The sequence below is a fragment of the Paraplanobispora siamensis genome (assembly GCF_016863175.1).
GTDB classification, from domain to species: Bacteria; Actinomycetota; Actinomycetes; order Streptosporangiales; family Streptosporangiaceae; genus Planobispora; species Planobispora siamensis.
In genome coordinates this window covers 1-54,458 of sequence record NZ_BOOJ01000041.1, presented here as the reverse complement: position 1 = coordinate 54,458, position 54,458 = coordinate 1, and the positions used below count along the sequence as shown (strand labels likewise).

Here is a 54,458-nt window from a genome sequence, read left to right as displayed (position 1 = left end):
ACCACGCCCGCCTCGCCGATGGCGTCGGCCAGGCGCCTGGCGCCGTCCAGGTCGGCCGCGAGCGGCTTCTCCAGCAGCAGGGCCTTGCCCGCCTTGGCGGCCTGGACGCCGAGCTCGGCCTGTACGGCGGGCGGCACCGAGAAGAGCACGGCCTCACAGGCGTCGAAGAGCTCCTCGATCTTCTCGAAGACCGGCGCGCCCAGTCTGGCCGCGGCCTCGGGCCGCCGGGCCCACACTCCAGCCAGCCGTGCGTACGGCCCGGCCGCCAGCATCGGCGCGTGCACCATCTCCGCCCACGGCCCGGCACCGACCAGGCCCACAGATACCGTCACATCTCCAGCTTCTCACGGGCCCAGGACCTGATCGCGTGTTCCGGGCGGTGCGCGGTGGTGCCGCCGTCGACGACGATCGTCTGACCGGTGACGCAGCGCGCCTCGTCCGAGGCCAGGAAGGCCACCAGCGCCGCCACGTCGCCCGGGTCGGCCGCCCACGGCAGGACGCGTTCCGCGGCCTTCTCCGCCAGCCGTTCCGGCGTCATCACGGCCCGCGCCACGTCCGTCATCACCAGGCCGGGGGCCACCGCGTTGCACCGGACGCCGCGGGAGCCGTACATCGTGGCGACGTAGCGGACGAAGCCCACCAGCGCCGCCTTGGAGGCGCCGTAGGCCGCGTGGTCGGCATCGCCCACCAGGGCGGACACCGAGGAGGTGATCACGATCGCGCCGCCGCCGGTCATGGCCGGGACGGTGTGCTTGACCATGAGCATCGCACCGCGCAGGTTGACCGCCATCGTCCGGTCCCAGACCGCCACGTCCATGTCGAGCAGGTCCCCGTCCCTGCCGTAGACGTCGCGGTCCAGGCAGGCCGCGTTGGAGTGCACCACGTCCAGCCGCCCGAACGAGGCCACCAGCTCGGCGACGGCGTCCTCGACGGCCTTCTCCTCGGAGACGTCGCAGTGGAGCGCGCACGCCGTACCGCCCGCTGACCTGATCGCCGAGGCGACCGCCCGCGCGCCGGCGAGCCGCAGGTCGGCGACCCCGACGCAGGCCCCCTCGGCGGCCAGCCGGCGCGCGGTGGCCGCGCCGATCCCCGAGCCTCCGCCGGTGACCAGGGCGACCTTCCCGTCGAAGCGCATCACCACTCCACGGGCAGCGCGGTCAGGCCGCGGCCGACGATCGAGGCGCGGTAGGAGACCTCCTGCCCGGGGACGAGCCGGAGCCGGGGCAGGCGCTCGCCCAGGATGTCGAGGGCGGTGCGGAGCTGGAGGCGGCCCAGGGCGGCGCCCACGCAGAAGTGGATGCCGTAGCCGAAGGTCATGTGGGCGTCGGCGTTGGGGCGGTCGATCCGGAAGCGCTCGGGGTCGTCGAAGACGGTCTCGTCGTGGGCGGCGGAGTCGGTGGACAGCAGGCACAGCGACCCGGCCGGGATCGTCGTCCCGCGCAGCTCGATGCCGGTGGTGGCGTAGCGGAAGGAGCCGAGGCTGGCGCCGTCGATGCGCATGCACTCCTCGACCGCGTTGCGGGTCAGCTCCGGCGGCACCGGCCAGATCCCCTCGCGCAGCAGCCGCAGCACGCTGTTGCCGAGCTGGTTGGGCACGGTGTCGTTGCCGCCGAGCAGGATCGTGGAGATCAGCTCGACGACCTCGCGGTGCGACAGCTCGTTGCCGATCAGGGAGGTCATCAGCGAGGTGAAGTCGTCGCGCGGCTCCCGGGCGCGGGAGGCGACGAGCCGGTCCACGTAGTCGAGGTAGGCCAGGAAGCTCTCGGCCAGCGCGAGCTGCCGGTCGGGCGGCTGCGGTGACAGGAACAGCTGGAACCAGTCCTTCACGTGCTGCTTGACGAACTCCTCGTCCTCCTGCGGCACGCCGATGAAGCGGGCGGTGAGCTTGGCCGAGGGCTCGTGCGCGATCTCGGCGACGAAGTCCGCCGCCCCGCGCGGGGCCATCCGGTCGAGCAGGTCCTCGTTCAGCTCCCGGAACCGCTGCTCCATCGCCGAGACCGCGCGCGGGGTGAAGGCCCGCGACACCGAGCGGCGCAGCCGGGTGTGCACGGGCGGGTCCACGTTGGCCACGAAGCTCGACAGGAACGAGCCGTGCTCGCCCAGCTTGAGCCGGGTCTCCTCGGACAGGCTCCGGGAGATCGTCAGCGACCCCTCGGAGGAGAAGCGCCCGGGGTCGCCGTAGGCGGCGCGCACGTCCGCGTACCGGGTCAGGACGTAGGCGCCGAGGTGCTCGCTGCGGAAGACCGGCCGCTCGTGGCGGAGCCGGCGCAGGAAGTCGTACGGCGCGGCGACGTGCCAGGCCGCGCCGACGTCGAAGTCATCAGCGTCGATCATGGGGGACCTCTCGGACTCGGTACGGCTCTCGGCAGGGCTCTCAGTACGGCTCGCGCCGGGTGAGGATGTCGCGTGGGTTGACGACGAGCATCCGGTGGATCTGCTCCTCGGTGACGCCCCGTCTGCGCAGCTCGGGGAGCACGTCCCGGGAGATGTGCAGCAGGTGGTAGTCGGGGTGGCGGCGCCGTACCACCTCCTGGTCGAAGCGGTCGTTGAAGCAGTAGGAGTCGTGGGACAGGACCATGCGGCCGGCGTGCCCCCGCTCGCACATGGCCGCCACCGTCGCCACCCGGTCCTCGAAGGGGCTGATCGTGTTGATGCCGAAGCGGTCCATGCCCAGGTAGGAGCCGTTCGCGATCAGTTCTTCCAGATAGGCCAGGTCGGTGGAGTCGCCGGCGTGGCCGATCACCACCCGGCCCAGGTCCACGCCCTCGGAGGCCAGGAGCTTCTGCTGCTCCAGGCCGCCGCGCGAGGCGCTGTGGGAGTGGGTGGTGATCGGGGCGCCGGTGGCCCGGTGCGCCTGGGCGACGGCGCGGAAGACCCGTTCGCAGCCGGCGGTCATGCCCAGGTGGTCGGAGGCGCACTTGAGGATGCCCGCCTTCACGCCGGTGTCGCCGATGCCCTCGGCGATGTCCCGGACGAAGAACTCGGCCAGCCGGTCGGGGCCGCCGAACAGCGAGCCGGGGCCGCGGTTGCCGAAGTACGGCGGGAGCGCGTCGTAGGTGTAGAGCCCGGTGGCGACGACGATGTTGACCTCGGTCAGCTCGGCCACCCGCTGGACCGCGGGCACGTAGCGGCCGAGCCCGATCACGGTCAGGTCCACGATGGTGTCGATGCCGTGGCCCTTCAGCTCGGTCAGCTTGTCGGCGGCCTCGCGGGCCCGGAGTTCGAGGTCCCAGCCCTCGGGGATGTCCGGCCAGTTCCACAGGATCTCCGGGCTGAGCCCGAAGACGTGCTCGTGCATGAGGGTGGCGCCCGGGTCCTCCACCGGGCCCGCGACGGTCTCGACGTTCACGATGGGCTCAGGCATGGGGGACGACCGGGAACTTCGCGTGCTCGAACGGCCGGTTGACGGTCAGGCCCAGGTCGTCGGTCTGCCGGTACGGCGTGCCGGTGTAGAGGGCGTCGGCGTCGAAGTAGGTGACGGTGAACGACACGCGGGGGGTGTCGCGGCGGTTGGCGGGGGCGCCGTGCACGGTCAGCGCGTGGTGCACGGTCGCGTCCCCGGCGGCCAGGTCGAGCGGCGGGGACAACTCCAGCTCCTTCAGCCAGGGGTGCTGGGTGAGCTGGTCGTCGCCGTCGCGGGTGAAGGAGCGGCCGAGCACGCCGTACCGGTGCGAGCCGCTGTAGAAACGCAGGGAGCCCATGTCGGCGGGCACGTCCACCAGGGCGAGCCAGAGCGTGAGCATCGCCGAGCGGTCCATCGGCATCCACGGGAAGTCCTGGTGGAACTCGGTGGCTCCATGGCCTCCTCCGCCCTCCTTGACCAGCAGGTTCGTCACCTGCACACGCACCCCGGCCACCCCGCGCAGCAGCCGGGTGGCCGCCCGGCCGAGCTGGGGGGCCAGGGCCACCTCCCGGAAGTGCCCGTCGGTCTCGGCGACGTCCCTGGACTGGCCGAAGGCCTGGTCCACCTTGGTGGTCACGGCGCGGGAGCGCCCGGCCAGGTGGTTCAGCGCCCGCTCCCGCAGGACGGCCACGCGATCGGGGCCGACCAGGCGCGGCAGCCGTACCCAGCCGTTGCGTTCGAAGAAGGCGACCTCGTCGTCGGTCACGTCGCGGACCGGGGTGTCGTCAGCCATGGGCTCAGTGTCGGACCGGAACCCCTTATAAAGCAAGCGCTTGGTATACACCACCGGGGGAGGCTCCGCCCGCAACCCCGGCGGGAGCCGCACCGGTCTCCGGGACAGGGCATGCCGGACCCCGGGAAAACCCTCCGCAACCCCGGGGAAGGCCCCGTCGCCCGCACCACCGCAGCGAGCGGACCCTGACGCCATGACGAACCTCGACACCCCCGGGTCGGGCGCCGACACCTTCGCCCGCCACGCCATGGTCGCATCGGCGTTCCCCTCGCCGCCGCTCCTCGCCGTCTCGCCCCCGCCGGCCCCCTTCGGCACCACCGGCGGGGGCGAGACCTACGTCCGCGACCTCATCGCGAACCTGGACGGCTACGGCCCGTTCCCCTGGCCGAGCCTTCTCAGCTCCGTCCTGCTCACCCCCGCGCTCTTCGCGGTGAGCACGGTCGTCCGCCGGCGGTCGCCCCTGGGCGGGCGGAGCCGTTCACCCTATACTTACCAAGCGCTTGATAGGTTAGGGGGACGGGATGGACCGGCCGTTCAGGTTCGCCGCCGTGGTGCGGGAGGCCGCCTCGGGCCGGGAGTGGGCCCGCAAGGCCCGCCGCCTGGAGGAGTCCGGCTTCGACGTGCTCCTGGTCCCCGACCATCTGGTGGGCTCGCGTTTCGCGCCCGTCGCGGCGATGACCGCGGCGGCGTGCGCGACCAGCCGGCTGCGGGTCGGCACCCTGGTGTTCGCCAACGACTTCCGCCACCCGGCCGTGCTGGCCAAGGAGACCGCCACCGTCGACCTGCTGTCGGAGGGCCGCCTGGAGCTGGGCCTGGGCACCGGCTGGATGGCCGCCGACTACGGCGCCGCCGGGCTGGCGCTCGACCCGCCGGGGACCCGGGTGGACCGGCTCGCCGAGGCGATCACGGTCCTCAAGGGGCTGTGGGGCGAGGGCCCGTTCACCTTCCACGGCGAGCACTACCGGATCGACGGGCTGGACCAGCGGCCCAAGCCGGTCCAGCGGCCGGGCCCGCGGCTGATGCTCGGCGGCGGCGGGCCGCGCGTGCTGCGCCTCGCCGCCCGCGAGGCCGATGTGATCAACCTCACCATGCGGGTCAGGGCGGACGGCTCCGGCCCCGACGGCGCGGACGGCGGCCTGGACGCCTTCCTCGCCAAGATCGACGTGGTACGGCGGGCCGCCGGTGACCGCTACGGCGCGATCGAGCTCGGCACCAGCGTCCTGCGGCTGGGCGAGCGCGGGCGGGGCGCCTCGTGGAGCGCCGCCGACCCGTCACGCCAGGACGAGACCCCCCAGGTGCTGCCCGGCACCCGCGCCGACGCCGTGGACAAGCTCCGCCACTGGCGCGACACCCATGACCTGTCCTATTTCGTCCTGCACCACGAGGACGACCTGGACGCCTTCACCCCGATCGTGGAGGAACTCGCGGGACGTTGAGCCGCGGTGGGGCGATGCCGAATCGGCGGGAGCCGTACGGGCATCATGAGTTCATCATGAACGAGATGATTCTGCTTCGGCACGGCGAGACCGAGTGGAGCCGGGACAGGCGGCACACCGGACGCACCGACCTGCCCCTCACCCCCAGGGGCGAGGACGAGGCGCGGGCGCTGGCCCCCCTCGTCAAGGACAGGGCGCTGGACCTCGTCCTGGTCAGCCCCGCCCTGCGGGCCCGCCGGACGGCCGAGCTGGCCGGGCTGACCGGCTACGAGGTCGATCCCGACATGTGGGAGTGGGACTACGGCGGCTACGAGGGGATCACCACCGCCACGATCCGCCAGACCCGGGCCGGCTGGTACCTGTGGCGTGACGGCGTCATCCCCGGCGACGCCGGCCACCCCGGCGAGAGCGCCGCGCAGGTCGCCGAGCGCGCCGACCGGGTCATCGCCCGCGCGAGCGCCGCGCGGGGCGACGTCGCGCTGGTCGCCCACGGCCACTTCCTGCGGGTCCTGGCGGCCCGCTGGCTCGGTCAGCCACCCGAGGAGGGCCGCTTCTTCCGGCTCGACACCGGCACCTACTCCCGTCTCGGCTTCGAGCACGGCCAGCAGGTGATCCTCACCTGGAACGCCCCGATCTGACTTCCCTGCCCGGAGGCTCAGCTCTGATGCGACGGTGTCGATAGTCCGACTGGTGCTGCGGGATCGGCCCGTGGCGGCATCTGAGAAAGAGTTTGACCGGACATGAAGAAGTTGGACGACCTGAAGGTCGGTGTACGCCTGGGTGGCGCGTTCGCATCGGTGGGCGCGTTGTTGTGCGTGGCGGTCGGCGTGGGCGTGGCGGGCCTGTCCTCCGCGCATGACGCGGCCAACCGGACGGACGCCACCGCCGCGATCCGCGGCGCGGCGCTGACCGCCAAGTTCCACGCCGCCGACTTCGCCGGCTGGCAGACCGGCTACGCCTTCGACGCCCAGCGCGGCGTGCCGGGCGCCGCCGACGACAACGCCGGCCAGCGGCAGAGCTTCCTGGCCTCCACCGCGGCCTTCCGCGAGGACCTGAAGAAGCTTGCGGGCATGGAGCTGACCGCCACCCAGCGGGAGGACCTGGAGACGGCCGGGGAGGCGTTCGAGGAGTTCATGCGCGTCGACGAGCAGATCGTCGCCGCCTACCGCAGCGGCATGCCCGCGGACATCGAGAAGGCGGGCGGCCTGGTCTCGGGCGAGGCGCTGGAGCACTTCGCCAAGGCGGCCGAGGCCGTCGACGAGCTGGCCGCCGAGGCCGGTGAGAACCTCACCGCGACGGCCACCGACGCCCGGTCCTCCAGCGAGACCTCCCTGTACGTGATGCTGGTCGCCGGTGCGCTGTGCCTGCTGGTGGCCGCCGCTCTGGCCGCCCTGGTCACCCGGACCATCACCCGGCCGTTGAGTGCGACCGTGCAGGTCCTGCGCAAGGTCGCCGGCAAGGACCTGACCGTGCGCGTCGACACCTCCCGCCGCGACGAGCTGGGCGACATGGCCCGCGCTCTGGACGAGACCCTGCGGGTGCTGCGCGACTCCTTCTCCACGATCAGCCGGCAGAGCACGACTCTGAGCGATGCCTCCCGCGAGCTGACCGTCGTCTCCGGGCAGATGGACACCGCCGCCGCCCACACCTCCGCGCGTTCCGGCCATGTCGCCGCCACCGCCGAGCAGGTCTCCTCCAACGTGCAGACGATCGCCGCGGCGAGCGAGGAGATGAGCGCCTCCATCTCGGAGATCTCCAACAGCGTCAGCCAGGCCGCCCGGGTGGCCGACGCCGGGGTCGATGCGGTGCGCGGCGCCGGCGAGACCGTGGCCAAGCTGGGCGCCTCCTCGGCGGAGATCGGCTCGGTCATCAAGACCATCACGAGCATCGCCGAGCAGACCAACCTGCTGGCCCTGAACGCCACCATCGAGGCCGCCCGCGCGGGCGAGCAGGGCAAGGGCTTCGCGGTCGTCGCGGGCGAGGTCAAGGACCTGGCCCAGGAGACGGCCAGGGCCACCGAGGACATCGCCCGGCGGGTGGAGGCCATCCAGGCCGACACCGACGCGGCCATCGCGGCCATCGCCGGCATCAGCGAGGTCATCACGAGCGTCAGCGAGCACTCCACCACCATCGCCGCCGCCGTCGAGGAGCAGAGCGCCACCTCCGGGGAGATGAGCCGCAACATCTCCCAGGCCGCCGTCGGCGCCGGTGAGATCGCGACCGGCATCACCGAGGTCGCCTCCGAGGCTCAGACCACCACGTCGGGGGCCGCCGAGTCCCGCCGTACCGCCGACGAACTCGGCCGGGTCGCCACCGAGCTGCACGGCGTCGTCGCCCAGTTCACCGTCTGATCCCGGCAGCCGGACGGCCCGGCAGCTGGGAGCGCTCGGCGTCCGGGCCTGACAGTCGCGTCCGCCACGGCGGGTGCGGCCGTCAGGCCGGGGACAGGCGGGAGCCCGGGAAGGGCGCCAGCAGGGTCTCCCGCCACGGCCCGTCCAGGAAGTCGCGGGCCCGTCTGCTCCAGGCGAGCAGGCGCTCGTCGGGCTCGACCTCGTCGTCGAGGCCGAGGGCCGCGTCCCGGGCCCGCTGCGTCGCCAGGTGCGCGTCCAGGGACATGCCCCAGATCGTGACGACCTCGGTGTCGCAGAACAGGACCTCGTACAGGCCGACCGGCCGGTGGCCGTGGTCGGCGAGGACGGGCGCGCGCTCCTCGCGGACCGCGTCGAGATAGTCCAGGGCGGCGCCGGGGCGCACCCTGGCGCTCTCGAAGAGATAGAACGGCGCGGCGTAGCCCTCGGCGGTGATGTCGGCCAGGGCCGGGCTGCCGCGGACCGCGCCGAGCGGGCGGGAGAAGGCGGAGAAGCGCAGGTCGTCGATGTCGGACAGGAACAGCCTGTCGTCGACGCCGTCGTAGATGTTCATCATCTGCCGCCAGCCGCCGTCCCAGCCGCCGTGGCAGTCCCAGAGCGTGACCGCCCTGAACTGCGGGTGGCCCGTGATGCCGACGGCGTAGAAGGCCCCGACGAGGTCGATCTCCCGTGACCTGATCGACAACCCCTTCGTCAGCTCCGGGCTGCCGAGGGTCTCGTCCTCCTTCTTGTAACGGGTGAGCCAGGTCAGGTACTCCAGCGGCCTGCGCGAGTTCATCGGCCGGAAGTCGACTTCCTCGACCAGGTAGATCCCGCGCCGCATGGAGCCCTCCCTTACCAAGCGAATGCTTGGTTGGCACACTAGCCCAGGAGTCGCGGGCCGTACAGGCCGCCGATCACGCGGCCTGCGCCGGCCCGGGCCGCGGGCCGCGCCCGGTCAGCCACTCGACCACCATGCGGTGACCCCGGCGGGCGTCCTCGAAGTGCCCCCAGCTCCAGTAGCGCGGCTGGTCACGGACCCCGGTGACCCAGGTGCGATAGGACACCCCGAGCGTCGCACCGCTGTCGGCGGCCGCCGATCCGACCCCGTAGGTGCGGATCATGACGCGGCCGCCCGGCGCGAGAAGCTCGTCGTCGGCCACGGGATACAAGGTCATCTGGTCGAGCATGGTTCGATCCCCCTCTTTCGGTATGGGTCGAACTCTGCCCGTCTGTCCCCCGTTCCCCGTTACATGACCGGCGCGTGCAGGTTAACCACACGCGCCGGAGGTAAAAACGGCGTTACGCCGTCAGGCTGTCGAACTCCCCGTCCTTGACCCCTAGCACCAGCGCGCGGATCTCGTCGCGGGTGTAGATCAGGGCCGGACCGTCAGGGAATCGGGAGTTGCGGACCGCCACGCTGCCGTCCGGCAGTTCGGCGAGCTCGACGCAGTTGCCCGTCGAGTTGCTGTAGCGGCTCTTTCGCCAGTCGGCCCCGGCCAGGTCCGTGGCGGGCATGCCGTTATAGGTCTGCTCCATTTAGATCTCTCTGAGAAGGGCGCCGAGTAACTCGGTGGTCCCTCCGGGTGTCGTGCTCTCCACGCACAACTGCTCCATGGCCGTGAGGTATGGATCGATGTCCTCACGTTTGTCCAGGTAGAGGGCCCCCCAGAGCTGCTCGACGTAGACGACGTCCGACAGGTCGGACTCCGGAAATCTGAGGATGCTGAACGCGCCACCCTCGGCCGCATGCATGCCGAACTTGAACGGCATCACCTGGAGAGTGATGTTGGGCAGAGCGGAGGCCTCCAGCAGGTGCTGGAGCTGCTCCCTCATGATGTCCCTGCCCCCGATCGGCCGTCTCAGTGCCGCCTCGTCGATGACCGCCCACAGCCGCGGGCCGTCCTTCTTCGACAGGCGGTCCTGCCGTTGCATGCGCATATGCACACGGCGCTCGATCTCCGCGTCGGGCACGTCCGGGTAGCCGAGCCGGATCACGGTGCGCGCGTAGGAGGACGTCTGGAGCAGGCCGGGGACGAACTGCACCTCATAGGTGCGGATCAAGTTCGCCGCCTCCTCCAGCCCCACGTAGGTGGCGAACCAGTTCGGCAGGATGTCGCCGTACTTGTGCCACCAGCCAGGGGTGTTCGCCTCGCGGACCATCTCCAGCAGGCTGCGCCGTTCCGCGTTGTCGAGCACGCCGTACAGGGTGAGCAGGTCCTCCACGTCCCGAGTCTTGAATCCCACACGGCCCAGTTCCATCCGGCTGATCTTGGACTCGGAGGCCCGGATGTGGAATCCGGCGACCTCTCTGGTGAGCCCCTTCTCCTCACGCAGGCGGCGAAGACTCGCGCCGAGCATGATGCGCCGGACGGTGGAACCGGTACCCGGAGGGTCCATGGACACGTGGTGCTCCTTGCTCGCTTCCTGATCGACAGTCTGTCACTTCACAACCGGAAATTTCCCGGCTAAGGACAAGATCCCCTTTCGTCCGAGTAAGCGAATTCAGGGGTACCGTAGCGCCTGCACGGACCTGATGCACGTGCATTCGCTCTTGCACCTGCACATGAGTTTGTCTCATGATGATCCCGTGCAGTCCGCCCAAACCGCGCCGCCACGCCCCGCGTGGACGGCGCTCGACTGGTGGCCCCCCGTCGGCTGGTGGCCTGACGCCGCCCGGGACCTGCTGCCGGGAACCGTGTCGTCCCCAGCGAGCGCCACGTTCGTGCTCCCCCCGCACACCGAGTCCGTGCACTCCGCGCGCAGCTTCGCGCTCGGGACGCTGACCGGCTGGCGGCTCGACGAGCTGAGCGAGAACATGGAGCTGATCGTCTCCGAGCTGGCCACCAACGCCATCAGGCACGGCCTGCGGCTGGCCCGCTCGCACGTCGGGGAACCGGTCCGGCTCTCCCTGATCCGCCGCGGCACCCTCGTGACGTGCGCGCTCAACGACCCCGGCGCCGGATCCCCCACCCTCCGCGACCCCTCCCCCATGGAGGTCGGCGGGCTGGGACTGCACATCGTCGAATCGCTCAGCGCCCGCTGGGGCTGGGCGCCGCTGGCCCCGTACGGCAAAATCGTCTGGGCCGTCCTGCGGCCCTGAACCCGTACGAGCCACCCCGCGGGCCCGCGCCCGCACCGAGATCCGAGCCATCCCGAGAAGGCGCCGCCTCTTCCCCTCACCTGGCGCCGGCCGGCCCCGGCCCCGACGCTCCCCCCGCCGTCGGGCCGGGGCCGGTCACACCACGTGACGGGTTCCGGTCGTCCCACGGAATCCGGCGCATTCCGCGCGGTGCCTGACCGGGACATCCCCTCTGCATTACCTTTGAGGTCTGCGACCCCTCCGCTCCCTGAAGAGAGCGGCTTCCCGCCCGTCCTCGGCCGAGGCGGGGGGTGGCCACATCCCGACCGTCCCGAACAGAAGACCACACAGGGAGACGACTTCCCCGCGCACCATTCCTAAGAGAGCTGCGAGATGGACGATCACCTGCTCGGCTGGTTGAAAACCCTCGACGAAGAACGGCTCGCCCGAGTTCTGGCCAACAGACTGGACGCCATCGCCCCACCGTGGCCGCGCCGCCTGGACACCCTGGCGCAGCGACTGGGCAACGGCTTCGCCGTGATGGAGGTCCTGCGCGGCCTGCCGCTGCCGGCCCTGGAGATCGCCGAGGCCGCGCTGGCCCTGGGAGACCGGGTCGACGCGCAGACCCTGGCGACCTTCTTCGGCGTGCCGGAGGCCGAGGTGACCCCCTGGCTGGAGGTGCTTTTCGACCACGCGCTGGCCTGGCCGGACAACGAGGGGAACGTCCATGTCGTCGCCGCGCTCGCCCGCTGGTGGACGGCCCCCTTCGGGCTGGGCGAGCCGCTCGCCCACTACCTGAACTCCTGGACGACCAGCGCCGACGCCCTGCGCGCGCTGGCGGGCTCGCTCGGCCTGCCCCCGGCGCCCAAGCGGCACCTGATCGCCGGGATCTGCGAGACCCTGTCCGACCCCGCCCGGGTGGTCACCCTGCTCAAGCGGGCCCCGGCCGGCGCCGAGCGGCTGCTGGAGGAGTTCACCTGGGACGGCCCGGTCCGCGACGTCGACGGCGGCCGGTTCGTCGTGCCGGGCACGCCGGAGAAGTGGGCCGCCGACCACGGACTGATCTTCCGGCCCAGCTGGAACGTGGCCGAGATGCCCCGCGAGGTCGCGCTCGCGCTGCGCGGCCCCGGCTACCGCCCGCCCTTCAGCCCCGTCCCGCCCGACCTGGCCACGCTCCCGGTGGACCCCGAGAGCGTGGACCACCTGATGACGCTGGCCGCCCCGCACGTGGTCGAGCGCTGCGCCGCGATGCTCGACAACACCTCCAAGGCCCCGCTCCCGCTGCTGAAGGCCGGCGGGGTGGGCGTGCGCGAGGTACGGCGGGTGGCCAGGGAGACCGGCTGCGACGAGGACGAGACCCGGCTGCTGCTGGAGGTCTGCGCGGTGGCCCGGCTGCTGGCCTGGGACGAGCAGGCCGGCGGCCTGGTGCCCACCGAGCGGTTCGACCGCTGGCGGCTGGACGACGCCGCGGCCCGGCTCCGGGTCCTGCTGGCGGCCTGGTGGCGGATGGAGCGCTCGTCGCTGCGCAGGACCGGCGGCAAGTACGGCACGGTGCTGGGCGACGACCCCGCCGGCAGCGCGGTGGCCCGGGTGCGCCGCGCGGTGCTCGGCGTGCTGGCCCGGCTCCCGGCCAGCACGGCCTGCGCCGACCGCGCCGGACTGGTCCGCCTGGCCCACTGGCACGCCCCGCTGCTGGACCGGGCGCTGCTGGCCGAGTGCGCGCCGGCGGTGCTGGAGGAGGCCCGGCTGCTGGGCCTGGTGGCCCATGAGGCGATCACCGATCTGGGCCGCGCGCTGGCCGCCCTGGAGGCCGAGGCCGGCGACGAGAGCGACGACTCCTCCCCGCTCGTCGAGCACGACCCCGCCCTGATCGAGTGCTCGACCCGGGCCCTGGCGAGCGTACGGCGCAGCGCCCTGTTCGGCGCCGACCTGACCGCGGTGGTGACCGGCCCGCCCTCGGCGGAGCTGGCCGAGCTGCTCGACCGGGCCGCCGACCGCGAGTCGCGGGGCTCGGCCTCGGTCTGGCGCTTCAGCCCGGCGAGCGTGCGCGCCGCCCTGGACTCCGGCTACACCGCCGACGCCCTGCTGGCCGACCTGGCCGAAGTCGGCACGATCCCGCAGCCCCTGGACTATCTGGTGCACGATGTGGCCAGGCGGCACGGCGAGGTCACGGTCAGCACGGTCGCCTGCATCGTGCAGGCCTCCGACCCGGCGCTGCTGGCCGAGATCGCCACGCACCGGCGGCTGGGCCGGCTGGGCCTGCGGCTGCTCGCGCCGACCGTGCTGGCCAGCGCGATGCCCGCCGACAAGACCCTCGCCGCGCTGCGCGAGCACGGCTACGCCCCGGTGCAGGTCCAGGACACCGGCGAGGTCACCATCCGCCGCGCCCGCGTCGACGAGCCGCAGGGCGGCCGGCTGATCCTGCTGCCCGGCGGGCAGGTGGCCGAGCTGGACCCGCCCGCCCACGCGCTGGTGGAGCCGCCGCCCGACCCCCGCGAGCACGCCCGGCGGCTGTTCACCGCCGGGGGCACGGGCCCGCAGTCCACCGGGCGCACCTGGGCCGTGATCGGCCGGATGGCCCCCCGGCTGCCCACCGCCCAGCAGTCCCTGCTCGGTTTCGTGGTCGACCGCGGCGTCCGGGCGGGCATCACCCTGGCCGACGGCCTGACCGCCACCGTCAGCCACGGCGAGCTGCGCAGCGGCGTGCTCGACGCCTGGTGCGAGGAGGCGGGCGACTATCTGGAGTTCCCGCTGGCCGACATCGTGGAGGTCCGCGGCGCCTACGCCTGACCCGGCCCGGCGATCGGACCGCCCGCTCCGGGCCCCACGATCCCGCACGGCCACCCGCTTCACGGGCCCCACCGTCCCGCGCGGCCACCCGCTCGCGGGTCTTCTACGGCGCCGGTACGGCGAGAGGCCTCGCGTGCCCTCCCGGCGCCGCCGTACGGCGAGGGGCGGCCGACGCCGTTACAGCTTCGCCGTTACAGCTTCTTCGCCTTGGCGAGGTTGGCCGAGAGCTCCTCCAGCATCTCGACGTAGCCCTGGTAGCTGTAGCGCTGCTCGGCCCGCCAGGGGTAGACCTGGCCGGCCTTGACCGCGGGGAGCTTGGCGAAGGTCGGCTTCTTCTTCATCTCCTCGACCTTCATCGACTGCGCGCGGGCGTCGGCGAGGATCACGTCGGCCTCGTACTTGTCGGCGTTCTCCCAGCTCAGGGTCTCCCAGTAGCCGGCCTCGTCGACCTTTTCCGGCACGACGACGTCCAGGCCCAGCTCCTTCATGTAGCCCACGTCGATGTGGTCCTTGAAGTGGGCGACCCACAGCGACTCCGGACCGCCGGCCATGACCAGGATCTTCAGCTGCTTGGCCTCGGGGGTGACCAGCGCCTTGGAGGCCGCCTCGAACTTGGCCTTCGCCTCGGTCACCGCGGGGGCGTTCAGGTCGGCGCCCAGCGACGCGGCCACCTCGCCGTACTTGGCGATCAGCTCGGGGATCGTCCGGCCGTACAGCTTGACGCCGAGGGTGGGGGCGACCTGCTCGATGGTGGCGGTGGACTTCTCCGGGACGTACCAGAGGGTGTTGCCGTTGTACATGCCGCTGACCAGCAGCTCGGGCTGGAGCGAGATGTACTTCTCGACGTTGAACTCGTCCCAGACGTTGCCGAGCGTCTGGACCTGGCTGAGGTCGACGGCGCCGATCTGGGGGTCCTTGGAACCGTCCTGCAGCTTGTGCGGGCCGAAGACCGCGATCGGCCGGACGCCGAAGTCCCACAGCACGGCGGCGGCGCCGATCTGCGCCACGATCCGCTCGGGACGCTTGGGCAGCTCGAGCTTCTTGCCGCGGTCGTCGGTGAAGCTCCACGGACCGGCAGCCGGCGCGGAGGAGGACGCGGTGCCCGCGGGGGCGGCCGTCTGCTCACCCTGTCCGCACGCGGTGAGAGTGAGCAGGGTGGCACCGAGACCGGCGGCCAGGAACCCTCGCCGGGACAGGGCGGGTAGCGACATTTCCTTCTCCAAGGATAGGCTTACCTAATCGTTTGAGCTTTAGATTAGCCTTACCTAACCAGAGAGAGGAAAGGGGGTCGGGTGAAACCCGCCGGTGTGGTCGAGACGGCGCCTGAGCAGGGGCCGGAACCGGGGCCCGAGAAAGCGCCGCCGCGACGCACGGGACGCACGGTCGCCCTGACCGCGGGACTGCTGGCCGGGGTGGGCGTGCTGGTGCTGCTGGTGCTCGTCAGCATCGCGGTGGGCTCCCGCTCGGTTCCCCTCTCCACCGTGCTGGACGCGCTGACCGCGCCCGACGGATCCACCGACCACACCGTGATCCGCGAGCTGCGCGTGCCGCGCACCCTGCTCGGCCTCGGGGTGGGCGCGGCGCTCGGCCTGGCCGGTGCGCTCATGCAGAGCCTGACCCGCAACCCGCTGGCCGACCCGGGCCTGCTCGGCGTCAACTACGGCGCCGCGCTCGGCGTGACCGTCGCCCTCGGCCTGCTGGACGTCTCCGACCCGGCGATCTACGTCTGGTTCGCCTTCGCCGGGGCGGCGCTGTCGGCCGTGCTGGTCTACGCGCTGGGCTCAGCGGGACGGTCGGGTGCGAGTCCCGTACGGCTGGCGCTGGCCGGCGTCGCCCTGGGCATGGTCTTCCACGCCGCCTCCTCGGCGATCCTGCGCCTGGACACCGCCACCTTCGACCGCATGCGGTTCTGGCTGACCGGCTCGCTGGCCGGTCCGACTCCGGAGATCGCCGTACGGCTCGCGCCGTTCCTGGTCGCGGGGCTGGTGCTCGGCCTGATGATGGCCGGGCCGCTCAACGCGCTGGCCCTCGGCGACGACGCGGGACGCGCCCTGGGTGCGAGCGTGGGCCGCACCCGGGGACTGACCGCGGTCGCCGTCACCCTGCTGTGCGGGTCCGCCACCGCCGCCGCCGGGCCGCTCTGGTTCGTGGGCCTGGCCGTGCCGCACGCGGTGCGCAGCTTCACCGGCCCGGACCAGCGCTGGCTGCTGCCGTACACCGTCGTGCTCTCCCCCGTCGTGCTGCTCGCCTCCGACATCGCCGGACGGGTGATCGCCGCCCCCGGGGAGGTGCAGGTCGGCATCATGTGCTCCGTCATCGGCGCCCCGCTGTTCATCCTGCTGGCCCGCCGCAGAAGGCTCGCCGCGCTGTGATCACCCGCACTGTGATCACCCGCACTGCGACCGCCCGCCGCGCCGCCCGCCGTACCGCGACCGCCCGCGGCACTGCGACCGCCCGTCCTCCGCTGCCGCACCGCCCCCGACAAGGAGCCTGACCCCATGACCGTCCTCCGTCTGGGCATGTGGTCCCTGCGGCTGTCCCCGCGCGGGGTCGCCACCGCGGCCGGGATGATCGTCGTGGGCGTCGCGGTCAGCCTGGTCGCCCTGTCCACCGGGGAGTTCACCGTCCCCATCCCCGACATCGTGGCCTCGGTGTTCGGCCGGGGCACCCCGGCCGCCGAGCTCATCGTCGGCAAGCTGCGCGCCCCCCGGGTCGTGACGGGCCTGCTGGTGGGGGCCGCGTTCGGGCTGAGCGGAGCGATCCTGCAGAGCCTGACCCGCAACCCGCTCGGCAGCCCCGACTTCCTCGGCTTCACCGCGGGCGCCTCGACCGGCGGCATCATCGCGGTCGTCATGGGCGGCTCCGCCTGGCAGATCGCGGGAGGCTCGCTGCTGGGCTGCGTGGCGAGCGCGGTGCTGGTCTACGCGCTCGCCTTCCGCAACGGCGTGCAGAGCTACCGGCTGATCCTCGTCGGCATCGGCGTCGGCGCGGTGCTGGTCTCCGTCGACTGGTACCTGCTGACCCGGGCCAACATCCACGACGCCGCCTCCGCGGGGACCTGGATCACCGGCAGCCTGAGCGGGCGCGGCTGGGAGCACGCGATCCCGGTGGCCTGCGCGCTGGTGGCGCTCCTTCCGGTCTGCGCGCTGGTCTCCCGGCCGCTGCGGATGATGGAGATGGGCGACGACGCGGCCAAGGCCGCCGGCATCGGGGTCGAGAAGGTGCGCGCGGTGGCCATCATCGTGGGCGTGCTGCTGTGCGGCGTCGCCACGGCGGCCGCCGGTCCGGTCATCTTCGTCGCGCTGGCCGCCCCCCAGCTCGCCCGGAGGCTCTCCCGCTCTCCCGGCGTCACCATGGCCGCCTCCGCCCTGATGGGCGCGGTCCTGCTGGTGACGGCAGACCTGGCCGCGCAGCGCGTGTTCGCGCCGGTCCAGCTTCCCGTGGGAATCATGACCGCCGCGCTGGGCGGCACGTACCTGGTGTTCATGCTCCGGAAGGAACGACGTTGAGACTGTACGGCAGCGGCCTGACGCTCTCCTACGACCAGCGGGTGGTCGCGACCGAGCTGGACGTGACGATCCCGGACGGCTCGTTCACCGTGATCATCGGGCCGAACGCGTGCGGCAAGTCCACCACGCTGCGCGCGCTGGCCCGCATGCTCAAGCCGCGCGCCGGAGCGGTCCACCTCGACGGCTCCGTGATCACCTCGCTGCCGTCCAAGGAGGTCGCACGCCGCCTCGGCCTGCTCCCGCAGACCTCGATCGTGCCCGACGGCATCACCGTCGCCGACCTGGTCGGCCGGGGCCGCTATCCGCACCAGCGGCTGATGCGCCAGTGGTCGAAGCAGGACGAGGCCGCGGTGGCCTTCGCGATGGAGGCGACCGGCGTCACCGACCTGGCCGAGCGCTGCGTCGACGAGCTGTCCGGCGGCCAGCGCCAGCGCGTCTGGCTGGCCATGGCGCTGGCCCAGGAGACCTCGATCCTGCTGCTGGACGAGCCGACGACCTTCCTCGACATCGCCCACCAGATCGAGGTCCTCGACCTGTGCGCCGACCTGCACGAGCAGGGCCGGACGCTGGTGGCTGTGCTGCACGACCTCAACCAGGCCTGCCGCTACGCCACCCACCTGATCGTGATGCGCGAGGGCCGGATCGTGGCCGAGGGCGACCCGGTGGAGATCGTCACCGCCGAGCTGGTGCAGGAGGTCTTCGACCTGCGCTGCGAGATCATCCAGGACCCGCAGAGCGGCACCCCCATGATCATCCCCGAGTCCCGCCGCCGCACCCGCACCCCGGCCTGACCCGCGCACCATATCCGCAGGTCAGGCCGGGGCCACGTCCCGTGCCCGCGGGCCAGGCGGGGGGGCACGCCCCGTGATCCACAGGCCCGGCCGACGCCGTGCCCTGCGCTCCGCGCGTGGCCGGCACCGCCGAACCCCGGCCCCGGGATCACCCGGACCCGCGGTCCGCACGCGTACGGCACCGCCGAACCGTGACCCCGCCCCCAGGACCGCCCGTGGCCGGCACCGCCGCTCTCCGGCTCAGCCCCGATCGGCCTCCCGGGCCGCCTTCTCCAGGCGGTCGCGGTAGTCCGCCCACCACGCCCGGTCGTCGGAGGGCAGGTTGTCGTTTTCCCGGCGCAGCCCGGCGGCTCCGTCGATGAGCTCCCTGACGATGTCGGCGTGCCCGGCGTGCCGGTTGGTCTCGGCGATCATGTGCACCAGGATGCGGTGCAGCGTCGTCTCGCTCCGGTCGGCCGGCCACCACGGCACCCGGCCGACCGTCTCCAGCGGCAGCTCCTCGATCGTCGTGTCGGAGTGCGCCCACACCCGGCGGTACAGCCCGACGATCTGCTCGCGTGACTCCTCGGCGGTCGCCCACATGTCCGCGTTCTTCTCGGCGTCCTCGGCGAACCAGGGCATCGGCTCGGGGAACGGCCGCCCGAAGGTGTCGCCGAAGTATCCCGCCTCGACGCCCGACAGATGCTTGACCAGCCCCAGCAGGTTGGTCCCGGTGGCGGTCAGCGGGCGCCGGACGTCGTATTCCGAGAGGCCGTCGAGCTTCCACAGCAGGGCTTCTCGGACGGCCTTCAGATAGCGGTGGAGATCGGCTTTCGGCTCCCATGCGGTCATGCCGATCATCCTTCCACCCGGCACCGACAATCGGCGGCCGGGAGACTGCGGGGTGAGGGGCTACGGGGTGAGGGTGAGGGTGTTCTCGGTGGCCTGCCGTACGGCCTGCTCGGTGGAGAGCATCGGGGTGAAGCGCCCGTCCGCCCACGGCCCGGCCTGGTCGTCGTAGTTGGCGTGGAAGGCGTGGCCGGAGGCGCCGGTCAGGTTGATCCACTCCGAACGGTCCGGGCCGGCCAGGTCCACGACCATGCGCATCGACGGCACCCAGTTGACCTGGTAGCCCTGGGTGGCGTCCCAGCCGGTGGCGTTGACGGTGTCCTTGCCGCCGCCGGTGCGCAGCGGCCCCCGGTTGAACAGCCACTCGATCGGGGCGATGCCGCTGGTGCCGAAGGTCTCGTGGGTGAGGTCCAGGGTGTGCAGGTCGCCCCAGGCCCACTGCGCCGGGTCGTCGCCCAGCCGTTCGCGCAGTTCCGCGTCGGCGTCGGTCATGGCGGCCTTGAGCATGTCGTCGCGGCGCTCGGTCGTGCCCGCCGTACGGACGTCGTCCCAGAAGGGGTCCTCCGGCTTGTCCAGCAGCAGGCGGACCACCTCGTACCAGCGGTCGTTGCCGCCGGGGGCGACGGCGCCGGACAGCTCGTCCTCGAAGACCCGCTCCAGCAGGTTCAGCCAGACGGCGTTGAAGTAGGCGGCCCCGGCCGACTCCCGGCCCTGGCCGAAGTCCCAGCCCTTGAGCGTGTCGTTGGGGGCGCCGACCCGCAGCAGGTGCGGCACCAGGACCGGGGCCAGGCCGTTGTGGTCGTCCATCTGCATCTCGCCCATGGACCGCACGCTCAGCTTGCCCCTGGCGATCGCCTGCTTGATCCGCTCCACGATCCGCTGGGAACGGTAGCCGTGCGACCAGTCGGAGGTCAGGAACAGCTCCTCGCTGGGGCGCATGACCGCGTTGTTGGCGGTGACGATGTAACCCTCGGGCGGGTTGTAGACGTGCGGCAGCTTCTCGAACGGGACGAAGCCGGTCCACTCGTGCTTGCCGTCCCAGCCGGGCACGGGCATGGTGCCGTCGCCCTCGGACCGGACCGGGATCTTGCCGGGGGCCTGGTAGCCGATGTTGCCCTCGACGTCGGCGTAGATGAGGTTCTGCGACGGGGCCTCGAAGGAGGCCGCGCCCTCGCGGAACTGCTCGAAGTTCTCGGCGCGGTTCATCAGCAGGATGGCGTCGGCGGTGCGGCCGGGGTCGAGTGCGGTCCAGCGCAGGGCCACCTCCAGCCCCTCGCTCTTCTCGCCCAGGCGGGCGGCGGCCCCGGCCACGGAGTCGCGTGCGTCGCCGAACACGCCGGAGATGATCGGCCCGTGCCCGGTGCTGCGGACCTTCAGCTCGACCGGCTCGCCCCCGGCCACCTTGATCTGCTCGGTGCGCACCTGCATCGGCTGCCACCGGCCCGCGACCTCGACGGTGTCGCCCTTGACGCGCTCCAGGTACAGGTCGCTGACGTCGGGGCCGAGGTTGGTGAAGCCCCAGGCGATCTTGTCGTTGTGGCCGATCACCACGCCGGGCAGGCCCGCGAAGGTGTAGCCGGTCACGTCGTAGGGGCAGGCCGCGCCCTTGGTACGGCAGTGCAGCCCGGCCTGGTACCAGATCGACGGGATCCGGGGCCCCAGGTGCGGGTCGTTGGCCAGCAGCGGCTTGCCGGTGTCGGTGTGCGCGCCGCCGACCACCCAGGAGTTGGAGCCGATCCCGGCGAGGTCGCCGCCCGCGGTCCCCAGGAGGGCGGGCGCGGCGTCCACCAGCGCGGCGGCCTGGCTCAGCGCGTCCGCGGCGCCGACCGGGGCACCGCCCCTGGGCTCCTCGGCGGGGCCGTCCCCGGTCCCGGTCACGATGGGCTGGTGCCGGTCGAAGGGGTAGCCCGGGTAGAGCTGCCCGGCCCGCTCGGCGGGGAGCTTCGCGGCCACCAGCGAGCGGTCGATCTCGGACTCCATGTTGGAGCGCAGGTCCCAGGCCATGGCCTTGAGCCAGGCCAGGGAGTCGGCCGGAGTCCACGGCTCGGGCTCGTAGGCGGAGTTGGTCAGCTTGAGCACGCCGTACTCCAGGCTCTTCTCGGCGAACCCGTCGTGCTGGGCCATCCAGGCGTTGACCCCGGCCGCGTAGTCCTCCAGGGCCTGCCGGGTCTCCTGCTTGAGCAGCGGGATCTCGGCCTCGGCGGTGCGCCGCCAGCCGAGGGTGCGCACGACCTTGTCGACGTCGAGGGTCGAGGCGCCGAAGACCTCCGACAGGCGGCCCGCGGTGGTCTTGCGGCGGAAGTCCATCTCCCAGAAGCGGTCCTGGGCGTGCACGTAGCCCTGGGCCTTGAGCAGGTCGGCCGCGGTGTCGGCGTAGATGTGCGGGATGCCCTGCGCGTCGCGGTGGACGGTGACGGCGGCGGCCAGGCCGGGGAGTCTCACCTCGCCCGCCAGCTGGGGGAAGGAGCGCCGGACCGTCCAGGTCACGGTCCCGGCGAGGACGATCGCCAGGATGAGCAGGACGGACAGGATCCGGGCGAGCCACCGGACCGGCCGCGAGAGGCGGGCAAATGGAGCAATCCGCACAGGGAGGACCTTTCATCGCAAAGTTACGCAAGAGTAAGTATGGGATGAAGACCCTGTGACTTGGGTTACCTACTGGTAGCTTTTCGGACTCGACCGCGCACCCGTCTCCCGCCGGCCCGCCCAGCCTCCCCCTCCCGCCGGCCCGCTCAGCCCCCGGCTCCTCACAGGATCCGCTCAGCCCGGCACCAGGGAGTGGACCGCCTTCCTCGCCCGCTCCTCGCCGTACTCGGCGACCAGCGCCGTCACCTGCTCGGCCGCCAGCGAGGCGAGTACGGCGTGCGCGAGCGGATCGGCGTCGCATCCCGGGCGCAGCTCGGCCAGCAGGATCGCCACGTGCCGACGCCAGAACCGGTAGGCGCCGATCCGGTAGCGGGCCCCCGGGCTGGCGGTCTCCGACATCCTGACCAGGTCGAGATGGCCCAGCACATAGTCGAGATAGGCGTCCGTGAACGCCGCCAGCCGCTCGGCGGCCGGGGCCCCCGGGCCGAGCGGGGGCGGCCCGGACAGGATCCCCGCCTGCAGCTCGCGCTCGCGCTCGTCGAGCAGGGCGACGGCCAGGCCCGACTTGTCGCCGAAGCGGCGGAACAGCGTGCCCTTGCCCACCCCCGCCTCCGCGGCGACGGCGTCCATCGAGACGCCGTCCACACCCTTCTCGCGGAACAGCTTCGCCGCGGCGGCCAGCACCTTCAACCGGTTGCGCGCGGCGTCGGCCCGCTCCCTGGGCGGCTCGCCCATCAGTATCCGCAGCGGCTCACTTGACGGACCGGACCGCGGTCCGCTAACTTCCGAATCACTCACATAAACGGACTATAGTCCATTTATCTTCAGGAGGCCAGCATGACCGCACTGATCGGCCGCGACGAGCTGAAGGCCGCGATCGAGGCGGGCACCGTCGTCGTCGTGGACACCCTCGGCGGCGGCTACTACGCCCAGCAGCACCTGCCCGGCGCGATCCCCCTGGTCGAAAGCGAGGTCGGGACCCGCGCGGCCGGGCTGCTCCCGGACAAGGACGCCGCGATCGTGACCTACTGCTCCAACGCCGCCTGCGGCAACAGCGAAGCGGTGGCCCGGCGTCTGGCCGCCCTCGGCTACACCCGCGTGCGCAAGTACCGCGAGGGCATCCAGGACTGGGTCGAGGCGGGCCTGCCCGTCGAGACCGGCGAGCAGGCCCTCGCCTCCGGCCGCTGAGCCCGGTCCCCGAGCAGTCCCGGCCCTCCCGCGCCGCCCCCCGCGGGCCGGACCCGAAGCGGGCCGGCCCACGGGGCCGGAGGTCAGGAAGCGACCGGCGCGCGGTCGACCCCGCGGGTCACCGTCCCCCACTCGTCGAGGTCGCGCAGCCGCGCGACGAGGGAGGCCCGCACATCGCCCTCCGCCTGACCGCCCAGCGTCAGGCGGAGGGGAGGACGCTCGGCGTCCACGACCTCCAGCACGGCCCGCGCCACCGCGGCCGGATCGATGAACGCCTCCGACGGCAGATCACCCAGAGAGCCCTGCACGGCCCGCACCGTCACGTCGTAGTCGGCCACCGGTTCGGCGAAGGCGAGGTTCGACAGGAACGAGGTGGCCGTGTAACCCGGCTCGACCAGCGTCACCTTGACGCCGAGCGGTGCCAGCTCGGCGACCAGGGCGTCCGACAGACCCTCCAGCGCGTACTTGGTCGCGGACAGCAGCCCCACCCCCGGATGGGCCGTCTGCCCGTAGACCGAGGAACCCTGAAGGACGTGACCCGAACGCTGTGCCCGCAGGGCCGGCAGGACGGCGCGCAAAACATTCAGGGCGCCGAAGACATTGGTGTCGAAGACGGCCCTGGCCTGCGCGTCGCTCACCTCCTCCACGGCCCCGAAGAGCCCGTATCCCGCGTTGTTCGCCACCACGTCGAGGCGGCCGAACTCGGCGACCGCCCGATCGACGCCACCGCGCACCGCCTCCTCGTCCCGCACGTCGAGCTCCAGGGCGAGGAACCTGCCGGGGAAGCGCCCGGCGAGATCCGTGATGCCGTCGGTGCGCCGCGCCGCGGCGGCGACGCGGTCACCCCGCCCGAGGGCGGCGAGCGTCAGTTCGCGGCCGATCCCCGAGGAGGCCCCGGTGACGAACCAGGAACGGCCGGGGGCCGCGGGGATGGTCTTGCTGGTCTGTGCGTTGATCGACATGGTTATGAACGTACAGCTTTAGAACATAACGAGCAAGCAGGAACCTTGAGATTAGTTATTTGCTAAATCCGTTTGCCCCATGCCCGGCTATCATGACGGGCGTGGTCAGCGATCAGGGACAGCACAGCCCGCTCAGCCCGCCGGAGGCGGCGGATCTCGTGCTCGGCTTCGTCAACACGCGCGCGATCGGCGGAAGCGCGGAGCGGCTGGCCGACGCATCGGCGACCGGCCTGTGGCTGCGTGAGAGCGGGCTGGTCCACGCGGAGACCCTGGTCACCGAGGCGGACGCCGCAGCCGCCCGGGAACTGAGGCAGGCTCTGGTCACAGTGCTGCTCGCGCACGCCGGAGAGCCGGACGGCGACGGCGCGACGCTTGAGACGGCCGAGACCCACCTGCGGAGAAGCGGTGCGATGTACACGCTGTCGCCCGTCATCACCGCGGACGACGTGCGGCTCCTCCCGGCCCAGGCGGGTGTGGCCGGCGCGTTCGGCGCCCTGCTGGCGGCCGTGGCCGACCTCGCCGGGAAAGGCACATGGACGCGGGTGAAGGCCTGCCGGAACCCGCCCTGCCATCTGGGTTTCTACGACCGCACCCGGAACTGCTCGGCGGCTTACTGCAGTCCGAGGCGCTGCGGAGCGCAGGTCGCGATGCGCTCCTACCGCAGCCGCCGAGCCGGGGGAACCGAGGACGCACCGGACACATCGATCGGATAGGCGGCCGACCGGCGATGCGGCCCCCGCCTCAGGACGCGTCGCACGAAGGACGCGTTCAACCGGGGCGGCCCCGAACCTGTCGGGGTAGCCCCGGCTTTCCGGTGCGGCCTCAGCCCTCCAGCGCCACCCTGCGGGCCAGGCCCAGCGGCAGGCCGCCGGAACCCGCCAAGGCGTCGTGGAAGGCGCGCAGGTCGCCCCGGCCGGCGGCCATGTAGTCGTCGCGGATGCGGTCGATCTCCAGCGCGCCGGTTAGGTAGGACGGGGCCTGGGTGGGCCAGGCGCAGTAGCGGTTGACCTCGCCCTTGGCGGTGCCGGGCGTGAGCGAGGACTTGGTGGTCATGAACTCCTCGGCCTCCTCGATGCTCATGTCACCGCAGTGCAGCGAGGTGTCCACGATGATGCGGGCCGCGCGGAAGATGCGGAACTCCAGGTGGGCGAGCTCCTGCGCGGGGGTGGCGAAGTAACCCTCCTCGCGCATGACCTTCTCGACGTACAGGGCCCAGCCCTCGGTGAAGTACGGCGTGCGGAAGAGCTTGCGCGCCCGGCGCGTGCTGTCGGCCACCCACGACAGGTGCCAGTGGTGGCCGGGGTAGGCCTCGTGCACCGCGATCGAGGGCATCTGCGCGCGGGCGTTGGTGCGCAGCCGCTGGCGCACCTGCTCGTCGGTGAAGGAGTCGGGGGTGAACGGCACGAAGAAGTGCCCGGTGCGGGAGGTCGACAGCGGCGGCGGCGACAGGTAGGAGGCCACCGACAGGATCGGCCGCTGGAACTCCGGCGAGGGCACCACCCGGCACTCCTCGCCCTCGGCGAAGGTCACCAGGTCCCGCTCGCGGACGAACCTGCGGGCCCGCTCGGTCTCGGCCTCGTATTCGGCCCGCATGTCCTCCAGGGTCGGCGCGTGGTCGTCCTGCAGGGCGGCGATCGCCGCGTGCCAGTCGTCGGAGCCGCCGGGCAGCCGCCGGGCGACCTCGCGCATCTCGGCGTCGAGCTCGTCGTAGGCGGCCAGGCCGCGCTCACGCAGCTCGGCCGCTCCGTAGCCGAGCATCTCCCGCTCGCGCAGCAGCGTGGAGTAGAGCTCCTCGCCCATCCGCCAGGTGCCGGCGGCCTCGAACCCGTCGAGGAACCCCACCAGCTCGTCGAAGGCCGCCGCCGCGGGCTCGGCCGCCTCGGCCAGCCGGGCGCGCAGCCGCTCGTCGGCGACCAGGCCGGGAACGGTCTCGGTGAGAAAGCGCCGGCCCGTCCGCGCCTGGCCCAGACCCCGCTCGACCAGCAGATCGGCGGCCAGGCCGGAGTCGAGGTTGGCCCGGCAGGCGGCCAGCACGGCCGGCACCTCGGCCAGCCGGGCCACCGCGGCCTCCACCAGTTCCTCCTCCGGAGCCAGCCGGTTCAGGAAGGGGCTGAAGAAGGAGGAGAAGACCGGGCCCACGTAGAAGGAGGGGTCGCGCCGCCACACGGGCCAGGCCTCGTAGGCGAGCGAGCCGCGCAGCGTGGAGGTGATCAGCTCGCGGTCGACCTCGTCCTGGAACTCTCCGCCCTTGACCGCCTGGAGCCGCTCCAGCCACCTCCGCGACTCCCCCTCGCGGGCGAGGATGCCCGCCTCGGTGAAGTCCCCGAGGGTGCGGTCGTAGCCGGGGGCGCCGGCGAGGGAGGCGTAGATGGGATTCGCGTTCAGGTACCAGTCGACGAAGTCGTCGACCAGGTCAGAGGAGAGATCCGTCATAGGCGGAGCCTACTCGCCGCCACCGACGGAAGCCCTCCCCCGCCCGGCCCGTCAGAGTCCCATTCCCTCCGGGGCGATCTCGCCTTCCTCGATGTCGATGCGGGTGAAGCGCACCTCGAAGCCCTTGCCGTCCGGAGCCGCGGCCATCGCGCCGGCGAAGGCGGGCACCGAGGGCGGGAAGTAGGCCAGGCGGAGCATCGTCGCCGGTTCCGCGCCGTCGAGGCCGTACCGGACGACCACGGCGTCGCCGGAACGGGTGAGCTCGATGGTGACCAGCTCGGCGGGCTCGGGCAGGGTGACCACCGACCAGTCGGAGGCTCCGCGGGTGACCACCGCGCTGATCTGGAACCCGCCGTCGACGAACTCGGCCCCGGCCTTGATCCAGTTCTCCCCGTCGGCGCGGAGGACGGCGCCCGCCTGGTCGTACTGCGCGCTGTAGCCGCCGCCGAAGGTCACCGTCAGGCGGACGTCGCCGGCCACCTCCCGGCCGAACATGGGGGCGCGGTCGCGGACGTAGCCGTAGTGGGTGGTCCGCCACAGGTCGGTGCCGCCGTCGCAGACGAAGCGCAGCTCACCGTCCGCCGTCCACTCGGCCGGCGGGTCGATCCAGCGGTTCTCCTCGAATCCCATGCCGTGATCATTCCAGGAGAGCGCTCTCTCCACCAGAGCCGGCGGCCACCGCCTGGGAGCGCTTCCATACGCGCCGGGGGCCGGTCATCCGGTAAGGCACTCTCCGTCCCATAAACTTCACGTGTGGCTGAACCGAAGTTCGAGATCCAGATGCTCCACGACCGCGTCATGGTCAAGGTCGAGCAGGACACCGAGGAACGGCGCAGCACCGCGGGCATCGTGATCCCGGCGACCGTGAAGATGGCCAACCGGCTCGTCTGGGGCGAGGTCTGCGGGGTCGGGGGGAACGCCCGCGCCGTGAAGGTCGGCGACAAGGTGCTGTTCAACCCCGAGGACCAGTACGAGGTCGAGGTCCACGGCCAGCTCTACCTCGTCATGCGCGAGCGCGACCTGCACGCCATCGCCACCCCGCAGACCGACAACGGCACCGGGCTGTACCTGTAGAGGTCGCCGTCCCCCGGGGTTCAGCCCGCCGACCCGCACCGGCAGTCGCGTTTCCGGGCCCGGTCCCTGGCGAGCGCGCGCAGGTCGTCGGTCACGACGCCTCCGCACAGGTCCTGCGGGTCGTAGGCCACGGTCACCCCGGTCCCCGCGGGCACCGGGTTGAAGGTGATCTGCCGGAACGCCAGGCCCGGGACCTCCGGGACCGAGACGTGCATCCTCATCAGCCGCCTGCCGTTGATCCTGCTAGAGGTGGCGGAGACCTCGGTGACGACGCCCGGGGCCCGCAGCCCGTGCTCGATCAGGAACCGGCGCCGCCGGTCCTTCGCCCGGAAGACGGCCGCCAGCACGATGGTGGCCACGACGGCGATCCCTCCGAGCCCGCAGGAGATGACCCCCATCGCCATGGCCGACCCGCTCTTCATCTCGATCTCGTTCCCGGTGAGCTCCGAGATCACGAAGAACAGCCCGATGAACAGCCAGGCGATCTGGGCGCCGGGGATGAACAGGAACGGCCGGAAGGTCCTGGAGTACTCCATGTCGAGCATGGTCGAACCGTAGATCCACTCGCCTGCGGATCTCTTGCACTCCGCTTACCGGCGCCCTGCGGGATCACTTGCGGGTGTAGCTCAGATAGAGCCTCCTGCCCCAGTCGGCGGCGGGGATCTCGGCCAGCACCCGGGCGGTCCCGCCCCGCAGGTCGGCCAGGACGGCGCGGCGGGCGGCGCCGTGGGCGACGACGGCGATGAGGTGATCGTCGTCCCACCAGCCCCACAGGCTCTCCGGCCGGATGTTCACCCGGGTCTCCAGCCGGCCGTCGGTACGGTTCCAGACGCAGACGTGCTCGGCGTAGGAGGCCGGGCACCACGTGGACACCCTGCGTCCCGAGGGCGAGAAGGCGTCCTCGCCGCCGGCGGGCGTGCCTGTCCCGGTGGACGTACTGCGCACCGTGCCGTCCGGCGCGTAGAAGCGCACGCCGCCCGCGTGCCCCGCCATGAGCTCGGCGCCGGTGGGACTCCACCGGAAGACCGCCGAGGCGTCCACGTCCCGCACGGTCACCACGCGGGCGGAGCGCCCCGTCGCGTTCACGACCACGAACCCGGTCGTCCGCCAGCGGGTGCCCGTCTTGCGCCGCACGGTCAGGACCGCCTTGCTCCCGTCGCGGGCCCACCGGGCGAGGTTGGCCACCAGCGGCTTGCGCACGGTCCGGATCCGGTCCCCCCTGCCCGTGGCGACCTCGAAGAGGTTCACCGAGTCGTACCCGGAGGTGTAGGCGGCCGCGACCCCCAGGGCCCTGACCCCCTTCGGCGCGACCGTGACCTCGCTGTCCCCGCTCCTGCGCACGAAACTCGCGCCTCTGCGCAGGTAGGCGTCGCGGCCCACGGTGTAGGAGGTGACCCGCACCGGGTCGGCGACGTCCTCGTACACGGTCACCCCGGTCCCGGGCAGCTTGATCGGCACCGGCTCGGCGACGCGTGGGGCGGTCCGCGCCGGGGCGGTGGTGTGCGCCGCGGCGGGCAGGGGTGCGGCGGCCACGGCCGTGACCGTGGCGGCGGCAGCGGCCGCGCGGAGCGACCGGCGGATTCCACTGATCACAGGCACGGCCGCAGCCTAGACCGGAAGATTTCCACGAATCGGACGTATAACGAATCGGTCGGCCGCACAAGCCCGGCACCGGACGTCCCAGGGCGTCCCCGATTGTGTCTACGGCGCGCGGCGCGCCGTACCGGACACGAGTTCGGGCGGTACGGCCTCCGCGCACCTGACGCATTCGACGACCTGTTCCCGCCGGTGCCTGCGCTCCTCGTAGAACCGGTGTCCCAGCGCCGCGGCGACGAGCACCCCGCCCAGCGCCAGGAGCATCACCGGCCCGTATTTCCCGTGTCCTATCAGGCCCATGACGAGATGGGCGATCCCGGCCGCCACGATGATGGCGCCGACGTTGAGCAGTTCCCTGGTGAGTGTCCACCCCGACGCGGACCGCTTGCGTTCCGTCTCACTCATTCCCCCAGCGTTACTACCGTGCGTTACACGGCATAACGGATCGGGTCACCACCATGTAACGGCTGCGGCGGCGGTGCGATCATGGCCTCATGGACGACGCGGCCGATCCGTACACGCTGGTCGAGGAGCAGCGTCTGCTTCCCGACGAGTGGCCGGTGGACTTGGTGCGGGAGGTCTTCGAGCGGCGGCATCCCCGTGAAGGGGCCTCCGGCGACCGGCTCAGGGACGTGCTGTGCGAGGCGCTGGCGGAGCGCCGGCCGTGCGACTACGCCCTGAGGCGGGAGACCTGGATCCTCCTCGCCGTGCCCGGCCCCGTCCCGAAGCGCAAAGCGCCGGACTGGCGCCATCGCGCGGTGGCGCCGTCCCTGCCGCGCCTGGCCGCCCGCAGGAAAGCCGGCACGCTGGCCTACGCTGAGGGAAGGCCTCAGAGGTGCAGGAGCTTCTGGGTCTCGACGATGAGGTCCAGGCCGAAGCTGAGCTTGACGCCGAAGTAGACGATCGCCGTGGCGGTGGCGGCGGCCACGAGGATGACGCCGGCCTTGACGAACAGGTTCTGGCGGCCGAGCCAGGTGATCCAGGCCGAGAGGGTCTTCTTGCCGAACTCGAGCAGCCGGTGGGCCCAGTGGAACTCCAGGGCGAGGACCGCCAGTCCGGCGAAGACCACCGCCCAACCGGGGCCGGGGAAGGGCACCATGATCAGGCCCGCGACGACCAGCACGCCGCCGATGGCGCCGATGACGATCTTCAGGGTGAGGCGGCCGGTGCGGGTGGCCCTGATGGCGTCCAGCCGGCCGTGCAGCCCCGAGCGGATGGGCGAGCGCCCGGCCGCCTCGGTCTTCAGCGCCTCGGCGTCGTCGGCCTGCGGCGTCCCGGCGTCGTCGGTCGCGCCGGGACGCCCGTCATCGCCGGTCGGCGACGGGCCGCCGTCCTGGGTGCCTCGCACCCCGTCTGAGATCGCCACTAACGCTCCCGGGCAGTCGGTTTCGTTCCAGGATAGGTCGGCCCCGGAGAAGCCCGCTCATCCCGCGGGACGAACGCCGGTTCACCCTCCCGGATGGGTCGGCTCCCGGGAGATCCTCCTTTCAGCGCCGAGGGCCCGGCCGTACGGTGGGCGCCGTACGGCCGGGCCGTGGATGAACCGCGGGGGCCTCAGCCGGCGGCGCAGGTGACGGCGGTGGGGACGCCGTTGGCACCCGTCCAGCTCGCGCCGAAGCCGAACGTGGTGGACGCGCCCGCGTTCAGCGAGCCGTTCCAGCTCGCGTTCTTGACGGTGACGTCCGCGCCGGTCTGGGTGTGGACGCCGCTCCACAGCTGGGTGATCTTCTGGCCGTCGGGGAACGACCACTTCACGGTCCAGCCGTCGACGGCCGCGGTGCCGGTGTTCTTCACCGTCACCTCGCCCTGGAAGCCGCCGGGCCAGGAGTTGGCGATCCTGTAGGTCGCGGCGCACCCGTCGCCTCCGCCGGAGCCGGGGGCCGTGGTGAAGGTCACCGGGTCGGAGGCGGCCGAGGTGTTGCCCGCCGTGTCGCGCGCCACGACGTAGTAGGTGTATGAGGTCGCCGCCGACAGCCCGGTCAGGGCGAACGAGGCGGTGGTGGGGGAACCGGCCTTCACGTCGGTGGCGCCCGCCTCACGGTAGACGTCGTAGCCCGCCACGCTCTCGTTGTCGGTCGAGGCCGTCCAGGTCAGCGTGGCGCCGGTCGAGGTGACCGCCGAGGCGGCGGGCCTGCCCGGCTTGGACGGCGGGGTGGTGTCGTCCGGGGGCGGCGGGGTGCCGCCGCCGGTGTCGGCGTAGACGATGCCCCGGCCGTTGGTGCCGAGATAGACGCGGCCGTAGACGCGCGGGTCGCCGGTCAGGGCCTCGCCCATGTTGCCGTACTGGTGCTGGTCGTCGTTGACCCGGACCCAGGTCGCGCCGGTGTCGTCGGAGCGGTACACGCCGGTGACGCCGCCGATCGTGGCGACCGCGTACAGCGCGTGGTAGCTCTTGCCCGGCGCGGCCTTGCCGAAGCCGACGTTCACCGCGGCGGTGATCCCGGAGAGCTTGGTGAAGGACGCGCCGCCGTCGGTGGAGCGGAACAGGCCGGTCTCGCCCGCGAGCCAGATGTGGCCCTCGTGGCCGGGCACGGCCTTGAACTTGACGTTGCCCTGGGCGGGCAGGCCGGTGGTCGCGGTGGCGGTGAAGGTGGCGCCGCCGTCGGCGCTGGCGTAGAACCTCCCGGCGCTGAAGCCGTAGAACTTCCTGGCGTTCACCCGGTCGGACTCGACCACGGCGCCGGTCGGGATGCCGGTGGAGGCGGTCCAGCTGTTGCCGAAGCCGACCGAGTGGTGCACGGCCACGCCCTTGGGCGCCCAGACGAACCGGGAGCCGTCGGCCGCCGCCGCGACGGTGCCGCCCTCGTTGATCCCGCCGGGCTCGCTGCCCTGGAACCAGTTCGCGCCGCCGTCGGTGGAGAAGGCGACGTGGCTGTCATTGGGCCGGTCGGCGTCGGTGAAGTTGCCCGCGCGGACCATCACCGAGGGGTTGGTCTCGGCGTAGTCGAGGCTGGTGGAGGAGGTGAAGACCGGGGAGGTGAACATCATCGGCGGGACCTTGGCCAGGTCGGTGTGGCGGAAGCCGCCGATGTCACCCAGGGCGCTGACCAGCGGCGCGCCGCTCGGCGGGCTGATCAGGTCGAGGACGGCGGTCTCCTCCAGGCCCTTGACCATCGGCTTGATGGTGAAGGTGCCGCCGGTGTCCCACTTCTTCAGTTCCTCGGTCCCGTAGATCGTCGCGCCGGTGCCGTACATCATCCGGTTGGAGTCGAACGGGTCGATCTCCAGCGACTCGTTCATCCAGCCGAGCTTGGGCGACTCCTCCGGCAGCTGCGGGTTCGCCCCGAAGGTCAGCCACGGTGCGGAGGAGATGTCCATCGTGTAGCGCTTGGTCCGGTTGGGATAGGAGCCCCAGTCCCAGATCCGCGTCCAGGTGGCGCCGGCGTCGGTGGAGCGGAAGAAGACCGCGTCCGGCCACCAGGAGATCTGGGTGGCGACCATGATCGTGTTCGGGTTCTGCCGGTCGATCGTCAGGCCGCTGTAGCCGAAGTAGTCGTCGGCCGAGCTCGACGGGATCGGGCTGATCTGCGTCCACGCGCCGGTGGCGGTGTTCAGCTTCCACACGTCGCCCTTGGCCCCGTCGTACGGCCCGCCGGTGTCGCTGGTGGCGATGTAGAGGGTGCCGCTCTTGTGGTCGAGCACGCCCTTGTGGGCGATGTACCCGGTCGGCTGGCCGGGGACCCGGGACCAGGTGGCGCCGCCGTCGGCGGAGCTGTAGACCGTGTTCTCCTTGTCGGCCACACCGACGTAGATCTTCTTCGTCGTCTGCCCCGCGGTCGCCGAGGCCGGGTCGAAGGTCACCCAGACCACGCCGGGCCGGTGGCTGAGGTAGCCGTTGGGGTCGTTCGGGTCCTGGGCGTAGTTGCCCGGGTTGGGGAAGCTCGTGACCTTGGCCCAGGTCACGCCCTTGTCGGTGCTGCGCCACAGGCCGTTGCCGTCGGGCGCACCGAGGTAGAGGACCTTGTTGTCGTTGGGGTCGACGGCCAGGCGCTCGCCCATCCCCCGGCCGGGCATGTTGCCGCCGAGCTTGAACGGCAGCTCGGTGGCCTGCCAGGTCTTCCCCCGGTCGGCCGAGCGCAGGATCGCGCCCTTGCTGGGGTCCCAGTCGTTGGTGTACATCCCGGCGGCGACGTAGACCCGGTCGGTCTCCACCGGGTCGGTGGCCAGGCTGACCACGCCGTTGTAACCCCACTTGTCCCAGCCCACCCAGTCGAGCAGCGGGATCCAGCTCCTGTCCGCCTGGTTCCACCGGTAGGCGCCGCCGATGTCGGTGCGGGCGTAGATGAGGTTCTTCTCGGTCTGGTTGAAGATGATCCCGGGCACGAACCCGCCGCCGTCGATCCGGACGTTCTTCCACTCGTTCGTCTCGGCGGCCGCGGACGCGGTGACGGATCCGGCGGTGTTCCCGGCCGCCGCCGCGGCCTGGGCCGTGAGGCCCGTGCCCGCCGCGGCGCACGCCACCGTTCCGGCGGCGAGCAGGCTGAACAGCCTTCTACGCATGTACGGCTTCCCTTCGCAAAGCAACAGACAAACCGCCATGCACGACCAGGGAGCGGAAACCTGACCTCGACCGCCCGTGATGCACGTGCATGAGCGCCCAGAGGGTCACATGCCGTTGTCCTCAGCGTCAATAGTTTGATCAATAAACTAACAAAGGCCGAGCAAGTGCGGGTGCGGGCATGTAACTTTCATCCGGCGCGCAAAAGGGGCCGCTCGGCGGTCCGAAGGTAAAACCCTGGGAACCGAGGGATTTTTGCCCAAAAAATCAGTTAATGTCCGTTTATGCCCGAGCTTCCTGTCATTCGCACCCTCACCGGCGCCCTCTCCCCCGCCGAGATCACCGGAGCCGTCCTCCCCGGCGAACACCTGCGCACCGACACGCGATGGGGGGTCGGCGTCGACTCCGACCCGCACCGCTGGCTGGACGAGGAGCAGTCGGTCATCGCGGAGCTGCAGGGGCTGCGCCGGTCCGACGACCTCGGCCTGGTCGTCGACGCCGCCTGCGTCGGCGCGGGCCGCGACGTCTCGGCCCTGGCCAGGATCACCTCCGCGAGCCGGGTGGCCGTGGTCGCCGCGACGGGCTTCTTCGCCGGTCCGTTCCTGCCCTCCTGGACGGCCGAGGCCGACGTCGACGAGCTCACCCGCCACCTGATGGGCGAGATCGGCCAGGGCCTGGACGGCACCAGCGCCAAGCCCGGTCTGATCGGGCAGATCGGCGCCTGGAGCGGGGAGCCGACGCCGGTGGAGGAGCGCTGCGCGGCCGCCGCGGCCCGGGCCTCGCTCGCCTCGGGCCTGCCCGTCGCCGTCCACCGCCGGGGCGGCCTGGCCCTGATGGAGCTCCTGCTCGCCGAGGGCCTGCCCGCCCACCGGGTCAGCGTCGGCGACGCCGGGACCGACTCCGCGGTCCCCCACAAGATCGCCGAGGCGGGCGGCTACGTCCGCCTCACCTCCGTGGGCGCCGACCGGCTGCGGGACGCGCTGGACCTCATCGCGGCCGGCCACGCCCATCGGCTGCTGCTCGGCAGCGGCCTCTCGCGGGTCGCGGAGATCGAGAGGTACGGTGGCCCCGGCTACGGCCACCTGTTCCGCACCTTCCTGCCCCGGCTGCGCGAGGCCGGGGTCCCCGAGGAGACCATCCGCCTCATCACCCACGACAACCCTCTCCGCTGGATGACCGGCATGGAGTGAGCCATGGCGATCCGGGTCGCGAACGCCCCCGTCAACTTCGGGATCTACCAGGCCGAGGGCGCCCTGCCCGGCCCCGGCGCGCTGCTGCGCGCGCTGGCCGAGGCCGGTTACGACGGCGTCGACTCCGGCCCGATCGGCTATCTGGGCCTCGGGACGGAGCTCGGGGAACGGCTGGCCGCGACCGGGATGGGCCTGGCCGGGGGCTGGGTCGACCTGCGCTATGACGACGAGGCCGCCTTCACCGCCGATCTCTCCGGCCTGGACGCGGCGCTGGCGGTGTTCTCGGCGGCAGCGGAGGCGATGGAGGCGGCGGGGGCCGATGAGCGCTTCGCGCCCCGGCCCACCCTGGCCTGCCCGGCCCATCCCCCGCGCTTCGCCTCCGGCGCCGCCCCCGGGCTGCCGTCGGAGCGGTGGCCCGCCTTCGCGGCGCGGATCCAGCGGGCGGCGGACCGCTGCCGCGAGCGCGGCCTCGAACCCGTCTTCCACTATCACCTGGGCACCCTCGTGGAGACCCCGCAGGAGATCGAGCGGTTGCTCGACCTCACCGACGTCTCACTCTGCCTGGACACCGGCCACCTCTGGCTGGCGGGCGGCGACCCGGTGGCCGCCGCGCGGGAGTGGGGCGGGCGGGTCAGGCAGCTCCATCTGAAGGACGCCAGCAGGCAGATCCGCGACCGGGTCACGGCCGCGGGCGGCGACCTGTCGGCGGCCGTGGCCGCCGGGGCGTTCACCGCCCTCGGCGCCGGGGAGGTCGACCTGGCCGGCGTCCTGCGGGAACTGGCCGGCTACGAGGGCTGGCTGGTCGTGGAGCAGGACGCCCCGGCCGTCGGCCGCGACCTCGACCGCATCCTCGACGACCAGCGCGCCAACCGCGCCTGGCTCCGCGCGCACGGGATCTGAACGCGCGCCCGCGGTTCAGGCGCTCGCGGCCTCCGAGGGGTCCAGGGCGTCCGGGGCCCCCGCGCCGGGATCCCCGCAGGGGACGCAGTCCACGGCGCGCGGGGCGGGGCGCGAGGCGACCATCAGCCGCGAGCCCGGTCCTCTGGCCGCCTGCACGTCGCCGGGGTTGGCCAGCGCGCACCGGTCCAGGGACAGGCAGCCGCAGCCGATGCAGTCGGTCAGGCCGTCGCGCAGCCGCTGGAGCTGCTTGATCCGGTCGTCCAGCTCCGAGCGCCACATCTCCGAGAGCCGGGCCCAGTCCTCCCGGTTCGGGGTGCGCTCGTCCGGCAGCGCGGACAGGGCGTCCTGGATCACCTTCAGCGGGATGCCGACCCGCTGGGAGACCCGGATGAAGGCGATCCTGCGCAGCGTGTCACGGGCGTAGCGACGCTGGTTGCCGGCCGTACGGCGGCTGCGGATCAGCCCCTTGGCCTCGTAGAAGTGCAGGGCGGAGACGGCGACCCCGCTGCGGGCGGCCACCTGGCCGACGGTGAGCTCCGAATTCTGGGACACGCCCCATCCTATGTTGACCTCAACTTCGCTTGAGGTTGCAACCTGGCGTCATGACGACCTCAGACACCTCCACACAGATCTTCAGCCAGGCGGAGCTCGACTATCTCGCCGGGCAGCGCCTGGGCCGTCTCGCCACCGTGGCGCCCGACGGCACCCTCCAGAACAGCCCCACCGGCTTCCACTACAACCCCGGGACGGGGACGATCGACATCTACGGCCGCGCCATGGGGGCCACCAGGAAGTTCCGCAACGTCCGGGCCAACGGCCGGGTCGCGTTCGTGGTGGACGACATCGCCTCGACCGACCCGTGGCGGGTCAGGGGCGTGGAGATCCGGGGCACGGCCGAGGCGATCGAGGACCACGAGCCGCCCTCGCCGTACATGAGCCGCGAGATCATCCGCATCCGTCCCCGGCGGATCATCTCCTGGGGCGTCGACCCCGCGCAGTCCGGCATGGTGGGCCGTGACGTCTGACCCACGGCGCGGCGCCTGACCGGGGCACGGCGTCTGACCGGGGCACGGCGTCTGACCACGGCACGACGTGCGATCCCGATCCGCAGGCCGCTCAGTGATGAACGGGATGATCCGGTAAGAATGGGGCCATGACGAGAGCACTGGTGCTGGGCGGCGGAGGCATCGCCGGAATCGCGTGGGAGGCCGGGATCATCACCGGCCTCCGGCGCGCGGGCGTGGATCTGGGAACGGCGGACCTGGTGGTCGGCACCTCGGCGGGGTCGGTGGTGGGCGCGCTGGTCACCACCGAGGCGGACCTGGAGACCGCGGTCGCGGCGCAGGCGACCTCGGAGACGACGGCGACCGTCCCGGCCGTCGACATGGAACCGGTCATGGCGGCCTTCGGGATCCTGTACGACCCGTCTCTGGAGCCGCGCGAGGCCCGCAGGCGGGTGGGCGAGCTGGCCCTGGCGGTCAAGGACACCGGCGCCAGGATCGAGACGATCGGCGATCGCCTGCCGGTCAAGGAGTGGCCCGAGCGCCGGCTGCTGGTCACCGCGGTCGACACCGGGACCGGAGAGTTCGTGGTCTGGGACCGCGACTCGGGGGCCTCCCTGGTCTCGGCGGTCGCCTCCAGCTGCGCCGTCCCCTGCGTCTTCGTCCCGGTGGAGATCGGCGGCCGCCGCTACATGGACGGCGGGGTCCGCTCGGCCACCAACGCCGACCTGGCGCAGGGCTCCTCCTCCGTCGTGGTGCTGGAGCCGATGGCCAACGTCGCCCCGCGGGCGCGCTTCAAGGCCGAGATCGCCAAGCTCGGCGACGCCGTGCTCGCCCACGTGGTCCCCGACGAGGCGGCCATGGCCGTCTTCGGCGTCAACGTCCTGGACCCGGCGCTCTGGCGCCCGGCCTTCGACGCCGGTCTGGCCCAGGCTCCCGCCGTCGTCGAGACCGTGCGCAAAGCCTGGTCGTGACCGCTCCGCTGTGGATCGTCAGCGGGCCGCCGGGCGCGGGCAAGTCGACCGTGGCGGCGGCCCTGCTGGCCCGGCTCCGCCCGGTGCCCGCGCTGCTGGACAAGGACACCGCCTACGGCGGCTTCGTGGCGGCCACCCTGCGCGCCCACGGCCGCGAGCCCGGTGAGCGCGAGGGTCCCTGGTACGACGAGCACGTCAAGGTGCACGAGTACGCCGGCCTGACGGCCCTCGCCCGGCAGATCCGCTCCCACGGCTGCCCGGTCATGCTCGACGGCCCCTTCACCTCGCAGGTCCACGACGCCGACCTGTGGGCGCGCTGGGTCGGCGAGCTGGGCGGGGCCCCGGTCCACCTGCTGTGGGTGCGCTCCGACGGCCCCACGCTGCGCGAGCGCCTGCTCCGGCGCGGCCTGGCCAGGGACCACGGCAAGCTGGCCCGGTTCGAGGAGTATCTGCGGGCGATCCGGGTGGACGAACCGCCGGCGGTGCCGTACACCGAGGTCGACAACCGCCCCGGCGCCCCCTCGGCCAGCGAGCAGGCGGAGCGGATCGCCGCCCGGTGGTCCGGTTAGTACTCCACTTCCCAGTCGTGCGGGCCGAGGGAGTGGAAGCCGTCGCGCGTCTCGATCGCGCCCTTCTCGGCCAGGGACGCGAGGCTGCGCCGTACGGCCTCCTCCGGCAGGCCCGTCATGTGGACGACGTCCGCCGTGTGAGCGGTGTGGCCGTCCGTGGCCAGTGCGGCCACCGCCTCGTAGACGGTGTTGTCCTCAAGGGACATGGTCTGGACATCCCGGTTGGCGTCGTACATTGCCATACCTCCTGGGTCGTGCCCGCCGGTCGTTCGTGTCCCCCGGCACGCGGTCCGGCGTCTCGCCGCGTGCCGGGGCCGGGGGGTTCAGCGCTGCCGGGCGCCCTCGCGCAACCGCTCCGGGTCGACCTCGCGCTCGGGGTGGCGCCGCAGGTACTCCTCCTCCAGTTCCCGGGTCCGTTCGGTGTGGTTGGCGAGCGCGTCACCGGAGCCGTGCAGGAAGGTGTCGGTCCGTGTCGCGTGCAGCTGCCGCAGTTCGCGCAGCAGATCGTCCTCCGTGAGGTCCTTCGGATCGATTCCCATCGTCATGGGATCCGCCTACCCCGTCACGGCTCACCCTCACCTCCGCCGCGGTGCTTGCCTTTGGAACGATTCCACGAAATTCAGTCAGATTTCGTGACTGATTTAGATTGCGGGTATAACGCGAGAGCCTTACGTTCCCGGTATGGATCTCGAGCTCCGACACCTCAAGATCGTGCGCGCGGTCGCGGAGGCCGGGAGCGTCACCAAGGCGGCCACCCATCTCGGGCTGGCCCAGCCTGCGCTGACCGCGCAGCTCAAGCGGATAGAGCGGGTGCTCGGGGGGAGCCTGTTCGACCGCGACCACACCGGTGCGAGACCCACGCCTCTCGGGGAACTGGTGCTGTCCCGGGCACGGGTGCTGTTGCCCGCCGCCCGGGAGCTCCAGGAAGAGGCCGTGCGGTTCGCCAACGCCGGCGGGGAGGTCCCCCGCTACCGGGTGGGCGCCACCAACGGCCCGATCCTGGGAGGGCTGGTGGACCGGCTCGCGACGGCGTGGCCGTCGACGCCGGTGACCACCCGCACCTCCTGGTCGGCCAGGGAACTCACCACGATGATCATGTCAGGGGTGATCGACTTCGCCCTCATCGGCGCCTGCGGGGAGAGCCCGCCGCCGGTGGAGGGGCCGGTGGTGTGGCACACCGTCGGCTCCGACCCCGTCTTCGTCATGCTCAACGAGGACCATCCGCTGGCCGGCCGCAGGGAGGTGGAGCTGGGCGAGCTGGCCGGCGAGCAGTGGGCGGTCACCCCCGGCGACGGCTGTTTCGGTGACTGCTTCGCCGCGGCGTGCGCCCGCGCGGGCTTCACCCCCCAGACCATCTACGAGACCGACGTGGCCACCTGCATCCACCTGGCCAAGGTCGGCCGCGCCGCGGTGCTGTGCCAGGCGACCTTCCAGCCCTCGGCCGGGCTGGCGATGGTCCCGATCTCCGAGGCGCCGCTGCGCTGGCGGCACCTGCTCGGCTGGCATCCGGACGCGCCCATCGCCCGCGTCGCCCCGATGGTCGCCGGGTACGCCAAGGCCGCCCACGCCGACGCCGTACGGCGCAGCGAGCGTTACGCCGCCTGGCTGGCGGGTCACCCCCACTTCGGCACCTCGCCCTGATCCTCCCCGCCCATCGGCGGGGCCGTGCCGCAGGCCGTCGCACCTGCGGCACGGCCCCGCCTGACAAGTCCCCATAACGCGGTGATAGGGGCGAAGTGGTAGAGCCGTCTCTCCTGCCCGCGCGGTTACGGTGACCGCGCACCCCCCAACATGAGGAGAGATCACATGCTCCGCAGTAGTGCCGTGACGGCGGGCTTCGCACTCGCCCTCACGCTGGTGGCCACCCCTGCCATCGCACACGGGGGACCCGGCGGCTCATCCGCTCCCGAGTCCCTGTACGCCCAGGCCAAGGCGCAGGCCGCGGCCACCACCCAGCCCGACCCCGGGATGATCGAGGCGCTCCAGCGCGACCTCGGCATCTCCGGCGCGGAGGCCAGGGCCCGCCTGGTCAACGAGGCCGCCGCCTCCAAGGTCGAGCCGGTGTTCAGCCGGCAGCTCGGCGACCGCTTCGCCGGCGCCTGGCTGACCGGCCCCACCGCCGAACTCGTGGTCGCCACCAACGACTCCACCCAGGTAGCGACCATCCTCAAGGCCGGAGCCCAGGCCAAGCTCGTCAAGCACTCGCTGGCCACGCTCGACGCGGCCAAGGCCCACCTGGACGGGCTCTCCGGCAGCGCTCCCAAGTCCATCCCGTCGTGGTACGTCGACCTGCAGAGCAACAGCGTCGTCGTGCTGGCCCGCGACACCGCCGAGGCCCAGGGCTTCGTCGACGGCAGCGGCCTGGACGCCTCACTCGTCCGGGTGGAGGCCTCCACCGAAGACCCCAGGGCGCTGTACGACGTGCGCGGCGGCGACGCCTACTACATGGGCGGGCGCTGCTCGGTCGGCTTCTCGGTGACCAGGACCGGCAGCCAGGGCGGCTTCGTCACCGCCGGGCACTGCGGCCGGGTCGGCACCGCCACCCAGGGCTACAACCGGGTCGCCCAGGGCACCTTCCGCGGCTCGTCCTTCCCGGGCAACGACTACGCCTGGGTCGAGGTCAACTCGAACTGGACCCCCGTCGGCGTGGTCAAGGGCAGCGGCTCCACCCTCCTGCCGGTGAACGGCTCCACCCAGCGCGCGGTCGGCTCCTCCATCTGCCGCTCCGGCTCCACGACGGGCTACCACTGCGGCACGATCCAGCAGCACAACACCAGCGTCACCTACCCCGAGGGCACCATCACCGGCGTGACCCGCACCACCGTGTGCGCCGAGCCCGGCGACTCCGGCGGCTCCTACATCTCCGGCGACCAGGCGCAGGGCGTCACCTCCGGCGGCTCGGGCAACTGCACCTCCGGCGGCACCACCTACCACCAGCCGGTCAACGAGATCCTGTCGACCTACGGGCTCACCCTGGCCGGTGGCGGCACCCCGCCGCCGACCGGCTGCAGCGGCTACCAGAACACCTACAACGGCTCGCTGACCTCCAACCAGAACGCCTACCAGCCCGGCACCGGCGGCTACACCGCCGCCGCGGGCACGCACCGCATCTGCCTGGACGGCCCCAACGGCACCGACTACGACGCCTACCTGCAGAGGCTGAGCGGCTCCACCTGGACCACCGTGGCCCAGGGCACCAGCCCCAACCCCGACGAGGCCTTCACCTACAACGGCACCGCGGGAACCTACCGGGTCCGGGTCCACGCCTACAGCGGCTCCGGCTCCTACACCCTCGGCCTGACCAGGCCGTGACCCGCACGGGAACCCCTCGCGGGAACCCCGCACGACGACCGCGGCGCCGCCGTCCCAGCCCGGGGCGGCGGCGCCGCCGTCATGCGGGAGCCGTACGGCGGACATGATGGACGGATGAGCGAACTGATGCCCCGGGACGAGAACGCGGACCTGTCCGTGGTGATCGCCAACCTGTCGCGCTCCCCGGAGACCCTCGCGCGGATCGCCGACGAGGTGGAGCGGGAGCCTCTGCCGTCCGCGGTGGTCGAGGCGCTGCCCCGCACCGATCCCGCCGCGCTGCTGCTGGCCGCCAGGTCCGCCGAGGGCGAGGGCCGGTCCTTCGAGGCGGCCGGGCTCATCGGGGAGGCGCTCGCGCTGGACCCCGATCTGGAGCCGGCGCGGCGGGACGCGGCCGAGTACGCCGCCTGCCGCACCGACCCTCAGCGGGAGCTCGCCGACCGGGCCGCCCACCTGTTCGAGCGGTTGCTCGTCTTCCTCTACCGGCCGGCCCGGCGTCACCTGGTCGAGGAGCTGGTGGCGCGGAGCGTGCGGGTGGCCGAGCACGCCCTGGCCGACCTGGCGCTGTTCGAGCACGACGTGATCGGGGAGTTCCTGGACGCGAGGGGCGAGTGGCTGCGCGAGGACGAGGTGAAGCTGCTGGAGGCGTGGCGGACGACGCCCTCGCGCCTGTGGGAGGTCGTCGGCGTGTCCGGGCGGCGGGTGACCCTGGACGACGGCGGGCAGCAGGTGGTCCTGACCGACGAACTGCTGTCCGGGCAGGCCCTGCCGGGCGATCTGATGCTGACCCGGGTGCTGCACGACGGGACCGGCCCGCGGGTGTTCGGCCATCCGTTCAAGGTCGACCTCGCGCGCCGCGGGGAGATGCTCGCCCTGCTCGCCGATCCCGTGGACCCCTACGCGATCGCGGCCTTCTTCAGGCGGCCTGCGGGGCCGGCGTCCGGCGCGACTCCCACCACAGCGCCGCCCCGGTGATCAGCGCACCCAGGCCCTCCCACAGGCCCACGCCGAGGAACTTGGCGGGCGCGGCGCCGGTGACCACGAGCGTGGTGAAGACGGTGAAGGTCACCAGCCGGAACGGGACCGTCCACAGGAAGAACGGCCGGAAGTCCACGGCCGCGGCGAGCATGTAGTAGATCCCCATGTTCACCGCGGCCATGGACGAGGCCGCCATGTACACGAGGGTGTAGTCGCCCTCCGCGCGCGTCTGCAGGACCTCGAAGCCGAGCATGGCCAGCATCGTGTCGGGCGAGACGAGCCCGAGGACGCCGAGCAGGAAGGCGAGCAGGCCGAAGACGGCGATGGTCCAGCCGGACGGGGTGCGCGGTAGCCGCACGGGTGCCTCCAGGAGAATGGGCCTGACCGAGGGATCGCGGGAGGTGTAACCTCAGGCGATCTCTGATCGCGCATTCCATCATGAAATTTCCCCCCAAGGCGACGCATGGACAACTCTGGCCGGCCGATCCGACTCAAGATCACCGCCCTGCTGCTGGTGCCGATCATCTCCCTGGTGCTGCTCTGGAGCTTCGCCGCCAGCCTGACCGCCGGTGACGGACTGCGGCTCCTGGAGATCAACACCCTGGCGAGCAACGTGGCCCTCCCCTCGGAGAAGGCCGTCATGGAGCTGCAGAACGAGCGGCTGCACTCGGCCCGCTACCTGAACGCCAAGTCCGATCAGGACGCCCTCCTCGCCCAGCGGCTCAAGTCCGACCAGGCCCTGGCCGCCTTCCGCAGGCTCGCGCTCGCCGACGACGTCCAGGAGACGGTCGGCGACGAACTGCGGATCCGGCTGACGTCGTTCTTCGCCGAGCTCGACCAGCTGCCCGCCGCCCGCGCCCTGGTCGACTCCCGCTCCGCGGACACCGTCCGGGTGATCGACACCTACAACCGGATCATCGACTCGATGTTCCGCATGTACGACCGGATGATCCTGGTCCCGGACATCTCGATCTACCAGCAGGCCAGGTCGGTCACCGCGCTCGGCGAGGCCAAGGAGATCCTGGCCCGGCAGCGGGCGCTGCTGTCGGCGGTGGGCGGGGGCGGGCGGCTCGGCGACGCCGAGCACACCGCCTTCGCGCGGATGGTCTCGACCCGCCGTCTGGTGTCCCAGCAGGCCATGGCCAGGCTCGACGCGGAGCTGCGCGCGCCGTACGACCGGCTCGCCTCCTCGGCCGTCTCGCGCTCCTACACCCTGCTGGAGACGCGCGTCGTCGCCTCCCGCGACCTGCCGGCCGACCTGTCGCCGGTCGACCGGTTCTGGGCCGAGGTGGAGCGCGACCAGGCCGAGGTGGTCGACATGCTCGTCCCCCGGGTCACCCCGGCCGCGGTCGCCGTCCTCGTCCAGATCGCGGTGGCGGGCGGCCTGGGCCTGATCATGCTGATCCTGTCGGTGCTGCTGTCCCTGCGCTTCGCCGGGCGCCTGGCCGCCGAACTGGGCGCGCTGCGGGACGCGGCCAGGGAGCTGGCGGAGGTACGGCTCCCGCGCCTGGTGGCCCGGCTGCGCCGGGGCCAGGACGCGCCCGAGGAGTCCCTGCCGCCGATCGACGGCGCCCCGGAGATCCGCGACATCGGCCACGCGCTCGACTCGGTGCGGCACACCGCCTACGAGGCGGCCGTGGACCAGGCCCGGCTGCGCCGGGGCGTCAGCCAGGTCTTCGTCAGCCTGGCCCGGCGCAACCAGTCGCTGCTGCACCGCCAGCTCACCCAGCTGGAGGCCATGCAGCGCAAGGAGGAGCAGCCCGAGACGCTCGCCGACCTCTACCGGCTGGACCACCTCACCACCAGGATGCGCCGCCACGCGGAGAACCTGATCATCCTGTCCGGCGCCACGCCCGGCCGGGGGTGGCGCAAGCCCGTCCCGATGGTGGACGTCCTGCGCGCGGCGGTCGCGGAGGTCGAGGACTACGCCCGGGTCCAGGTGCTGCCGACGCCCCCGGCGTCGCTGGCGGGTTCGGCCGTGGCCGACGTCATCCATCTGATCGCGGAGCTGGTGGAGAACGCGACGGTGTTCTCCCCGCCGCAGACCCGGGTGATCGTCCGCAGCGAGGTCACCGCGACCGGGCTGGTGGTCGAGATCGAGGACCGTGGCCTGGGCATCCCGGAGCCGGAGCTGGACGAGCTCAACCGCCGCCTGGCCGACAGCCCGGAGTTCGACCTGGCCGACAGCGACCGGCTCGGCCTGTTCGTGGTCGCGATGCTCGCCTCCCGGCAGGGCGTGCAGGTCGCCCTGCGTCCCTCGCCCTACGGCGGGATCAGCGCGGTCGCCCTGATCCCGGCCTCGATCCTCGCCGAGGAGGCCCAGGCGATCTCGTAGCCGCCCGCGCAGCCGCACGGTCAAAGGCCGGACCGCTCCGTGAACGCCGGCGGAGGTCAGGCGATCCCGTAGACGCGGGCCGCGACGCCGCCGAACACCTCCCGCCGTTCGGCGGCGGACAGGCCGCCGGTGAGGGCCCGCGCGCTCTCCAGCACCCTCTCGTACGACGCCGCGAGCAGGCAGACGGGCCAGTCGGACCCGAACATGACCCGCCCGGGCCCGAAGGCCTCCAGGACGACTTCGGCGTACGGCCGCAGGTCCTCGACCGTCCACTTCTCCCAGTCGGCCTCGGTGACCAGCCCGGAGAGCTTGCACGTGACGTTGGGCCGGGCGGCCAGCTCGCGGACGAGCCCGGCCCAGGGCTCCAGGGCGCCGGAGGCGATCGGCGGCTTGGAGCAGTGGTCGAGCACGAAGGCCGTCCCGGGCAGGGCGCTCACGGTCTCGATCGCGGCGGGGAGCTGGTGGGGCAGGGTGAGCAGCTCGTAGACCAGCCCCGCCTCCCCCACGGCCCGCAGCCCGGCGCGCACGTCGTCGCGGCACAGCCAGCGCGGGTCCGCCTCGCCCTGCACCTGGTGCCGGACGCCCCGCAGGCGGCCGCCGCCCGGCGCGGCCCGCAGCGCGGCGAGGTCGTCGTCGACCGAGGGCGCGGTCAGGTCGGTCCACCCGACCACCGCCGCGACGAGGTCGTGTCCTTCGGCCAGGGCCAGCAGCTCCGGCGTCTCCTCGGCGACGGTGACCGTCTGCACGAGCACGGTGGCCGTGACGCCGTTCGCCGCGGCCGGGAGGTCTCCGATCCCGAAATCCCGGCGCAGCGGGGCCAGCGCCGGGCCGGTGATCCAGTCCTGGTCCCGTACGGACAGGTCCCAGATGTGGTGATGCGCGTCGATCATGAGGCTCTCTGGCTCCCCGAGAAGTGATCGGACCATTCAACCGGTAGGAGCGGCTCCGAACAAGGTTTCTCCGGAAATGTCCTCGCATAGGTCGGACCTCATGTCCGGCGGCGGGTCGTACGCGGCGCGACCACTACGCTGTCGAAAGAAATCTGCCAGTGGCCGACCGATTTCGGCGATGTTTCGAGGTGCCATCTCTCACTTATGACTTCGTTTAAACAAAAGTAACAGCTGGTAAGGCATAATGAGCAGGCGGAACGGGATTAAGTCGCGTTGACGTGACGAAAACGAGGGGTGTTGACTGTGCGCATGCTGAGCGAGGCGAGCGGTTCCTTCACCGGCGCGGGGGCCCTCCTGACGATCCTGCGCGACGGCCAGGCCCGCACCCGGGCCGAGTTGGTGCAGCTCACCGGTCTGGCCCGATCCACCCTGGCGCAGCGGCTCGACGCGCTCCTCAGCCGGCAGTGGATCGTCCCCACCGAGGAGGCGATCTCCTCGGGCGGGCGTCCCGCCGTCGCCTTCACCTTCAACAGCTCAGCCCGCGTGGTGCTCGCCGCCGATCTGGGCGCGACCCACGCCCGGGTGGCGGTCACGAACCTGGCCACCGACGTCCTGGCCGAGCGCGCGGCCGAGGTGCCGATAGACCGCGGCCCCGAGGTGACGCTCACCTGGCTCCAGCGCACCTTCGAGGAGATGCTCGCCGAGACCGGCCACTCCGTCGACGAGGTCTGCGGCATCGGGGTCGGCCTGCCCGGCCCGGTCGAGCACAGCTCCGGACGGCCGATCAACCCGCCGATAATGCCGGGCTGGGACGGCTTCCCCGTCCCCGAGTGGCTCAGCGAGCGGCTGGGCGCCCCCGTCCTGGTCGACAACGACGTCAACATCATGGCGCTGGGCGAGCACTGGGCGGCCCGCCCGGAGGCCGACCACCTCATCTTCGTCAAGGTCGGCACCGGCATAGGCTGCGGGATCATCAGCGACCGCCGCCTGCACCGCGGCGCCCAGGGCGCGGCCGGCGACGTCGGGCACATCCGGGTCGCCTCCGCGCTCGACATCATCTGCCGCTGCGGCAACGTCGGCTGCCTGGAGGCGGTGGCGGGGGGCGCCGCCATGGCCGCCCGGCTGCGCGCCGTGGGGGTCGAGGCGGCCGGCAGCCGTGACGTGGTCGGCCTGGTGCGCGCGGGCAACACCCAGGCGGTCCAGCTCATCCGCCAGGCCGGGCGCGAGATCGGCGACGTCCTCGCCTCGATCGTGAACTTCTTCAACCCCTCGGTGATCGTGATCGGCGGCGACGTCGCGGAGGCCGGGGAGCAGGTGCTCGCCGGTCTGCGCGAGGTCATCTACAGCCGCTCACTGCCCCTGGCCACCCAGCACCTGACCATCACCGCCAGCGAGCTGGGCGACCGGGCGGGCGTGATCGGCGCCGCCGTCATGGTCATCGAGCACGTCCTGTCCCCCGACAGCGTCGACCAGTCCTTCGTCCAGGCGTAGCCGACCCCGCCAGACCTCCCGGCCCGTGCGGAAACGCGGGCCGCGCGCCGTACCCGCCGGGAGACCGGGCGGCGGACGAGCTTCCGCTGTGCCACACTGCGGTCTCCATGGACCTCCCCGCGAACACCGAAGAGATCACGACGGCCCGGCTCACCCTTGAACCGCTGGCGGTCGAGCACGCCGAGGAGATGGCCGCGGCCCTGGCCGACCCCGGCCTGCACACCTTCATCGGAGGCTCCCCGGCCACCGCCGGGCAGCTGCGCGACCGCTACGCCCGCATGATCGCCGGACCGTCGCCCGGCAGCGGCGAGCAGTGGCTCAACTGGGTGATCCGGCTGGAGGGCGCGCTGGTGGGCTACGTCCAGGCGACGGTCGTCCCGCCGCGGGCCACGGTCGCCTGGGTGGTCGGCACGCCGTGGCAGGGCCGAGGGATCGCCACCGAGGCCGCGGGCGCCATGGTCGCCTGGCTCGCCGGGCGGGGTGTGACCGGCTTCGAGGCCACGATCCATCCCGAGCACGCCGCCTCCTGCGCCGTGGCCCGCCGCATCGGGCTCGCGCCGACGGAGGAGTGGGAGGAGGGGGAGGTGGTCTGGCGCTCCGGCCAATGATTGGGCATTTGAAGCTAAATGACCGGTAAATGCCCTTATGTGAGGTTTGTCGGGAGAAAGCAGCGGTAGAGCACAGCCGACGGACGAGCAGAGAAAGGGGCAAAGATGATCACGCAGGAGCAGATACCGCTCGTGATCGACCACACGCTCTACGACGCCGACGGCGACAAGGTCGGGGAGGTCAAGCACGTCTACCTCGACGACGCCACCGGGCGGCCCGAGTGGCTGTGCGTGAAGACCGGACTCTTCGGCCTCAGCGAGACCTTCGTGCCGATCCGCGACGCCGTACTGGTGCAGGACCACGTGGAGGTCCCCTACGACAAGCAGACCATCAAGGACGCGCCCCACGTCGACGTGGACTCCGGCGGGCACCTGTCGGCCCAGGAGGAGCGTGAGCTCTACCGCTACTACGACATCGACTGGGAGTCCTCCTGGCAGGAGGCCAACCAGCCGGGCGACAGCGGGTGGGCGCACTCGGGCGGCCTGCGCGAGCGTGAACGCCTGGGCACCTCCGCGGGGCTCGGCGACTCCTCGGGACTGGACGCCTCCTCCGGGATGGACTCCACCTCCGGGCTCAGCGGCTCCCCCGGTTCGGCCGAGGCCGCGCTGTCCACCGGCCAGGCCGCCTCGCGCGCCGCGCACCCGGCGGCCTCCGACGACGCCATGACCCGCTCCGAGGAGCGCCTGGACGTCGGCACCGAGTCCCACGAGACCGGCCGGGTGCGGCTGCGCAAGTACATCGTCACCGAGCAGCAGCAGATGACCGTCCCGGTCACCCGCGAGGAGGCGCGCATCGAGCGCGAGCCCATCACCGACGACAACCTGGACGCCGCTCTGCGCGGGCCCGAGCTCACCGAGTCCGAGCACGAGATCACCCTGCACGAGGAGCGCCCCGTCATCACCACGGAGACGGTGCCGGTCGAGCGGGTCCGCCTGACCAAGGACCAGATAGCCGACGAGGAGACGATCTCGGAGCAGGTCCGCAAGGAGCGGATCGTCCTCGAAGGCGAGGACGACACCGGCCGGGGCCGCTGACCCCGCCGCGCAGACCCGACCGGCGGACGCGGGACGCCGGTCGGGTCTCCGGGCTCGGGTCCTCCGGGGTCGGGTCCTCCGGGCTCAGGTCTCCAGAGCGCGGTCGAGCAGAGCCTGGAGGGTGACAGCGCCCAGCAGCTCGCGGTCGTCGCCGACCACCGCGACCAGCGGGCTGCGGGTGCGCGCCATCAGCGCGGCCATCTCCAGGATGGTCGCCTCCGGGTCGGTGATCGGCAGTTCGCGGGGCTGGCCGGGCAGGCACTCCCGGACGCTCCGCCCGCCGAGTTCGGCGACGAACCTGTCGGCGTGGGCCTCGTCGATCACCCGTGCCAGCGCCGGGTCCTCCTGGCAGTACGGGGGTACGGCCAGCCTCAGCACCTGGGTGCCCGGCAGGATCGTGAGCGGTCGGCCCTCGTCGTCGACGACGATCAGGCCGGGCAGGTCCTGCTCGGCCAGCAGGCGCGCGGCGGCCAGCGCGGAGGTGCCGAGGGTGACCGTGGGAAACGCGGCGGCCAGGTCGCGAGCGCGCACGGGTGGCTCCTTCACCTGCGGGGGGGCGAGCGGGGCGCCCGTCCGGGGGCGGGTGTCCCGCAGATCAGGCTAACCGAGCCCGCCGCCCCTCCCGGGGCGCCGCCCTCACATGAGATGAGGCAGCCAGACGCCGGGCGGAACAGCCACCGGCACAGCCCGACGAGCACCACCATGATCAGCGGGGCCAGGTGGATCAGCAGCATCAGCCCGGCGCCGCCGAGGGCGGCCGCGGTCCGGTGGACGCGCCCGGTCGCGATGAGCCCGTAGGCGACGATGAAGATCACTACGGCGGCGATCGCCGCCACCGGAGACCTCCAACGGCCGGTCCCATACGCTTCCCCGCCGGGACATCACGGCGGGCACCGGCCAGACCCCGGCATACCTACACAAAACCTATCGAAACGTCCGCAACCGCGGACGCCCGGAGCCGGTCACACCGGCCCGCCGGCCGTACCCGCCCCGGGCGTCCGCGTATGGCCCGTCACGTCCCCGTCAGGCGTACGGGGCCGGGTCCTCAGCCCTCGCCGCGGCCGCTGAGCGCGTCCCTCATCCGGTCGACGAGACCGGCGAGCGGTCCTATCATCTTGTTGCCCGGAGGGGTGTCCGGGGCCGACGGGTGCGGCCTGGTGGGTGCGACCTTCTTGATCGCCTGGACCTTCCGGCCCAGCTCGGCCAGCTGATCGGCGTCGGCGTTGGCGCGCAGTTTGGGGAAGAGCTCGTGCTCCTCCTCCTGCACGTGCGCGCGGATCTCGGCCATCAGCCGGTTCAGCAGGACACCGTGGTGTGCGTCGGCGATGTCGGTCTCCTCCAGCTCCTTCATGGTCTCTTCGGCCTCGGCGTGCTCGCGCAGTTCCCGGTCGGCCAGCGCGTCGCCGCCGGGGACGAGATCGCGTACGGCCGGGTACACGTAGGCCTCCTCGGCGACCGAGTGGCGCACCAGTTCGGTGATGACCTTCTCGGTGAGCTGCCGGCGCCGGTCGGTGTCCCCCGTCGGCAGTTGTTCCAGCTCGGCGAACATCCGCTCGACCTCACGATGATCGTGTGTCAGGACGGCGACGACGTCCGTTTCCTGGATCGTGCTCATCAGCGCTTTCCTTTCCGTGAGCGGCCGCCTCGGGAATCGGCCCGGGTGACGGCCACGTCGATCACGGCGGCGCCGGAACGGGACCATCTACTCGACAAGATTGCAAACTGGACGGGGCCGGTCGGGCGGACACGAGCCCCGCGGAGCAAGGCTTTCCCCGCGGATGTCCATGCGATGACCTTCGCCTCGCGGCACCCCGAGGGGAGCCCCGCACAGCACCCTGCGGATCCCCCAGGGCACCCCGCAGCGCCTCGCGGCACGCCTCTCGGGCGGCCGGGCCCGTCCGATCCCGTCACACCTCGGTCGGCTTCTCGTATCCCTCGTCCTGGCCGTAGACCCGCTCGTTCGGGTCGTCCTCCGGCTGGTTGGACGGATCCGTCGGGGACGGGGTGAACTCGCCGGCCACATCCGGCACGTCGTGGTCCTCGTCGATGTTCCGGCGGTCGGCCAGCGGCCTGTTCTCGTCGGGGTTCGACACGCTTCCTCCTGATGTTCCTCGTCGCGCCGGTGTTTCTCGTCGCGGTGCGAGAGGTGTGCCCGGGAGAGACGGGTGTATGTCAGGCGTCGGCGACACTCTGCAACCGGTGTGACGGCCGCCAATATCGCCCGTGATATTGAAACAGGTTCTAGATCGGTTCTAGGCTGCGGTACTGGAGGGCCGAGAAATGATCCTGGACCGTTTCCGCATTCCCGGCCGCGTCGCGGTCATCACCGGCGCCGGCCGTGGCATCGGGGCCGCGACGGCGGTCGCACTGGCACAGGCGGGGGCGGACGTGGTGATCTCCGCCCGCACGGAAGAGCAGCTGAAGGCGGTTGCCGAGCAGGTGGAGGCGGCCGGGCGGCGCGCCCTGGTCGTCCCCGCGGACCTGAGCGGGCCGGACGCGGCCGAGACGCTCGCACAGCGGTCCGTGGACGCCTTCGGCCGCCTGGACGTGGTCGTCAACAATGTGGGCGGCGCGCTGCCCCGGCCGTTCCTCGACACCAAACGGAAGCATCTTGAGAATGCGTTCCAGTTCAACGTCGGGATAGCGCACGACCTGACCCGGGCCGCCGTGCCGTACATGATCGAGGCGGGCGGCGGAGCGGTGGTGAACATCTCCTCGGTGATGGGCCGCGTGCCGGGGCGGGGTTATCTGGCGTACGGCACGGCCAAGGCGGCGCTCGCGCACTACACGCGGCTGGCGGCGCAGGACCTGGCGCCGCGGATCCGCGTCAACGCGATCGCCGTCGGCTCGGTCGCCACCTCCGCCCTGGACATCGTCATGAGCGACGACGGCCTGCGCACCCAGATGGAGCGCAACACCCCGCTCGGGCGGATCGGGGAACCGGAGGAGGTGGCGGCGGCCGTACTGTTCCTGGCCTCCTCCGCCGGGAGCTACATGACCGGCACGGTGCTGGAGGTGGACGGCGGCCTCGACCGGCCCAACCTCGATCTGGGACTGCCCGACCTCTAGCGCGGACGGCGGCGGGCCGAGTGGAGCCCGTCGCACGGCACAGGGCGGGAGCGCGGCCCCGCCCCGGAAGAACCCCAGGGAGGGGCCATGGTCTACAGGGTGGTGCAGTGGAGCACCGGCAACGTCGGCCGGCACACGCTCGCGGGCATCCGCGCCCGGCCCGACCTCGAACTGGCCGGCGTCTACGTGTCGAACCCGGCCAAGGACGGCCGCGACGCCGGCGAGCTGGCCGGGCTGGAGCCGTTCGGCGTCACCGCCACCCGCGACGCCGGGGCGCTGCTGGCGCTGCGGCCCGACTGCGTCGTCTACACCGCCATGGCCGACGACCGGATCTTCGACGCCCTGGACGACCTGGCCCGGATCCTGCGCTCGGGTGCGAACGTCGTGGCCAGCGGCCCGGTCTTCCTGCAGTTCCCCGACGGCTCGCTGGACGGCCCGATCCGGGAGGCGGCGCGGGAGGGCGGGGCCTCGATCTGGGTCAACGGCATCGACCCCGGCTACGCCAACGACTGGCTGCCGCTGTCCCTGACGGGCATCAGCGAGCGCATCGACGAGGTGCGCTGCATGGAGGTCCTCAACTACGCCACCTACAACCAGGCCATGGTGCTGTTCGGCATCATGGGCTTCGGCCGCCCGCTGGAGGACGTGCCGACGCTGCTGCAGCCGGGCGTGCTGACCATGGCGTGGGGCAGCGTGGTCCGCCAGCTCGCGGCGGGCCTGGGCGTGGAGCTCGACGGCGTCGAGGAGTGGCACACCCGGCTGCCCGCGCCCGAGACGTTCGAGGTCGCCGCCGGGACGATCGAGAAGGGCACGGCCGCCGCGCTGCGCTTCGAGGTCAGGGGCATGCGGAACGGCCGCGCCGCGATCGTGCTGGAGCACGTGACGCGGCTGCGCGACGACCTCGGCCCGGACTGGCCGCAGCCGACGGGCAAGGGCTGCTACCGCGTCGTGGTCAGGGGCGAGCCCGACTACACCCTCGACCTGCAACTGCTCGGCAGCGACGGCGACCACAACACCGCGGGCCTGAAGGCCACCGCGATGCGGCTGGTCAACGCCGTTCCGGCGGTGGTCGAGGCGCCGCCCGGCCTGCTGACCGCCCTGGACCTGCCGCTGGTCACCGGCCGCGGCCTGCTGGCCTGACCGGCCGAGAGAGCGTCTCCCCCGAGAACGGTACGGATCTCCACAGAATCTGCACGCCCTCCGGCTACGCTCCACCCTCGTGATCAAATCGAGATGGGTGAGCGGGCTGGTATGGCTGGTCCTGTCGCCGTTCGCCGCGTGGGCGGTGCTGCGGATCTCCGGGTGGACGCCGGTGTGGCAGTGGGTGCAGCTGGTGGCGTTCACCCCCTACGTGGCGGCGGCCTCGGCGCTTCCGCTACTGCTGGGACTGGGACTGCGGCGCCGGGCGGCGGCGGTCGTCTCCCTGGTGACGAGCCTGGCGCTGGCGGCGGCCGTACTCCCCCGGCACGTCTCCGACGGTGAGCAGCGGCCCGGGGACCGGCGGCTGCGCGTGCTCGCCGTGAACGTGGCGGTGGGGGAGGCCGACACCGCGTCCCTGGTGAAACTGGTGCACGACCTCGATCCCGACGTGCTCACCATCCAGGAGCTCACTCCCGACGCGCTCGGCCGGTTGGACGAGGCCGGGCTGCGTACCACCATGCCCCACGTGCTCGACCGGTCGAACAACGGCGTGTCGGGGTCGGGGATCTACTCCAGGTATCCCCTCACCGAGCGGCCCCTGATCGAGCTGGGCAACTTCCGGCAGGCGCGCGCCGTGGTCGCGCACCCGGGCGGGAAGGTAGAGGTCGTCTCGGTGCACCCGTGCGCGCCGACATACGACTACAAGGTGCGCTGCTGGGCCGACGGTCTCGCGGCGCTGCCCAGGGCGGGCGGGCAGCTGCGGGTGCTGGCCGGCGACTTCAACGCCACCCTCGACCACCGGCCGGTCCTCGAACTGCTGGACAGCGGCTACCGCGACGCGGCGGACGTGGCGGGCCGGGGGCTGACGCCGACCTGGCCGCAGCAGGGGTGGTCGCCCGTCCCCGGCGTGACGATCGACCACGTGCTCGCCGACGAGCGGATGGCGGTGTACGCCTTCAGCGTGCACCCGCTGCCCGGCACCGACCACCGGCCGGTCTTCGCCGAGCTCGGCCTGCCGTAAAAGGGAACCGATGGCCCCTCAACTCACCGTCCGCGATGCCGATCGGAGAAGAGGCTTCATGTGACAGTTCTGTGAATTACTGGAGAGGACATCGTGTCCCAGTTGAGGAATCTGAGCGTCGGCAAACGTCTGGGACTGTCGTTCCTGCTGGTGTCGGCACTCATCGTCGCCACCGTCGCAGTCGGCCAGTGGGGCCTGAAGCGCCAGCATGACATCAACCTCCGGATGGACCAGCTGGAGCAGGTCAAGGACGACATCCAGACCTTCGCCTACCACGTCGCCGACGCCACGAGCTGGCAGGGCCTGGTGGTGGCCGACGCCGGGGCCTACGGGGGAAAGGTCGCCACCCAGCCCGACTCCTACAACCGTGAAGGGCTGATGGCGACCAAGAAGGCCCTTTTCGACACGCTCGACAACACCCACGTCGAATACCTGACCGAGGCCGAGAAGGCGCAGTTCGTCAAGCTCCGGCCCGCCTGGGAGGACTTCTTCGCCTGGGACGACAAGATCGTCGAGTTGCTGAAGAAGGACACCCGCGAGGGCCGCGTCGAGGCGATGGACAACATCAACGAGGGAGAGGCGTCCGACGCCTGGGCCCTGGGCGTGGAAATCAGCACGGAGCTGCGGACGTCCATCGACAAGCGCGTCGCCGACCTGGAGAAGGAGATCGCCGACGTCGAGTCCACCAGCG

Annotated in this window: 58 protein-coding genes (1 of these 58 running past the window's edge); 28 read left to right on the top strand and 30 right to left on the bottom strand. The window is 72.1% G+C overall.

Annotated elements, in window-relative coordinates; genetic code table 11:
• The 5 genes in view from Psi01_RS25350 to Psi01_RS25330 are tightly spaced (at most 40 nt apart) and all read right to left on the bottom strand, a layout consistent with a single transcriptional unit that may run on beyond the window.
• A protein-coding gene (locus Psi01_RS25350) for a Gfo/Idh/MocA family protein (protein ID WP_204066601.1) crosses the window boundary here: on the bottom strand, window positions 1–332 show its 5' end (the start). The gene continues 523 nt to the left of window position 1, outside the view; the window shows 332 of its 855 coding nt (coding positions 1–332); its start codon is at window positions 330–332; its stop codon lies off the left edge, out of view.
• A complete protein-coding gene (locus Psi01_RS25345; protein WP_204066600.1) occupies window positions 329–1,135 on the bottom strand; it encodes an SDR family NAD(P)-dependent oxidoreductase in 807 nt (268 codons plus the stop codon). The genes Psi01_RS25350 and Psi01_RS25345 overlap by 4 nt, the downstream gene beginning before the upstream one ends.
• A complete protein-coding gene (locus tag Psi01_RS25340; protein WP_204066599.1) occupies window positions 1,135–2,334 on the bottom strand; it encodes a cytochrome P450 in 1,200 nt (399 codons plus the stop codon). Before Psi01_RS25340 ends, Psi01_RS25345 begins: the two co-directional genes overlap by 1 nt.
• Before the next feature lie 40 nt (window positions 2,335–2,374).
• Complete coding sequence (locus tag Psi01_RS25335) at window positions 2,375–3,364, bottom strand: phosphotriesterase family protein (RefSeq protein ID WP_204066598.1); 990 nt, start codon at window positions 3,362–3,364, stop codon at window positions 2,375–2,377.
• Window positions 3,357–4,136: a phytanoyl-CoA dioxygenase family protein gene (locus Psi01_RS25330; RefSeq protein ID WP_204066597.1), complete on the bottom strand. Its 780-nt coding sequence runs from the start codon at window positions 4,134–4,136 to the stop codon at window positions 3,357–3,359. The genes Psi01_RS25335 and Psi01_RS25330 overlap by 8 nt, the downstream gene beginning before the upstream one ends.
• A gap of 521 nt (window positions 4,137–4,657) precedes the next feature.
• On the opposite strand from Psi01_RS25330, the gene Psi01_RS25325 reads away from it, so the two are divergent.
• The 3 genes from Psi01_RS25325 (at window position 4,658) to Psi01_RS25315 (ending at window position 7,923) form a co-directional block, all read left to right on the top strand.
• On the top strand, window positions 4,658–5,572 hold the full coding sequence (locus Psi01_RS25325; RefSeq protein WP_204066596.1) for a TIGR03621 family F420-dependent LLM class oxidoreductase: 915 nt from the start codon (window positions 4,658–4,660) through the stop codon (window positions 5,570–5,572).
• A gap of 56 nt (window positions 5,573–5,628) precedes the next feature.
• Window positions 5,629–6,210, top strand: coding sequence for a histidine phosphatase family protein (locus tag Psi01_RS25320; RefSeq protein WP_204066595.1), 582 nt, complete (start codon window positions 5,629–5,631; stop codon window positions 6,208–6,210).
• 102 nt (window positions 6,211–6,312) lie between these two features.
• On the top strand, window positions 6,313–7,923 hold the full coding sequence (locus Psi01_RS25315; RefSeq protein ID WP_204066594.1) for a methyl-accepting chemotaxis protein: 1,611 nt from the start codon (window positions 6,313–6,315) through the stop codon (window positions 7,921–7,923).
• Window positions 7,924–8,005: 82 nt separating this feature from the next.
• On the opposite strand, the gene Psi01_RS25310 is transcribed toward Psi01_RS25315, so the two are convergent.
• From Psi01_RS25310 to Psi01_RS25295, 4 genes are all read right to left on the bottom strand, one after another.
• On the bottom strand, window positions 8,006–8,764 hold the full coding sequence (locus Psi01_RS25310) for a hypothetical protein (RefSeq protein WP_204066593.1): 759 nt from the start codon (window positions 8,762–8,764) through the stop codon (window positions 8,006–8,008).
• Window positions 8,765–8,837: 73 nt separating this feature from the next.
• Window positions 8,838–9,098, bottom strand: a complete 261-nt coding sequence (locus Psi01_RS25305) for a hypothetical protein (protein WP_239128012.1) — start codon at window positions 9,096–9,098, stop codon at window positions 8,838–8,840.
• Window positions 9,099–9,222: 124 nt separating this feature from the next.
• On the bottom strand, window positions 9,223–9,459 hold the full coding sequence (locus tag Psi01_RS25300) for a DUF397 domain-containing protein (RefSeq protein WP_203879276.1): 237 nt from the start codon (window positions 9,457–9,459) through the stop codon (window positions 9,223–9,225).
• The gene (locus Psi01_RS25295; protein WP_239128011.1) at window positions 9,460–10,320 is read right to left on the bottom strand and encodes a Sco1979 family transcriptional regulator; all 861 of its coding nucleotides are present in this window, start codon (window positions 10,318–10,320) and stop codon (window positions 9,460–9,462) included.
• Window positions 10,321–10,510: 190 nt separating this feature from the next.
• On the opposite strand from Psi01_RS25295, the gene Psi01_RS25290 reads away from it, so the two are divergent.
• Entirely contained in the window at window positions 10,511–11,023 is a 513-nt protein-coding gene (locus Psi01_RS25290) for an ATP-binding protein (protein ID WP_239128010.1), read from the top strand.
• 372 nt (window positions 11,024–11,395) lie between these two features.
• Window positions 11,396–13,792: a helicase-associated domain-containing protein gene (locus Psi01_RS25285; RefSeq protein ID WP_204066590.1), complete on the top strand. Its 2,397-nt coding sequence runs from the start codon at window positions 11,396–11,398 to the stop codon at window positions 13,790–13,792.
• 191 nt (window positions 13,793–13,983) lie between these two features.
• Here Psi01_RS25285 and Psi01_RS25280 read toward each other — a convergent pair whose 3' ends face one another.
• The gene (locus Psi01_RS25280) at window positions 13,984–15,003 is read right to left on the bottom strand and encodes an ABC transporter substrate-binding protein (protein WP_204066589.1); all 1,020 of its coding nucleotides are present in this window, start codon (window positions 15,001–15,003) and stop codon (window positions 13,984–13,986) included.
• A gap of 81 nt (window positions 15,004–15,084) precedes the next feature.
• On the opposite strand from Psi01_RS25280, the gene Psi01_RS25275 reads away from it, so the two are divergent.
• The 3 genes from Psi01_RS25275 to Psi01_RS25265 all read left to right on the top strand — a co-directional run bounded on the left by Psi01_RS25275 (window position 15,085) and on the right by Psi01_RS25265 (window position 18,092).
• On the top strand, window positions 15,085–16,164 hold the full coding sequence (locus tag Psi01_RS25275; protein ID WP_204066588.1) for a FecCD family ABC transporter permease: 1,080 nt from the start codon (window positions 15,085–15,087) through the stop codon (window positions 16,162–16,164).
• Window positions 16,165–16,290: 126 nt separating this feature from the next.
• Window positions 16,291–17,301, top strand: coding sequence for a FecCD family ABC transporter permease (locus Psi01_RS25270; RefSeq protein ID WP_204066587.1), 1,011 nt, complete (start codon window positions 16,291–16,293; stop codon window positions 17,299–17,301).
• The gene (locus Psi01_RS25265) at window positions 17,298–18,092 is read left to right on the top strand and encodes an ABC transporter ATP-binding protein (RefSeq protein WP_204066586.1); all 795 of its coding nucleotides are present in this window, start codon (window positions 17,298–17,300) and stop codon (window positions 18,090–18,092) included. Before Psi01_RS25270 ends, Psi01_RS25265 begins: the two co-directional genes overlap by 4 nt.
• 240 nt (window positions 18,093–18,332) lie before the next feature.
• On the opposite strand, the gene Psi01_RS25260 is transcribed toward Psi01_RS25265, so the two are convergent.
• The 3 genes from Psi01_RS25260 to Psi01_RS25250 all read right to left on the bottom strand — a co-directional run bounded on the left by Psi01_RS25260 (window position 18,333) and on the right by Psi01_RS25250 (window position 22,241).
• On the bottom strand, window positions 18,333–18,923 hold the full coding sequence (locus Psi01_RS25260; RefSeq protein WP_204066585.1) for a DinB family protein: 591 nt from the start codon (window positions 18,921–18,923) through the stop codon (window positions 18,333–18,335).
• 60 nt (window positions 18,924–18,983) lie between these two features.
• The gene (locus tag Psi01_RS25255) at window positions 18,984–21,506 is read right to left on the bottom strand and encodes a penicillin acylase family protein (protein WP_204066584.1); all 2,523 of its coding nucleotides are present in this window, start codon (window positions 21,504–21,506) and stop codon (window positions 18,984–18,986) included.
• 174 nt (window positions 21,507–21,680) lie between these two features.
• Complete coding sequence (locus tag Psi01_RS25250; RefSeq protein ID WP_204066583.1) at window positions 21,681–22,241, bottom strand: TetR/AcrR family transcriptional regulator; 561 nt, start codon at window positions 22,239–22,241, stop codon at window positions 21,681–21,683.
• Window positions 22,242–22,343: 102 nt separating this feature from the next.
• Between Psi01_RS25250 and Psi01_RS25245 the strand changes: the two genes are divergently transcribed.
• Window positions 22,344–22,694 (top strand): rhodanese-like domain-containing protein, encoded by a 351-nt coding sequence (locus Psi01_RS25245; protein WP_204066582.1) that lies wholly within the window; start codon window positions 22,344–22,346, stop codon window positions 22,692–22,694.
• Window positions 22,695–22,777: 83 nt separating this feature from the next.
• Here Psi01_RS25245 and Psi01_RS25240 read toward each other — a convergent pair whose 3' ends face one another.
• Entirely contained in the window at window positions 22,778–23,656 is an 879-nt protein-coding gene (locus Psi01_RS25240; protein WP_204066581.1) for an SDR family NAD(P)-dependent oxidoreductase, read from the bottom strand.
• Between the two features lie 101 nt (window positions 23,657–23,757).
• On the opposite strand from Psi01_RS25240, the gene Psi01_RS25235 reads away from it, so the two are divergent.
• Window positions 23,758–24,369: a CGNR zinc finger domain-containing protein gene (locus Psi01_RS25235; protein ID WP_204066580.1), complete on the top strand. Its 612-nt coding sequence runs from the start codon at window positions 23,758–23,760 to the stop codon at window positions 24,367–24,369.
• Between the two features lie 109 nt (window positions 24,370–24,478).
• Here Psi01_RS25235 and Psi01_RS25230 read toward each other — a convergent pair whose 3' ends face one another.
• Together Psi01_RS25230 and Psi01_RS25225 are read right to left on the bottom strand one after the other, a co-directional pair.
• A complete protein-coding gene (locus Psi01_RS25230; protein ID WP_204066579.1) occupies window positions 24,479–26,089 on the bottom strand; it encodes a DUF885 domain-containing protein in 1,611 nt (536 codons plus the stop codon).
• Window positions 26,090–26,140: 51 nt separating this feature from the next.
• A complete protein-coding gene (locus Psi01_RS25225) occupies window positions 26,141–26,719 on the bottom strand; it encodes a DUF1349 domain-containing protein (protein WP_204066578.1) in 579 nt (192 codons plus the stop codon).
• A gap of 123 nt (window positions 26,720–26,842) precedes the next feature.
• On the opposite strand from Psi01_RS25225, the gene Psi01_RS25220 reads away from it, so the two are divergent.
• Window positions 26,843–27,163, top strand: a complete 321-nt coding sequence (locus Psi01_RS25220; protein WP_203879291.1) for a GroES family chaperonin — start codon at window positions 26,843–26,845, stop codon at window positions 27,161–27,163.
• 20 nt (window positions 27,164–27,183) lie between these two features.
• Here the strand turns inward: Psi01_RS25220 and Psi01_RS25215 are convergent, their stop codons facing one another.
• The 3 genes from Psi01_RS25215 to Psi01_RS25205 form a co-directional block, all read right to left on the bottom strand.
• Complete coding sequence (locus Psi01_RS25215) at window positions 27,184–27,708, bottom strand: hypothetical protein (protein ID WP_204066577.1); 525 nt, start codon at window positions 27,706–27,708, stop codon at window positions 27,184–27,186.
• Between the two features lie 64 nt (window positions 27,709–27,772).
• A complete protein-coding gene (locus Psi01_RS25210; protein WP_204066576.1) occupies window positions 27,773–28,762 on the bottom strand; it encodes a WD40 repeat domain-containing protein in 990 nt (329 codons plus the stop codon).
• A 102-nt stretch (window positions 28,763–28,864) separates the two neighbouring features.
• A complete protein-coding gene (locus Psi01_RS25205; RefSeq protein ID WP_204066575.1) occupies window positions 28,865–29,164 on the bottom strand; it encodes a hypothetical protein in 300 nt (99 codons plus the stop codon).
• 89 nt (window positions 29,165–29,253) lie between these two features.
• On the opposite strand from Psi01_RS25205, the gene Psi01_RS25200 reads away from it, so the two are divergent.
• Window positions 29,254–29,658, top strand: a complete 405-nt coding sequence (locus Psi01_RS25200; protein WP_204066574.1) for a hypothetical protein — start codon at window positions 29,254–29,256, stop codon at window positions 29,656–29,658.
• Here Psi01_RS25200 and Psi01_RS25195 read toward each other — a convergent pair.
• Both Psi01_RS25195 and Psi01_RS25190 read right to left on the bottom strand, forming a co-directional pair.
• Window positions 29,589–30,125, bottom strand: coding sequence for a TIGR02611 family protein (locus tag Psi01_RS25195; protein WP_239128009.1), 537 nt, complete (start codon window positions 30,123–30,125; stop codon window positions 29,589–29,591). The genes Psi01_RS25200 and Psi01_RS25195 overlap by 70 nt on opposite strands.
• A 188-nt stretch (window positions 30,126–30,313) precedes the next feature.
• Entirely contained in the window at window positions 30,314–33,259 is a 2,946-nt protein-coding gene (locus Psi01_RS25190; protein ID WP_204066573.1) for a cellulose binding domain-containing protein, read from the bottom strand.
• A gap of 282 nt (window positions 33,260–33,541) precedes the next feature.
• Between Psi01_RS25190 and Psi01_RS25185 the strand changes: the two genes are divergently transcribed.
• Window positions 33,542–34,447, top strand: coding sequence for a phosphotriesterase family protein (locus Psi01_RS25185; protein WP_204066572.1), 906 nt, complete (start codon window positions 33,542–33,544; stop codon window positions 34,445–34,447).
• Window positions 34,448–34,450: 3 nt separating this feature from the next.
• Window positions 34,451–35,347 (top strand): sugar phosphate isomerase/epimerase family protein, encoded by an 897-nt coding sequence (locus Psi01_RS25180; protein ID WP_204066571.1) that lies wholly within the window; start codon window positions 34,451–34,453, stop codon window positions 35,345–35,347.
• A gap of 15 nt (window positions 35,348–35,362) precedes the next feature.
• Here the strand turns inward: Psi01_RS25180 and soxR are convergent, their stop codons facing one another.
• A complete protein-coding gene (gene soxR / locus Psi01_RS25175; protein WP_204066570.1) occupies window positions 35,363–35,899 on the bottom strand; it encodes a redox-sensitive transcriptional activator SoxR in 537 nt (178 codons plus the stop codon).
• Window positions 35,900–35,949: 50 nt separating this feature from the next.
• Between soxR and Psi01_RS25170 the strand changes: the two genes are divergently transcribed.
• From Psi01_RS25170 to Psi01_RS25160, 3 genes are all read left to right on the top strand, one after another.
• The gene (locus Psi01_RS25170) at window positions 35,950–36,372 is read left to right on the top strand and encodes a PPOX class F420-dependent oxidoreductase (RefSeq protein ID WP_204066569.1); all 423 of its coding nucleotides are present in this window, start codon (window positions 35,950–35,952) and stop codon (window positions 36,370–36,372) included.
• Window positions 36,373–36,500: 128 nt separating this feature from the next.
• Window positions 36,501–37,322 carry a patatin-like phospholipase family protein gene (locus Psi01_RS25165; RefSeq protein ID WP_204066568.1) on the top strand — a complete coding sequence of 274 codons (822 nt, stop codon included), beginning with the start codon at window positions 36,501–36,503 and terminating at the stop codon, window positions 37,320–37,322.
• Window positions 37,319–37,891 carry a P-loop nucleotide/nucleoside kinase family protein gene (locus tag Psi01_RS25160; RefSeq protein WP_204066567.1) on the top strand — a complete coding sequence of 191 codons (573 nt, stop codon included), beginning with the start codon at window positions 37,319–37,321 and terminating at the stop codon, window positions 37,889–37,891. The genes Psi01_RS25165 and Psi01_RS25160 overlap by 4 nt, the downstream gene beginning before the upstream one ends.
• Here Psi01_RS25160 and Psi01_RS25155 read toward each other — a convergent pair.
• A complete protein-coding gene (locus tag Psi01_RS25155) occupies window positions 37,888–38,133 on the bottom strand; it encodes a hypothetical protein (RefSeq protein WP_204066566.1) in 246 nt (81 codons plus the stop codon). The two genes, Psi01_RS25160 and Psi01_RS25155, sit on opposite strands and share 4 nt — an antisense overlap.
• Window positions 38,134–38,214: 81 nt before the next feature.
• Complete coding sequence (locus Psi01_RS25150) at window positions 38,215–38,436, bottom strand: DUF6158 family protein (RefSeq protein ID WP_204066565.1); 222 nt, start codon at window positions 38,434–38,436, stop codon at window positions 38,215–38,217.
• A 136-nt stretch (window positions 38,437–38,572) separates the two neighbouring features.
• Between Psi01_RS25150 and Psi01_RS25145 the strand changes: the two genes are divergently transcribed.
• The 3 genes from Psi01_RS25145 (at window position 38,573) to Psi01_RS25135 (ending at window position 42,175) form a co-directional block, all read left to right on the top strand.
• Window positions 38,573–39,532, top strand: a complete 960-nt coding sequence (locus tag Psi01_RS25145; protein WP_204066564.1) for a LysR family transcriptional regulator — start codon at window positions 38,573–38,575, stop codon at window positions 39,530–39,532.
• A gap of 165 nt (window positions 39,533–39,697) precedes the next feature.
• On the top strand, window positions 39,698–41,203 hold the full coding sequence (locus Psi01_RS25140; protein ID WP_204066563.1) for a S1 family peptidase: 1,506 nt from the start codon (window positions 39,698–39,700) through the stop codon (window positions 41,201–41,203).
• Window positions 41,204–41,317: 114 nt separating this feature from the next.
• The gene (locus tag Psi01_RS25135; RefSeq protein ID WP_204066562.1) at window positions 41,318–42,175 is read left to right on the top strand and encodes a hypothetical protein; all 858 of its coding nucleotides are present in this window, start codon (window positions 41,318–41,320) and stop codon (window positions 42,173–42,175) included.
• Here Psi01_RS25135 and Psi01_RS25130 read toward each other — a convergent pair.
• Window positions 42,117–42,536 (bottom strand): hypothetical protein, encoded by a 420-nt coding sequence (locus Psi01_RS25130; protein ID WP_239128008.1) that lies wholly within the window; start codon window positions 42,534–42,536, stop codon window positions 42,117–42,119. The genes Psi01_RS25135 and Psi01_RS25130 overlap by 59 nt on opposite strands.
• 105 nt (window positions 42,537–42,641) lie before the next feature.
• Here Psi01_RS25130 and Psi01_RS25125 point away from each other — a divergent pair, with 105 nt between their 5' ends.
• On the top strand, window positions 42,642–44,513 hold the full coding sequence (locus tag Psi01_RS25125; RefSeq protein ID WP_204066561.1) for a nitrate- and nitrite sensing domain-containing protein: 1,872 nt from the start codon (window positions 42,642–42,644) through the stop codon (window positions 44,511–44,513).
• A 56-nt stretch (window positions 44,514–44,569) separates the two neighbouring features.
• On the opposite strand, the gene Psi01_RS25120 is transcribed toward Psi01_RS25125, so the two are convergent.
• Window positions 44,570–45,403: an amidohydrolase family protein gene (locus Psi01_RS25120; protein ID WP_204066560.1), complete on the bottom strand. Its 834-nt coding sequence runs from the start codon at window positions 45,401–45,403 to the stop codon at window positions 44,570–44,572.
• A gap of 309 nt (window positions 45,404–45,712) precedes the next feature.
• Between Psi01_RS25120 and Psi01_RS25115 the strand changes: the two genes are divergently transcribed.
• The 3 genes from Psi01_RS25115 (at window position 45,713) to Psi01_RS25105 (ending at window position 48,537) form a co-directional block, all read left to right on the top strand.
• Window positions 45,713–46,894 (top strand): ROK family protein, encoded by a 1,182-nt coding sequence (locus Psi01_RS25115; RefSeq protein ID WP_204066559.1) that lies wholly within the window; start codon window positions 45,713–45,715, stop codon window positions 46,892–46,894.
• Between the two features lie 107 nt (window positions 46,895–47,001).
• A complete protein-coding gene (locus Psi01_RS25110) occupies window positions 47,002–47,502 on the top strand; it encodes a GNAT family N-acetyltransferase (RefSeq protein WP_204066558.1) in 501 nt (166 codons plus the stop codon).
• A gap of 105 nt (window positions 47,503–47,607) precedes the next feature.
• The gene (locus Psi01_RS25105) at window positions 47,608–48,537 is read left to right on the top strand and encodes a DUF2382 domain-containing protein (protein ID WP_204066557.1); all 930 of its coding nucleotides are present in this window, start codon (window positions 47,608–47,610) and stop codon (window positions 48,535–48,537) included.
• A gap of 84 nt (window positions 48,538–48,621) precedes the next feature.
• Here Psi01_RS25105 and Psi01_RS25100 read toward each other — a convergent pair whose 3' ends face one another.
• The 4 genes from Psi01_RS25100 to Psi01_RS25085 all read right to left on the bottom strand — a co-directional run bounded on the left by Psi01_RS25100 (window position 48,622) and on the right by Psi01_RS25085 (window position 50,630).
• Entirely contained in the window at window positions 48,622–49,068 is a 447-nt protein-coding gene (locus tag Psi01_RS25100; RefSeq protein WP_204066556.1) for a CBS domain-containing protein, read from the bottom strand.
• An 11-nt stretch (window positions 49,069–49,079) separates the two neighbouring features.
• Complete coding sequence (locus Psi01_RS25095) at window positions 49,080–49,373, bottom strand: hypothetical protein (protein WP_204066555.1); 294 nt, start codon at window positions 49,371–49,373, stop codon at window positions 49,080–49,082.
• A gap of 209 nt (window positions 49,374–49,582) precedes the next feature.
• Complete coding sequence (locus tag Psi01_RS25090; protein ID WP_204066554.1) at window positions 49,583–50,152, bottom strand: hemerythrin domain-containing protein; 570 nt, start codon at window positions 50,150–50,152, stop codon at window positions 49,583–49,585.
• A 292-nt stretch (window positions 50,153–50,444) separates the two neighbouring features.
• On the bottom strand, window positions 50,445–50,630 hold the full coding sequence (locus Psi01_RS25085) for a hypothetical protein (protein ID WP_204066553.1): 186 nt from the start codon (window positions 50,628–50,630) through the stop codon (window positions 50,445–50,447).
• A 187-nt stretch (window positions 50,631–50,817) separates the two neighbouring features.
• Between Psi01_RS25085 and Psi01_RS25080 the strand changes: the two genes are divergently transcribed.
• The 4 genes from Psi01_RS25080 to Psi01_RS25065 form a co-directional block, all read left to right on the top strand.
• Window positions 50,818–51,606 carry an SDR family oxidoreductase gene (locus Psi01_RS25080; protein WP_204066552.1) on the top strand — a complete coding sequence of 263 codons (789 nt, stop codon included), beginning with the start codon at window positions 50,818–50,820 and terminating at the stop codon, window positions 51,604–51,606.
• An 87-nt stretch (window positions 51,607–51,693) separates the two neighbouring features.
• Complete coding sequence (locus Psi01_RS25075; RefSeq protein ID WP_204066551.1) at window positions 51,694–52,746, top strand: NAD(P)H-dependent amine dehydrogenase family protein; 1,053 nt, start codon at window positions 51,694–51,696, stop codon at window positions 52,744–52,746.
• 79 nt (window positions 52,747–52,825) lie between these two features.
• Window positions 52,826–53,767, top strand: a complete 942-nt coding sequence (locus tag Psi01_RS25070; protein ID WP_204066550.1) for an endonuclease/exonuclease/phosphatase family protein — start codon at window positions 52,826–52,828, stop codon at window positions 53,765–53,767.
• 93 nt (window positions 53,768–53,860) lie between these two features.
• On the top strand, window positions 53,861–54,458 hold a 598-nt coding region (locus Psi01_RS25065), incomplete at its 3' end, for a hypothetical protein (protein ID WP_204066549.1).

Coding starts and splice junctions, on each gene's coding strand:
- Psi01_RS25180 (WP_204066571.1), top strand. CDS start 34,451: ATGGCGATCCGGGTCGCGAACGCCCCCGTCAACTTCGGGATCTACCAG.
- Psi01_RS25090 (WP_204066554.1), bottom strand. CDS start 50,152: ATGAGCACGATCCAGGAAACGGACGTCGTCGCCGTCCTGACACACGAT.
- Psi01_RS25165 (WP_204066568.1), top strand. CDS start 36,501: ATGACGAGAGCACTGGTGCTGGGCGGCGGAGGCATCGCCGGAATCGCG.
- Psi01_RS25285 (WP_204066590.1), top strand. CDS start 11,396: ATGGACGATCACCTGCTCGGCTGGTTGAAAACCCTCGACGAAGAACGG.
- Psi01_RS25295 (WP_239128011.1), bottom strand. CDS start 10,320: ATGGACCCTCCGGGTACCGGTTCCACCGTCCGGCGCATCATGCTCGGC.
- Psi01_RS25110 (WP_204066558.1), top strand. CDS start 47,002: ATGGACCTCCCCGCGAACACCGAAGAGATCACGACGGCCCGGCTCACC.
- Psi01_RS25205 (WP_204066575.1), bottom strand. CDS start 29,164: ATGAGTGAGACGGAACGCAAGCGGTCCGCGTCGGGGTGGACACTCACC.
- Psi01_RS25260 (WP_204066585.1), bottom strand. CDS start 18,923: ATGACCGCATGGGAGCCGAAAGCCGATCTCCACCGCTATCTGAAGGCC.
- Psi01_RS25325 (WP_204066596.1), top strand. CDS start 4,658: ATGGACCGGCCGTTCAGGTTCGCCGCCGTGGTGCGGGAGGCCGCCTCG.
- Psi01_RS25125 (WP_204066561.1), top strand. CDS start 42,642: ATGGACAACTCTGGCCGGCCGATCCGACTCAAGATCACCGCCCTGCTG.
- Psi01_RS25120 (WP_204066560.1), bottom strand. CDS start 45,403: ATGATCGACGCGCATCACCACATCTGGGACCTGTCCGTACGGGACCAG.
- Psi01_RS25315 (WP_204066594.1), top strand. CDS start 6,313: ATGAAGAAGTTGGACGACCTGAAGGTCGGTGTACGCCTGGGTGGCGCG.
- Psi01_RS25335 (WP_204066598.1), bottom strand. CDS start 3,364: ATGCCTGAGCCCATCGTGAACGTCGAGACCGTCGCGGGCCCGGTGGAG.
- Psi01_RS25105 (WP_204066557.1), top strand. CDS start 47,608: ATGATCACGCAGGAGCAGATACCGCTCGTGATCGACCACACGCTCTAC.
- Psi01_RS25320 (WP_204066595.1), top strand. CDS start 5,629: ATGAACGAGATGATTCTGCTTCGGCACGGCGAGACCGAGTGGAGCCGG.
- Psi01_RS25080 (WP_204066552.1), top strand. CDS start 50,818: ATGATCCTGGACCGTTTCCGCATTCCCGGCCGCGTCGCGGTCATCACC.
- Psi01_RS25215 (WP_204066577.1), bottom strand. CDS start 27,708: ATGCTCGACATGGAGTACTCCAGGACCTTCCGGCCGTTCCTGTTCATC.
- Psi01_RS25145 (WP_204066564.1), top strand. CDS start 38,573: ATGGATCTCGAGCTCCGACACCTCAAGATCGTGCGCGCGGTCGCGGAG.
- Psi01_RS25345 (WP_204066600.1), bottom strand. CDS start 1,135: ATGCGCTTCGACGGGAAGGTCGCCCTGGTCACCGGCGGAGGCTCGGGG.
- Psi01_RS25340 (WP_204066599.1), bottom strand. CDS start 2,334: ATGATCGACGCTGATGACTTCGACGTCGGCGCGGCCTGGCACGTCGCC.
- Psi01_RS25305 (WP_239128012.1), bottom strand. CDS start 9,098: ATGACCTTGTATCCCGTGGCCGACGACGAGCTTCTCGCGCCGGGCGGC.
- Psi01_RS25300 (WP_203879276.1), bottom strand. CDS start 9,459: ATGGAGCAGACCTATAACGGCATGCCCGCCACGGACCTGGCCGGGGCC.
- Psi01_RS25115 (WP_204066559.1), top strand. CDS start 45,713: ATGCTGAGCGAGGCGAGCGGTTCCTTCACCGGCGCGGGGGCCCTCCTG.
- Psi01_RS25185 (WP_204066572.1), top strand. CDS start 33,542: ATGCCCGAGCTTCCTGTCATTCGCACCCTCACCGGCGCCCTCTCCCCC.
- Psi01_RS25250 (WP_204066583.1), bottom strand. CDS start 22,241: ATGGGCGAGCCGCCCAGGGAGCGGGCCGACGCCGCGCGCAACCGGTTG.
- Psi01_RS25280 (WP_204066589.1), bottom strand. CDS start 15,003: ATGTCGCTACCCGCCCTGTCCCGGCGAGGGTTCCTGGCCGCCGGTCTC.
- Psi01_RS25270 (WP_204066587.1), top strand. CDS start 16,291: ATGACCGTCCTCCGTCTGGGCATGTGGTCCCTGCGGCTGTCCCCGCGC.
- Psi01_RS25245 (WP_204066582.1), top strand. CDS start 22,344: ATGACCGCACTGATCGGCCGCGACGAGCTGAAGGCCGCGATCGAGGCG.
- Psi01_RS25230 (WP_204066579.1), bottom strand. CDS start 26,089: ATGACGGATCTCTCCTCTGACCTGGTCGACGACTTCGTCGACTGGTAC.
- Psi01_RS25170 (WP_204066569.1), top strand. CDS start 35,950: ATGACGACCTCAGACACCTCCACACAGATCTTCAGCCAGGCGGAGCTC.
- Psi01_RS25150 (WP_204066565.1), bottom strand. CDS start 38,436: ATGACGATGGGAATCGATCCGAAGGACCTCACGGAGGACGATCTGCTG.
- Psi01_RS25135 (WP_204066562.1), top strand. CDS start 41,318: ATGAGCGAACTGATGCCCCGGGACGAGAACGCGGACCTGTCCGTGGTG.
- Psi01_RS25240 (WP_204066581.1), bottom strand. CDS start 23,656: ATGTCGATCAACGCACAGACCAGCAAGACCATCCCCGCGGCCCCCGGC.
- Psi01_RS25225 (WP_204066578.1), bottom strand. CDS start 26,719: ATGGGATTCGAGGAGAACCGCTGGATCGACCCGCCGGCCGAGTGGACG.
- Psi01_RS25330 (WP_204066597.1), bottom strand. CDS start 4,136: ATGGCTGACGACACCCCGGTCCGCGACGTGACCGACGACGAGGTCGCC.
- Psi01_RS25155 (WP_204066566.1), bottom strand. CDS start 38,133: ATGGCAATGTACGACGCCAACCGGGATGTCCAGACCATGTCCCTTGAG.
- Psi01_RS25140 (WP_204066563.1), top strand. CDS start 39,698: ATGCTCCGCAGTAGTGCCGTGACGGCGGGCTTCGCACTCGCCCTCACG.
- Psi01_RS25200 (WP_204066574.1), top strand. CDS start 29,254: ATGGACGACGCGGCCGATCCGTACACGCTGGTCGAGGAGCAGCGTCTG.
- Psi01_RS25310 (WP_204066593.1), bottom strand. CDS start 8,764: ATGCGGCGCGGGATCTACCTGGTCGAGGAAGTCGACTTCCGGCCGATG.
- Psi01_RS25075 (WP_204066551.1), top strand. CDS start 51,694: ATGGTCTACAGGGTGGTGCAGTGGAGCACCGGCAACGTCGGCCGGCAC.
- Psi01_RS25190 (WP_204066573.1), bottom strand. CDS start 33,259: ATGCGTAGAAGGCTGTTCAGCCTGCTCGCCGCCGGAACGGTGGCGTGC.